Source organism: Herbaspirillum chlorophenolicum (genome assembly GCF_001189955.1).
Classification (GTDB): domain Bacteria; phylum Pseudomonadota; class Gammaproteobacteria; order Burkholderiales; family Burkholderiaceae_D; genus Herbaspirillum; species Herbaspirillum chlorophenolicum.
The window spans coordinates 56670-114340 of sequence record NZ_LFLT01000011.1 but is presented as its reverse complement, the minus strand read 5'-3'; the positions used below and the strand labels follow the sequence as shown (position 1 = coordinate 114340).

The following is a 57671-nucleotide window of genomic DNA, read 5'->3' as shown; positions in this document are numbered from 1 at the left end:
CAGCGCATTGACCAGAACCAGGGCCAGTCGCCGGACTACCGTATTCAGGAGCATGAGGCCAAGATGCGGCAGCAACAGGATGAAGAAGCCGCCCGCGCGCCTGAACGCGCCGCCAATGCGGCCGCCCGCGAGCAGCGCATCAAGGATGCGGAGGCCCACCGTCTGGATGTGCAGCGCAAGAAGGCCGAGAATGAGCGCGAACGTGCTGAGCGCAAAAAGCGCGAGGCGCAATCCGATACGCCACCGGCTGCCAAGTAATGACCGGGCTGCTCACTGTTGAGCGCCAGTCACCACCTGCCAGGGGCGATTGTTGGCGCGGCAGGGCTGGATTACACTAGCAGTCATTTCCCCGGAAGTCAGCTTGAGCCGCGCGTTGTAACGTGTTGGCCGCAGCTTCCGGCCTGAAGCCAGATACGCATTCAGCCATCCACTATGACCAGCACGCATCGCGAAGACATCCAGCGCCGTATCATCGAACTCGAAGTCGAACACCGTGACCTCGACAGTGTGATCGACTTGCTCATGCGCGATCCGCGTTCGGAAGATCTCCAGTTGCGCCGCCTGAAGAAGCGCAAGCTGCAGCTGAAAGACCATATTTCCCTGCTGAAGATGCAGCTGGTTCCCGATATTCCGGCGTAATCCCGTTGTTTTCAGCGGGGCCTCCGGCTCCAATATATTTCCAGCCGGCCATCAGGCTCGCTTGCCGATACGGCTTGCTGTGCCGACTCCGCGTAGAATAGCGGTTCGCCTTGTTTGGCATCCATAGGCCGGTCAATCCGCCATTCCGTTTTCTTATCCCTACAGGTTTGCTGCAGTGAGTGCTCCAGAAGATACCGACGTATCGGAAACACCAGGTATCCATGATGCCGAGATCGAAGAGCTGTTCGGCGCCGGAGGGGCGTTGGGCGGCGCCGTCGGCAGCTACCGGCCGCGCCATTCGCAAACGGAAATGGCCAAGGCGATCGCTTCGGCCATTGTCAACCGGGGGACCTTGATTGCAGAGGCCGGCACCGGCACCGGCAAGACATTCGCCTACCTGGTTCCGGCATTGCTGTGGGGCGGCAAGGTGATCGTATCCACCGGCACCAAGACGCTGCAGGACCAGCTTTACACGCGCGACATCCCGACCGTGCGCAAAGCCTTGCAGGCGCCGGTTTCGGTCGCGCTCCTGAAGGGGCGTTCCAATTACGTCTGCCATTTTCACCTTGAACGCACGCTGCAAAACGGCCGCCTGACCTCGCGCGAGGACGTCGGCTATCTGCGCGAAATCTCGCGCTTCATGAAAACCACGTCTTCAGGCGACAAGGCCGAACTGACCAAGGTGCCCGAAACGGCATCGGTCTGGAATCTGGTCACCTCCACCCGCGATACCTGCTTCGGCTCCGAATGCCAGTACTACCAGGATTGTTTCGTGATGAAGGCGCGCAAGGAAGCCCAGCAGGCCGATGTAGTGGTGGTCAACCACCATTTGTTCTTTGCCGACGTCGCCTTGAAGGACACCGGCATTGCCGAGTTGCTGCCGGCTGCCAATACGGTGATTTTCGACGAGGCGCACCAGTTGCCTGAAACGGCGACGCTGTTTTTCGGTGAAACCGTGTCGACTTCGCAGGTGCTGGAACTGTGCCGCGATGTGCTGGCGGAAGGTTTGTCGCATGCGCGGGACGGCGCCGACTGGGCGCGCCTGGTGGCGCCGGTGGAGCGTGCCGCGCGCGACTTGCGGTTGGCTTTCCCGGAAGATTCGGTACGCCTGGCACTGAATCAGATCGCCGCATCCAGCGCGTTTTTCCCCGCGCTGGATACGCTCAAGAGCTGCATGGATGACATGATCGCCGTGCTGGAAAAGCAGGCCGAACGCGCCGAAACCATCCAGCAATGCCGCGACCGCGCCAACGACATCCTGCGCCAGCTGGAAAGCTGGAACGCCTTGCCGGAAGCGGCGCCGGACAAGCCTGCGGCAGACAAGCAAGGCGAGGGGGCGGAGACGCCCGAGGAGAAGCCGTTCTATGTGCTGTGGGTGGAGGCGTATTCGTCCTCGCTGCAATTGCATCGCACGCCGCTGTCGATCGCTCCCATCTTCAACAAGCAGCGCGAAAGCACGCCACGCTCATGGATTTTCACCTCGGCCACGCTGGCGGTGAAGCGCGACTTCAACCACTATGCTGCCCAGATGGGCTTGTGGAATGAGCCGGCCCAGTCCTGGCCCAGCCCATTCAACTACGAGCAGCAGGGCATTTTGTATGTGCCGCAGAACTTGCCGCAGCCCAATTCTTTCGAGTACACCGACGCCGTCATCGACGCCGCTTTGCCCGTCATCGAGGCAGCCGGTGGCCGCTGTTTCTTCCTGTGCACCACGTTGCGCGCGGTCAACCGCGCCGCCGAGCGCTTGCGGGCCGAGTTCGAGGAACGCAAGCTGCCTTATCCGCTGTTCGTGCAGGGCGAGGCCGGGCGTACCGAATTGCTGGATCGTTTCCGGGCAGCCGGTAATGGCGTATTGATTGGCAGCCAGAGTTTCTGGGAAGGGGTGGACGTGCGCGGGGATGCGCTGTCGCTGGTGATCATCGACAAGCTGCCGTTTTCGCCGCCGGACGACCCGGTGCTGGCTGCCCGCATCAGCGAAATGGAAAAGCAGGGGCTGAACGGTTTCGTGCACCACCAGTTGCCGGCGGCCATCATCAACCTCAAGCAGGGTGCAGGGCGCTTGATCCGCGATGAAGGCGACCGCGGCGTGCTGATGATCTGCGATCCCCGCATCATTACCAAAAACTACGGCCGCCGCATCTGGCAGAGTTTGCCACCGTTCAAGCGCACCCGTGACGCCGCTGTGGTGCAGGAATTCTTCCGCCAGCAGGCCGCTTCGCGCGCTGGGGAGGACGTCGTTGCGTCACAGCCCGAGCCCGATCTGGCTTGAGCCTATCGGCACGATTTTGTCTGCCGTATCGCAGATTTTTGCCCCCAGGCTTCGGTTAAAATGCAGCCAATGAAAATCCTGATCAGCAACGACGATGGCTACCTCGCGCCAGGCATCAACGCCTTGGCTGAAGTGCTTGCGCCCATCGCCGACATCACTGTCGTCGCGCCCGACAGCAACCGTTCCGGCAGTTCCAATTCGCTCACCTTGGATCGCCCGCTCTGGGTGGAACAAGCCGCCAACGGTTTTTATTACCTGAACGGCACGCCTTCCGATTGCGTCCATGTGGCATTGACCGGGTTGCTCAAGGAACGGCCCGACCTGATCGTCTCCGGCATCAACCAGGGCCAGAACATGGGCGACGATACGCTGTACTCGGGTACGGTCGCCGCAGCGACCGAAGGTTTCCTGTTCGGCATTCCTTCGATTGCCTTTTCGCAATTGCACAAGGGATGGGCCGAACTGAAAGCGGCGGCGCGTATTGCGCGTGAAGTGGTCGAGCGCCAGTTCGACTCGTTGCCCAAGCCTTACTTGCTTAACGTGAATATCCCCAATCTTCCCTACGAAGAATTGAAAGGCTGTGTCGCAACGCGCCTAGGCAAGCGCCATACGTCCGAACCGGTGCACAAGCTGACCGATCCGCATGGACGCGACCTGTATTGGATCGGCCCGGCGGGGGCGGCCAAGGATGCAGGTGAGGGCACCGATTTCCATGCGACTTCGAATGGTTATGTATCGATTACGCCGTTGCAGATCGACCTGACCCACAACGCCCAACTGGATAACCTGAAGAAAGCGCTTGCATGAGCGACAAGCAGAGCCGCTTTCCGCTGAGCCTGTCCTCGGTGGTCGACAAGAAAAAGAACGGCGCTGCTTCCGCCAAGACGGCGGCCAATGGCGCGCGTGCGCAAGCTACGACGCAGACGGCCGCCAAGAATGCGGCGCTGTCTTCGCAGCGGGCCGAACGCTCTGCGCCCAAACCGCTCAATCCGGTGCAGCAAGGCTTGTCCCAGGCGTTGCGTTCACAGCCGGCGCCGCTGCCGGTAACGTCCCGGCCACAGACGGCGGCACAACCGCTGCTGAGCGCCGCTCCGGCGCCAAGGACCGCAGTCAGGAATGTGATGACGGTCACCCAGACCAACAATTCCAGCCATGCGTCGCCGCTGGCATCGGAAGCGGTGCGCCGTGCGATGGTAGCGCGTGTGGCCAAGCAAGGCGTGGCCGACGCCAAGGTACTGGCTGCACTGGAGGCGGTGCCGCGCCATATGTTTGTCGAGCCGGGGCTGGCCAGCCAGGCATATATCGACGCCTCTTTGCCGATTGGGCACCATCAGACCATTTCCCAGCCTTACATCGTGGCGCGCATGATAGAAATCATGCGCCAGAACAATAAGGGAGGCCGGCTGGACCGCGTGCTGGAAATCGGCACCGGCTGCGGCTACCAGGCTGCAGTGTTATCGCGGGTGGCGGGAGAGGTGTATTCGATCGAACGCATCAAACCGTTGCATGAACTGGCCAAGAACAATCTGCGGCCGTTGAGGGTGGCAAATATCCGCTTGCATTACGGAGATGGTATGCTTGGCTTGCCCCAAGTTGCGCCGTTCGACGGCATCATTCTGGCTGCTGCGGGCCTTGAGGTACCGCAAGCTTTGCTGGAGCAACTGGCAGTGGGCGGCCGGCTGGTGGCGCCCGTAGGCGGACGCCAGCAGGTGCTGGAACTGATTGAGCGGACAGGCCAGTACGAATGGCGCCGCACGACCATGGAGCAATGCCATTTCGTGCCGCTGCGACCGGGAACGGTATAAATCCGAACCGGTGTATCGGTGTCTTATTGGCTCGTTATAGGATGGATTGGCGCCGGTATCAAGATCGGCAACGGATTGCCGAAACAGGCATGCTGCAATCGGGCAATGATGGTGAAGTGACAATGCAGCCGGCAAGTATGCGGTTGCGGCTTATGTTTCCCTGGATGAACTTCTCACGCTGGCTGCGGGTCAACTAGCGTTGTACAAAATTTAATGTAAGAGCATGAAGAAAATTCGTTTGGCTGTGTTGGGGAGTGTCGTAGGGATTTTGGCTGCTTGCAGCTCGACACCCAATCAGCAGGCGCCGGTCGTCGAGCGCACCAGCAAACCGGCTGAAGTTGCGTCGGCAGCAGCCCCTGCGGCAGCGGTGCCGGCCGGGCGCGGCTATTACACGGTGAAGAAGGGCGATACCCTTTATCGTATCGCGCTTGAATCCGGCCAAAGCTATCGCGACATCGTTACCTGGAACAATCTGACTAACCCGAACGACATCAAGGTCGACCAGGTGTTGCGCGTGGCGCCACCTGATGGTGCGGGTGGCCAGGCCCAGACGACGGCTGTGGCGCCGGTGCCGGCCTCGGGCATCGAAGTCAAGCCGTTGGGCGCGCCCGGTGCGGCGGCGCCGGCAGCGGCAGCATCTGCCGCTTCGAATAAGACCGGCCCGCGCGGCGACAAGCGGGCCTATTCTGAAAGCGCATTGGCTGAACTGGAAAAGCCGGACTCGGCAAGTGCGCCGGTAGCAGCAGCTGCTGCTGCCGCACCTGCGGCGCCGGCCAAGGCGGAGCCAGCACACCCTGCGGAGAAACCGGCGGCTGTGGCGACCGATGACGAAGGGGTGTCCTGGATGTGGCCGGCCGATGGCAAGGTCGTCGGTACTTTCGACGGCGGCAAGAAGGGCCTGGACATCGCAGGCAAGTCCGGCCAGCCGGTGCTGGCTGCCGGCGCGGGCAAGGTCATGTATGCCGGCAGCGGCATCCGTGGCTACGGCAACCTGGTGATCATCAAGCATACGAACAATTTGTTGTCGGCTTATGCACACAACAAGACCATCCTGGTCAAGGAAGGACAAAGCGTCACCAAGGGGCAGCGGATTGCCGAGATGGGCAATTCCGACAGCGACAGCGTGAAACTGCACTTTGAAATTCGTCAACAGGGTAAACCTGTCGATCCTTCCAAATACTTACCGCCACGTTAGCGTATGACAAGCAATCGCCGCGATCACTTGCCAGACCAAGATCCTCCCAGTGAGGACATCGACGATCCCATCGAGGAAGTCGATGAACCGGAAGTGATCGATGGCGATCCTGCTGCCGCAGTGGAGCAGCAGGAGCCCGTGGTGGCCGAGGGCGTGGACGAGCTGAAGAAAGTGCTCGCCGCCGAGCTTTCCACCGACACCACCCAGCACTACCTCAACAAGATCGGCGCCAAGCCGTTGCTGACGGCGGCCGAGGAGCTGCACTACGCCACATTGGCCAAGCAGGGCGAGTTCATCGCGCGGCAGAAGATGATCGAGCACAACCTGCGGCTGGTGGTGTCCATCGCCAAGCATTACATCAACCGCGGCGTGGCCTTGCTGGACCTGATCGAGGAAGGCAATCTTGGCCTCATGCGCGCCATCGACAAGTTCGAGCCCGAGCGCGGTTTCCGTTTTTCGACCTATGCGACCTGGTGGATACGCCAGAGCATCGAACGCGCCATCATGAACCAGGCGCGGACCGTGCGTCTGCCGGTGCATATGGTGCGTGAATTGAACCAGATCCTGCGCGCCAAGTATCACCTCGAGGCCCAGCAGCGCAACGGGCGCGATGCCAGCGCGGAAGATATCGCCCACCTGGTCGAGCGGCCGGTGGAAGAAGTGCAGGATGTGCTGGCCTTGTCCGAGCATGCGGCATCGCTGGATACGCCGCTGGACAACGATCCGCAAGCCAGCCTGATGGATCTGCTGCCGAGTGCCGTGGAAGAGCATCCCGACACCCGCGCCGAAAGCCATGAAATGGCGATCCTGATCAGGGAATGGCTCAAGAGCCTGTCGGAAAAGCAACGTGTGATCGTGGCGCGCCGCTTTGGCCTGGATAACGACGATCCTTCCACGTTGGAGCAGCTTGCGGGCGAAATGGGCATCACTCGTGAACGAGTGCGCCAGGTGCAACAAGAGGCGCTGGTCAAGCTGAAACGGCTGCTGGCATCACGCGGGGTCAGCCGCGACGCCTTGTTCTGAATCGCATTCCCGGCAAATTTATGCGCCCGCTTGTGGCGCAGCATCCCCGGTTCTTTCCATGATTTGGCTGTGCGCGTTGCGCCGGGTGCGCATCGCGCTTCCCTCCTGCAGCCGGATCGCGGACAATACCGCTTTTGTTCTTTGGCAGCGGACATTCGTTCCACCCTGCGGTTTCCTTCATGCAACAAGACATCATCATTGAAATCAAGTCGCTCGATATGGACGGGCGCGGCGTCGGCCATCTTCAAAACGAGGACGGCACCCAAGGCAAAGTGATCTTCGTCGAGGGCGCCTTGCCTGGCGAGCGGGTCAGCTTCAAATCGTTCCGCAGAAAGCCCAAGTGGGAAGCCGCCACCATGACGGCGCTGCACAGCGAATCCTCGCTGCGGGTAAAGCCGCGCTGCGATTATTTTGGCACTTGCGGCGGCTGCGCCATGCAGCACCTGGAGCCGTCTGCGCAAGTGGCGATGAAGCAGCGCGTGCTGGAGGACAACCTTTGGCATCTTGGCAAGACCAAGGCCGAAACCATGCTGCGCCCGATCTACGGGCCGACCTGGGGTTATCGTTACCGCGCCCGCATTTCGGTGCGCCACGTAGCCAAGAAGGGCGGCGTGCTGGTGGGTTTCCATGAAAAGAGTTCGGCCTTCATTGCCGACATGAAGACTTGCGAGATATTGCCTCCCAATGTCTCGGCGCTGCTGGTGCCGTTGCGCGAACTGATCGCGGGCCTGTCGATCCGTGACCGCTTGCCGCAAATCGAACTGGCTGTGGGTGAGGGGGATGGCGGCGCCAAGGTCACGGTGCTGGTGCTACGCATCATGGAAACGCCGAGCGCGGGCGATGAAGCCAGCCTGAAGGCGTTTGCCGACCTGCACAATATCGAATTGTGGTTCCAGACCAAGGGGCCGGATACGGCGGCGCCTTATTATCCGGCGCAGTCGAGGCTGCAGTACACGCTGCCGGAATTCGGCATCCGCATGCCGTTCAGGCCGACCGATTTCACCCAGGTCAATCACCAGATCAACCGTGTCCTGGTGGCACGGGCATTGCGTTTGTTGGATGTGCAGCCGGAAGACCGTGTGGCGGACCTGTTTTGCGGCCTGGGGAATTTCACGTTGCCGATCGCTACCCAGGCGCGCGAAGTGGTGGGTATCGAAGGCAGTACCGCGTTGACGGAGCGTGCGCTGGACAATGCCAGGGTCAACGGGGTATCGGACAAGACGAGTTTCTATTGCCGCAACCTGTTCGAAGCCAAGCCGGAAGATTTTGTGGCGCTGGGCAAGTTCGACCGCATGCTGATCGACCCGCCGCGTGAAGGCGCGCTCGAAGTATGCCGTGCGCTGGTCGAGTTGCCGTCCGAGCAGCAGCATCTCAAGCCCAAGCGCATTGTCTACGTTTCCTGCAATCCCGCGACGCTGGCGCGCGATGCCAGTGCACTGGTTCATCAGGGTGGCTATACCTTGAAGTACGCGGGGGTGGTCAACATGTTCCCGCATACGGCCCACGTCGAGTCGATTGCAGTATTCGATCTGCCGCAGTAAATGTTGATGATGAGGCAATAAAAAAGCCGGCTTGCGCCGACTTTTTTATTGCTGAAAGAATAACCTTAGTTGCGGTTGCCGCCCAGGATGCCCAGGATCGACAGCAGGTTTACGAAGACGTTGTAGACGTCCAGGTAAATCGCCAGCGTGGCCGAGATGTAATTGGTCTCGCCGCCGTTGACCACGCGCTGCACATCAAACAGGATGTAGGCCGAGAAGATCGCGATGGCGATCACCGAGATGGCCAGTTGAAGCGCGGGCATGTGCAGGAAGATATTGGCCACCGAAGCTACCAGGATCACCAGCACGCCGGCGAACAGCAATTTGCCCATGCCGGAAAAGTCGCGCTTGGAAACGGTGGCGATGGTAGCCATGCCGCCGAAGATGATCGCAGTGCCGCCGAAGGCCGTCATGATCAGCGCGCCGCCGTTGGAAAAGCCCAGCGTAAATTCGATCAGGCGCGACAGCATCAGGCCCATGAAGAAGGTGAAGCCTAGCAGCACGGCCACGCCCAGGCCGGAATTCTTCGTCTTTTCAATGGCATAGAAGAAGCCGAAGGCAATCGCCAAAAACAGCACGAAACCGATCATCGGGCTGCCTGTGAACAGGCTGAAATGCAGTTGCACACCCAGCCATGCGCCCAGCACGGTCGGGATCATCGACAGCGCCAGCAGCCAATAGGTATTGCGCAGCACGCGGTTGCGAGAGGCCAAGCCTACGTTCGAATGGCCGAAAGTCGTGTCCAGATGTTGATTCATTTGTCCTCCAATTGCGTTGAAATGCGAGTGACAGCATAGCACGGCGAGTCATGCTTAAGACACGTTGCCGGCCGCTCAAGTTCGAGGCCAGCGCCGGATATCTGCCAAATCAAGCGTAAAGGCCGTCTGCGGGCCTCGAATTGCCATGTTAGTTGATGGTTTCATGCTAAAATACAAGGTTCATTGGATTATCAATTATTGGCTTTAAGCCATTATTTTTATTGGAGTTTTTTCTCATGGCAACTCAACGCACCCTGTCGATTATCAAGCCGGACGCAGTGGCTAAGAACGTGATCGGTCAGATCTACACCCGTTTCGAAAACGCCGGCCTGAAGATCATCGCTTCGCGCATGGCCCAACTGTCGCGCGCTGAAGCAGAAGGCTTCTACGCTGTGCACCGCGAGCGTCCTTTCTTCAAGGATCTGGTGGACTTCATGGTGTCCGGCCCGGTCGTGATCCAGGTGCTGGAAGGCGAAGGCGCGATCCTGAAGAACCGCGACCTGATGGGCGCAACTGATCCGAAGAAGGCAGAAAAGGGCACCATCCGCGCCGATTTCGCCGACTCCATCGACGCCAACGCCGTGCACGGTTCGGACGCTGAAGAAACCGCCAAGGTTGAAATCGCTTATTTCTTCCCAGCACTGAACGTCTATTCGCGTTAATCTGTTTCTGTTTTTAATCGGTTTTCCGGATTTGGGCGGAAACCGGCGCAGCGGTCCTTGCCGCGCCTTTCCGTTCAGGTCCCAGCCGAAGGCATCATGACTACAGCTCTCACCAATCTGCTGGATATGGATCCCGCGCAACTCGTCGCTTATTGCGGCGAGTTGGGTGAGAAGCCGTTTCGCGCCAAGCAACTGCAACGATGGATACACCAGTTCGGCGTCGCTGATTTCGATCAGATGACCGATCTGGCCAAATCGTTGCGCGACAAGCTGAGAACCCGCGCCGAAGTGCGTGCGCCGGCCATCATCAGCGACCATACCTCCACCGACGGCACCCGCAAGTGGCTGGTGGATGTGGGCCAGGGCAATGCGGTGGAAACCGTGTTCATTCCCGAAGAAAATCGCGGCACGCTATGCATTTCCACGCAGGCGGGCTGCGCAGTCAATTGCCGGTTCTGCTCGACCGGCAAGCAGGGCTTCAACCGCAATCTCAGCGTGGCCGAAATCATTGGCCAGCTGTGGATGGCGGAATTCGAGCTGCGCAAGACCAAAGGCATCGAAGGCGGCCCCAAGGGCGAGCGCCAGATCACCAACGTGGTGATGATGGGCATGGGCGAGCCCCTGCTCAATTTCGAGCCGACCGTCACCGCACTGCGCCTGATGCTGGACGACAATGCCTATGGCTTGTCGCGCCGTCGCGTCACGCTGTCGACTTCCGGCGTGGTGCCGATGATCGATAAGCTGTCGCAGGAATGCCCGGTGGCGCTGGCGGTTTCCCTGCACGCCTCCAACGATGCGCTGCGCGATGGGCTGATCCCGTTGAACCGCAAGCATCCGCTGCGCGAGCTGATGGCGGCGTGCCAGCGTTACCTCGAATTCGCTCCGCGCGATTTCATTACGTTCGAATATTGCATGCTGGACGGCGTCAACGACAGCGACACCAATGCCCGCGAACTGGTGGAGCTGGTGACGCAAGGCGATACCGCCATTTCGTGCAAATTCAACTTGATTCCCTTCAATCCCTTCCCGGAGTCGGGATTGAAACGTTCGCACAATCCGCGCATCAAGGCATTCGCGCAGATCCTGATGGATGCGGGCATCGTTACCACCATCCGCAAGACGCGCGGTGACGATATCGATGCTGCCTGCGGACAATTGGCAGGCGAGGTCAAGGATCGTACCCGCGTGCAGGAACGCATGCAGAAGATGGCAGAGTATCAGGGCAAGTTCGGCAAGGATTTTGGCCGTATCGTGGAGATTACCGAGTGACGGCAGGTTTGCTGAATGTTTCTGTCAGCCGTGTCGTGCGAGTCTTCATTGGGGGCGCGATAGTGCCAGTGCCGCGTCTGGGAATGTTGTTTGCCGTTGTCTCCGCAAGGACGCCGGCGGCGCGCTTTTTCGCCGTTGCCGCGCGTCCTTTTGTATTTTTTGTTCAAGGTTTTACGTCCGTTGCGTGCTTCATGCGGCGGGCGATGCAGTTGTCGAATTCCCGGGAGGGGCGCAGCAAGCACTGCGCCGGGACGCTCCAGAAGAATCCGGCATGGGCCGGTTTAAAAAAAGTTTTTCCATGTGGAGCATTTGATGAGTGATCAACAAATGAACGAAGTGCCTTCGCCGCAAGAGGATGTTCAGCCTTCGCCCGCTCCCGCGCTGCCCTTGCCGGGTGCCGTGTTGGCTGCGCAGCGGCAGAAGAAGGGGTGGTCGGTAGAACAGGTCGCGAGTCTGGTCAAGCTGGCGCCGCGCCAGATCCAGGCGATCGAGGAAGATAATTATTCGGTCTTGCCCGGCCTTGCCGTGGCCCGTGGTTTCGTGCGCAGCTATGCCAAGGCGTTGGGACTGGATGGCAATGAGGTGATTGCCGGCATGCCGAAGGAATCGCCGGTGGCGCAGCGCGATCACATCGTGCCGCAGTATTCGCTGTCGACTCCATTTTCCGAAGCGCCTTTGCCTGCAATGATGGGGAGCCGTAGCGGCACCTCGCCGGTGGCGGTGATCATCGGTGCGCTGGTGGTTGCCGCAGCCGCGGGCGCGGCGGCCGTGCGTTGGACCGATGTCGCTGACAATGTGCCTCAATTGGCATGGCTCAAGGTGCATGCGGCGGACTCGTCTGCCGCGCCGGAGGCAGCTCCGGCGTCGGATGCAAATACTTCGGATGCGCCAGCGTCGGACACTCCGGTCAATGCGCGTGTGGAAACGATCGAGCCTGCGTCCGGCGATAGCGCCGATAAGGTGGCCAATGCAGCGCCTGTCGAGCCGGCCAAGGCCGCTCCTGTCGTGCCGGCAACGCCATCCGCATCGGTGCCGGCAAGTGCATCATCCGGATCGGGGGCGTCGGCTGCAGCGGCAGCTGGCCAGCCGTCGCCTGTCGCATCGACGGCGCAGGCAGCCGCCGTGGCGGCGCCTTCCGGCCTGCATATCGTCAACAGCAAGGATTTGTTGCGGCTGACCTTCCGCGAGGATTCGTGGGTGGAAATTCGCCGTACGGACAAGACCACGGTGATTTCGCGCCTGCTCAAGGCGGGAACCACTGAGGCATTCGACGTATCGGATGCTGCAATGCTGGTGATCGGCAACGCCGCCGGTGTCGATGCCACGCTGCGCGGCCAGCCGCTGGACCTGAAACCTACGAACGGCAGCAATGTCGCGCGTCTGAATCTGAACTAACGCCATGTCTTCTTCCCCGATTGCTTCCGGGCCTTGGGCTCGCCGCCAGAGCCGCCGTGTGCTGATCAGCTACGGCGCGCGAGAGATCGCCGTCGGCGGCGGCGCGCCGGTGATGGTGCAGTCGATGACCAATACCGACACCGCGGATGCCATCGGGACCGCAATCCAGATCAAGGACCTGGCGCGTGCCGGCTCCGAAGTGGTGCGTTTGACTGTCAATACGCCGGAAGCCGCTGCCGCCGTGCCGGCCATCCGCGAGCAGCTCGACCGCATGGGCGTGGACGTGCCGCTGGTGGGGGACTTCCATTACAACGGTCATACGCTGCTGACTGAATATCCGGAGTGCGCCAAGGCCTTGTCCAAGTACCGTATCAATCCCGGTAACGTCGGCAAGGGCGCCAAGCGCGACACGCAGTTCGCCCAGATGATCGAGGTGGCTTGCAAGTACGACAAGCCGGTGCGCATCGGCGTCAACTGGGGCAGCCTGGATCAGGCGTTGCTGGCGCGCATCATGGACGAGAATGCCGGCCGCGCCGAGCCTTGGCCGGCGCAGGCGGTGATGTACGAGGCGCTGGTGACTTCCGCCATTGAGAATGCCCAGCGTGCCGAAGAGCTGGGGCTGGCGGGCGACAAGATCATTCTCTCGTGCAAGGTGTCCGGTGTGCAGGACCTGATCGCGGTGTATCGCGAACTGGCGCGCCGCTGCGACTATCCGTTGCATTTGGGCCTGACGGAAGCGGGTATGGGCAGCAAGGGGATCGTGGCTTCCACGGCGGCGTTATCGGTGTTGTTGCAGGAGGGTATCGGCGACACCATCCGTATTTCGCTCACGCCCGAGCCGGGCGGCGACCGCACCAGGGAAGTGGTGGTCGGCCAGGAAATCCTGCAGACCATGGGGCTGCGCAAGTTCACTCCGATGGTGATCGCTTGCCCCGGCTGCGGACGGACCACATCGACCGTGTTCCAGGATCTGGCCGACAAGATCCAGACCTACCTGCGCGACCAGATGCCGGTGTGGAAGGGCAAGTATCCCGGTGTCGAGAGCATGAACGTGGCAGTGATGGGTTGTATCGTCAACGGCCCCGGCGAATCCAAGCATGCCAACATCGGCATCAGCCTGCCCGGCACCGGCGAGTCGCCGGCCGCGCCGGTCTTTATCGATGGCGAGAAGCGGATGACGCTGCGCGGCGAACGCATTGCCGAAGAATTCCAAAGCGTGGTGCTGGAATATGTCCAGACCCGCTACGGCCAGGCGGACCAGAAGGGCCAGGCCTGACCCCGGTTCCATCCGGCCGCGGGAAGGGAAGCGCGGCCATGGCGATACAGTACACTTGCGCCTGCCATGCGCCGTGCATCACGAGCGGCGGCAGGCAATCCAATTTGAATTGAAGACAACACTATCCGGTATCGGTATGTCAGAGCAAAAGAAAGTCGAGAAGATCGTTGGCGTGAAAGGGATGAATGACATCCTGCCCGCCGACGCACCATTGTGGGAGCTGTTCGAGAACACCGTGCATTCCGTGCTCAAGAGCTACGGCTTCCAGCAGATCCGCACCCCCATCGTCGAGCCGACCGCACTGTTTGCGCGCGGCCTGGGCGAGGTGACCGACATCGTCGAGAAGGAAATGTATTCCTTCACCGACTCCATGAACGGCGACAACCTAACCCTGCGTCCGGAAAATACCGCCGGCGTGGTGCGCGCCGCGCTGGAACACAACCTGACCTACGACGGCCCCAAGCGCCTGTGGTACGTCGGCCCCATGTTCCGCCACGAGCGCCCGCAGCGCGGCCGTTATCGCCAGTTCCACCAGGTTGGCGCGGAAGCGGTCGGCTTTACCGGTCCGGACATCGATGCCGAACTGATCATGATGTGCCAGCGCCTGTGGGATGACTTGGGCCTGTCCGACATTCGCCTTGAGCTGAACTCCATCGGCGATGCGGAAGAGCGCAACAAGCACCGCGCCGACCTGATCGCCTATTTCGAACAGCACAAGGAATTGCTGGATACCGACGCCCAGCGCCGCCTGCATTCCAATCCGCTGCGCATCCTGGATACCAAGAATCCGACCATGCAGGAAATGGTCAATGGCGCGCCCCAGTTATTGGATTACCTGGGCGAAGAATCGAAGGCTCACTTCGAAGGCGTGCAGAAGATCCTGCGCCATAACAATATTCCATTCACCATCAACCCGCGCCTGGTGCGCGGCATGGATTACTACAACCGTACCGTGTTCGAGTGGGTCACCGACCAGCTCGGTTCGCAAGGCACGGTCTGTGGCGGCGGCCGCTATGACCCGCTGGTCGAGATGTTCGGCGGCAAGCCGACGCCGGCCTGTGGTTTCGCCATGGGCGTGGAGCGTCTGCTGGAGCTGATGAAAGCCAGCGGCGAACAATATGCGCCCAACCAGTGCGATGTCTACCTGGTTCATCAAGGCGACGATGCGCAGATGCAATCTTTCGTATTGGCAGAGCGTTTGCGGACTGCCGGCCTCGATGTTGTGCTACATTGCGCATCGTCGAACGGCGGTGGCAGTTTCAAGGCGCAGATGAAGCGCGCCGACGGCAGCGGCGCCGCCTTCGCCGTGATCATCGGTGAAGATGAAGTGAAATCCGGCACGGCAACCGTCAAGCATATGCGTGAGGGCAATGCCGAAGATGGCCGGGCCAACCAGAGCAGCATGGCGTTTGATGCGGTGGTTGACTACATCGTCGACCAGATCGTCGATGGCCACGATCATGGACATGATCACGAGCACGTGCACTACCATCCTTAATCGTTAAGACTTTTTGCAGAGTTACATGGCATACGATCTCGAAGAACAAGAACAGCTCGACTCCATCAAAGCATGGTGGGCGAAGTACGGCAATCTGGTCACCTGGCTGGTGATTGTTGCGCTGGCGGCCTACGCCGCCTGGACCGGCTGGAATACCTACCAGTCCCGGCAGGCGGGGCAAGCGTCGGTACTGTATGAAGAGCAGCAGAAGTCGCTGGCGGACAAGGACAATGCCAAGGTGCAACGCACCGCCGCCGACATCCAGGATAAGTTCAGCGGTACCGCCTATGCTGAAATGAGCGCGCTGGTGGCTGCCAAGTCGGCTTTCGACGCCAACGATACGGACGCCGCCAGGAAACAATTGCAGTGGGTGGTCGATCATGGCCGCGGTCCTGAATACAAGGCGATCGCAGCAGTGCGCCTGGCAGGCGTGATGCTGGATGCCAAGGCCTATGACGATGCCCTGAAAGTGTTGTCGGGGGACTTCCCGGCGCAGTTCGCCGGCGCCATCGCGGATCGCAAGGGCGATGTGCTGTTGGCCCAGGGCAAGCGTGACGACGCTCGTGCCGCTTACAAGCTGGCGCTGGAAAAGACCGAAGCCAAGGACCCAAGCCGCCAGCTGATCCAGATCAAGCTGGACGCCATCGGCGGCGAAGCGCCCAAGGCCTGAACCAGATAAGGCATGCGCCCGCCCGGCTGATGCAGGGCTGCGCGCAGCCAGCTACGGCCGGGGTCTCCGGCCGAAGAATCAACCGCAATCCCACCGCGAATCCATCCATCGCTTAGAGGAAAACAATATGCGTAGTGTGACAGCGACTGCTGCCAAGGCAACATCTTTTGCTCGATCCCAGTCCGCCGGCAAGCTGGCGTTGAAGCTGGCCGCCGCTGCGGCGGTCGTGACGCTCTCAGGTTGCGCCTGGTTTTCCGGCAAGAAAGATCCCAATCCGCCGGCGCCGCTGGTGGAGTTTGCCCAAAAGTTGCGCGTGCAGACGGCCTGGTCGGTTTCGGTCGGCAAGGCTGGTAACTTCACCTTCACGCCGGCTTATGCCGCCGGCAGTGTGTTCGCGGCAGCCGCTGACGGCACCGTGGTGCGCATCAATGCCGAGAACGGCCAGACCATCTGGCGCGTGCGTACCGACATGCCCCTGACTGCGGGCGTCGGCACCGATGGCAGCACGGTGGTCGTGGTGGGCGAAAAGGGCCAGGTTCAGGCATTCGATGCTTCCGGCAAGCCGACCTGGAAGGTGCAGGCTTCCAGCGAGGTCCTGTCTGCTCCCGCTGTGGGCGAGGGCCTGGTCGTGGTGCGCAGTATCGACAATCGCGTGACCGCATATGATGCCGACAATGGCAATCGCCGCTGGATGGCTCAGCGCAATGTGCCGTCGCTGACCTTGCGCAATGCGCCGGGCATCGTGATCGGTTCGCAGACTGCCTTCGTGGCGCTGCCGGGCGGCCGCCTGTCGGCGCTGGCATTGAACAATGGCGGTCCGCGCTGGGAAATCCCGGTCGGCGATCCGCGCGGCACCACCGAGCTTGAGCGTATCTCCGATGTATCCGGCGTGCCCGCGCTGGGCGCGCGCGACATCTGCGCAGTGGCCTATCAGGGCCGTATCGGCTGCTTTGACTTGATCAACGGCAATGTTCGCTGGTTCAAGGAATTCTCCAGCGACGTCGGCGTGTCGCTGGATGATAGTTATGTCTATGCCGCCGACGTTGGCGGTGCGGTCACCGAATTCGCACGGGACACCGGTGCGAGCGTATGGCGCAACGATAAGTTGAAGAATCGCCAACTGTCCACGCCGATCAGTGTCGGCAGCGCTGTGGCTGTGGGCGACTACCAAGGGTATATTCACTTCTTGTCACGTGAAGACGGCTCCTTCGTGGCCCGCCTGTCCAGCGATGGTAGTCCCATCCAGGCTCCTCCGATCAGCACCGGGCGGTCTGTCGTTTTCCAAACCAAATCAGGAACTGTGGTCGCTGTTGTGACCGAATAATATTGAAATGAAACCGGTAATTGCACTAGTAGGCCGTCCCAACGTCGGCAAATCGACGTTGTTCAACAGGCTCACCCGCAGCCGTGATGCATTGGTTGCGGATTTGCCCGGCCTCACGCGCGATCGTCACTACGGCGAAGGCCGGGTGGGCGAGCGCCCGTTTTTGGTGATCGATACCGGTGGTTTCGAGCCCGTCGCCAAGGACGGCATCATGTACGAGATGGCCAAGCAGACCAAGCAGGCAGTGGTCGAGGCCGACGTGGTGGTGTTCATCGTCGATGGTCGCCAGGGCCTGACGCCGCATGACAAGACCATCACCGACTTCCTGCGCAAGTGCGGCCGTCCCGTGCTGCTGGTGGTCAACAAATCCGAAGGCATGAAGTACACCTCGGTCACGGCCGACTTCTACGAGCTGGGCATGGGCGATCCGTATGTGATCTCCGCCGCCCACGGCGATGGTGTGGCGGACCTGGTGGAAGAGGCGTTGAACGTCGCCGAGGCACAGCGCACGCCTGAACCGGAGCCGGAAGAGACTGCCATCCGCGGCATCAAGATCGCCATCGTCGGCCGTCCCAACGTGGGCAAGTCGACGCTGGTCAACACGCTGCTGGGTGAAGAGCGGGTGATCGCATTCGATATGCCGGGCACCACCCGCGATTCGATCGAGATCCCGTTTGAGCGCGATGGCCGTCACTACACGCTGATCGACACCGCCGGCATCCGCCGCCGGGGCAAGGTGTTCGAAGCCATTGAGAAATTCTCGGTGGTCAAGACGCTCAAGTCGATTTCGGACGCCAACGTGGTCTTATTGTTGCTTGATGCCCAGCAAGATATTTCCGAACAGGACGCCCATATTGCCGGCTTCGTGCTGGAGTCGGGGCGGGCGCTGGTAGTCGGCGTCAACAAGTGGGACGGCATGCAAAGCGACCAGCGCGACCAGATCAAGATGGATCTGGAGCGCAAGCTCAATTTCCTTTCGTTCGCCAAATTCCATTTCATCTCGGCCCTGAAGTCGAGCGGCATCGGGCCCTTGATGAAATCCATCGATTCCGCCTATGCCGCGGCGATGGCCAAGCTCACCACGCCCAAGCTCACGCGGGCACTGGAAGAGGCGCTGGAGCACCAGCAACCGCGCCGCAAGGGATCGATTCGCCCAAAGCTGCGCTATGCGCACCAAGGGGGGCAGAATCCGCCGGTGGTCGTTATCCACGGCAATGCGCTGGAAGCCATCGACGACAACTACAAACGCTATCTGGAGAAGCACTTCCGGGAAACTTTCTCCCTGGTTGGCACTCCACTGCGTATCGAGTTCCGTTCTGGAAAGAACCCGTTTGTCCGTCAGGACAAATAACCCGTAGAGATGCTGTAATTTAGTTAATGATTTTTGGCGTTGTAGGGAAAATCGTTTACATTGATGAAGCATAATTGGTAAAGCACTTGTTTTTTATTAAAGTGCCTCCAAGTCCTAATCACAACAACACCGTGGAGCTGCCATGAGCAACAAAGGGCAATTGTTACAAGACCCATTTCTGAACGCATTGAGAAAAGAGCACGTTCCCGTCTCTATCTATCTGGTCAACGGCATCAAGCTGCAAGGCCATGTGGAGTCTTTCGATCAATATGTGGTCCTGCTGCGTAATACCGTTACGCAGATGGTTTACAAACACGCCATTTCTACCGTCGTGCCTGCGCGCGCGGTCAACCTGAGTCTCGACTCGTCTGACGCTGAATAATGGTCTACCGAGCCGGCGTAACGCCGTGTGCATCTTGATATGCGTGCCGCGTTAGTCGGCCTGGATTTCGGCAAGAATGATTTCGCCGCAAGTCTGGATGAGTTGTTCCTGTTAGCGAAGTCCGCCGGTGCGGAGCCGGTGATCACCATCACCGGACGTCGTGCCAGTCCGGACGCAGCTCTCTTCGTCGGTTCTGGCAAGGCGCAGGAAATCGCCGACGCAGTCGCCGATCTGGAGCTTGAGCTCGTTATTTTCAACCATGCATTGTCACCCGCCCAACAGCGCAATCTTGAGCGTGTGCTGAAGGTGCGTGTGCTCGACCGCACTAGCCTGATCCTGGATATTTTTGCCCAACGGGCCAAAAGCCACGAAGGCAAGGTTCAGGTTGAACTGGCGCAGTTGCAGCATCTGGCGACCCGCCTGATTCGCGGGTGGACCCACCTGGAGCGGCAAAAGGGCGGTATCGGCCTGCGCGGCCCTGGGGAAACCCAGTTGGAAACTGACCGCCGGCTGCTTGGTGAGCGCGTCAAGGCGCTGCGCGCGGTGCTGGCTAAGTTGCGGCGCCAGCATGCGACGCAACGACGGGCGAGGGGACGCAACGAGACCTTTTCGGTTTCGCTGGTGGGTTATACCAACGCCGGTAAATCGACCATTTTCAATTCGCTGGCCAAGGCCGGCGTTTATGCCGCCAACCAGCTTTTCGCCACGTTGGATACGACCTCCCGCCGCGTTTATCTGGGTGAGGTCGGGCATGTTGTCATTTCGGATACCGTCGGCTTCATCCGCGAATTGCCCCACCAATTGGTGGAAGCTTTCCGGGCGACGCTGGAAGAGACCATCCATGCCGACCTGCTGCTGCATGTTGTCGATGCCGCCAGTCCGGTGCGCATGGAGCAGATCGAGCAGGTCAACGAGGTCTTGAGGGAGATCGGCGCCGACCACGTGCCGCAGATCCTGGTCTGGAACAAGATCGATGCGGCCGGCTTGGAGCCGGCGATCGAGTATGACGAGTATGGTAAAATCCAGCGGGTTTTTGTCAGTGCGAAGTCTGGTGCTGGCTTGGATCTGCTGCGCGAAGCGGTCGCCGCTTCGCTGAAGGCCGCATTGGAGGCCAGGGGCCGCAGCCGATCTCAGCCTGTCGATTCCGAAGATATGCACGCTTGAAGCAATTCCTTGCCTCAGTGTGTATTCCTCCTTCTCTTAATCAATAACTACAGCCGGATCGCAAACGCATGCTTGTGTCTTTATTCAAGAAAATCGGTGTGAAGTTTTCGTTGAACGACCCCCAATGGGGACGTGGTTCACAAGACGACAACCGCGAAAATCAGAATAACGGAAGTAACGGCGAAAAACGACCCGAGAAGCCATCCGGCAACGGCGGGCCGCCGGATCTCGACCAGCTCTGGCGTGATTTCAACCAGCGCCTGTCCGGCATGTTCAACCGCAAGGGTGGCGGTGGCGGCTCGTCCGAGGGCGGCGGTTTTAACCGCGGCGACGTCAAGGGCGCCGGCATCGGCGCGGGTGTGATCGCCATCATCGTCGTGTTCCTGTGGCTGGCCAGCGGCTTCTTCATCGTCCAGGAAGGCCAGACCGCCGTGATAACCACGTTCGGCCGCTACAGCCATACCACCTTGCCAGGCTTTAACTGGCGTTGGCCGTATCCCATCCAAAGCCACGAAATCGTGAACATGTCGCAGGTGCGTACCGCCGAGATCGGCTACCGCGGCAATGTGCGCAATAAGCAACTGAAGGAATCGCTGATGCTGACCGATGATGAAAACATCATCGACATCCAGTTCGCGGTTCAATACAAGCTCAAGAACGCTGCCGAATGGCTGTTCAATAACCGCGACCAGGATGACTCCGTGCGCCAGGTGGCCGAGACCGCGATCCGCGAGATCGTCGGCCGCAGCAAGATGGACTTCGTGCTGTATGAAGGCCGTGAAAAAGTCGCCATGGATGTGAACCAGCGCATGCAGCAAATCCTCGATCGTTACAAGACCGGTGTGCAGATCACCAACGTGACCATGCAAGGCGTGCAGCCTCCCGAGCAGGTGCAGGCGGCTTTCGATGATGCAGTCAAGGCCGGCCAGGATCGCGAGCGCCTGAAGAATGAAGGCCAGGCCTATGCCAATGATGTGATTCCACGTGCTTCCGGCGCCGCTTCGCGCCTGCTGGAAGAGGCCGAGGCCTACCGTTCCCGTGTCATTTCGACTTCCGAGGGCGATGCCTCGCGCTTCAAGCAGGTGCTGGATGAATACCAGAAGGCGCCGGCCGTGACGCGCGACCGCATGTATCTCGAAACGATGCAGCAGATCTTCGCCAATACCACCAAGGTGATGGTGGATGCCAAGAGCGGCAGCAACTTGCTCTATCTGCCGCTGGACAAGCTGATCCAGCAGACCGGGGGCGAGCCCGCAGCATCCGGCAAGCCGCAGGCGCAGCCTTCGGGGCAATCCGCCAGCCCGGCAGCTTCTTCCAATCCGACTTCGGGAAATGACACAGTGTATTCGTCCGAGCTGATGCGCGACATGAGAAACCGGGACCCGCGTGAAGCGCGTGAAAGGGAGGTGCGCTGATGGGCCGCCTCATTACTTCCGTTATCGTCGCCGTTGTGGCGATCTGGCTGGCCTCTTCGACCATCTTTGTCGTGGACCAGCGCTCGTCGGCCATCGTGTTCGCACTGGGTGAAGTCAAGCAGGTGATCACCGAACCAGGCTTGCACTTCAAGCTGCCGCCGCCGTTCCAGAACGTGATGTATCTGGACAAGCGCATCCAGACGCTGGATACGCCCGATGCCGACCGCTTCATCACTGCAGAGAAGATGAACGTGCTGGTTGACGCCTACGTCAAGTGGCGTATCGTGGATCCGCGCCTGTACTTCGTCAGCTTCGGCGCTGACGAGCGCCGCACGCAGGACCGCTTGTCGCAGATCGTCAAGGCGGCGCTGAACGACGAAATTACCAAGCGTACCGTACGCGAAGTGATTTCCAGCCAGCGCAACAGTGTCATGGATGCGCTGCAGGCGCGCGTGGCCAACGAGGCCAAGCAGATCGGCGTCGAAATCATCGACGTGCGCCTGCGCCGCGTGGACTATGTCGACCAGATCAGCAACTCCGTTTTCGAGCGCATGAAGTCCGAGCGTGTGCGTGTGGCTAACGAACTGCGCTCCACCGGCGCCGCCGAGTCTGAAAAGATCCGTGCCGATGCCGACCGCCAGCGTGTGGTGATTCTGGCGGAAGCCTATCGCGAATCCGAAAAGGCGCGCGGTGCGGGCGATGCCAAGGCCTCACAGATCTACGCGCAAGCCTTCGGCCAGAACCCGGACTTCTACAAGTTCTACCGCAGCCTCGAAGCATATCGCGCGAGCTTCAAGAACCGCCATGACGTGATGGTGGTGGATCCAAGTTCGGAATTCTTTAAATATTTCAAAGGTATCGGCAACAGCAGCAGCGTTTCCAAGAAATAAACCGACAACGTGAACAAGGCCCGCGCTGCATAAGGGCGCAACGGGCAAGAGGATGGATGCCGCTGGTTGAGGGCATCTTTCCTTTTTTGTGTGGTGGATTGTTCCGGGCAGGCAAGTTTCCCGGATTGTGAGAGTGGGGGCGTCAGGATGTTCTATCTTCCGAAGCGCCCCGGTTTTTCGTCCAGCCTCCGACTTGAAACGTTGATGGTTTGCTGATGCAGATTGCCGGGCTGTCCGCCTGTTTTTTTTCTGTTTATTTTTCGTCTATGCCTAACTGGCTTCTTCCTGAAAACATTGCCGACGTCTTGCCGTCCGAAGCGCGCAAGATCGAAGAGTTGCGTCGGCGCCTGCTCGACAATTTCCGCCTGTACGGCTACGAAATGGTCATGCCGCCGCTGCTGGAATACCTGGAGTCGCTGCTGACCGGCGCCGGCCAGGATACCGACCTGCGCACCTTCAAGCTGGTCGACCAGCTGTCCGGCCGCACGCTGGGCGTGCGCGCCGACATGACCACGCAAGTCGCGCGTATCGATGCCCACCTGCTCAACCGCGCCTCGGTGACCCGCCTGTGCTATGCCGGCAGCGTGCTGCATACCCGTCCGTCGGGCCTGCACGCGACACGCGAGCCGATCCAGATCGGCGCCGAAATCTATGGCCACGCCGGCATCGAAGCCGACGCCGAAATCCAGGAACTGGCGCTCAATTCGCTGGCGCTGGCCGGCATGCAGCAGATCCGCCTGGACCTGTGCCATGTCGGCGTGCTGCGCGCAATCATCGCCAACGACCCCGCCGCCAAGCGCCAGGAGGCCCAGCTGTTCGGCCTGCTGGAAGCCAAGGACGTGCCGGGACTGAAAGACATTACCGCCGGGTACCAGGACAGCACCCGCCAGGCGCTGTTGGCGCTGCCGGGCTTGTACGGCGACATCTCCGTCATCGCCCGCGCGCGCATCATGCTGCCGGCGTTGCCGGGCATCGCACAGGCGCTCGATGAGCTGCAGGCGCTGGTCGAACTGGCCGGCAGCCACGAAGGCGCGGCCGTGACCATCGATCTGGCCGACCTGCGCGGGTATCATTACCACAGTGGCGTGATGTTTGCCGCCTATGTGCCGGGCCTGCCCAATGCGGTGGTGCGCGGCGGCCGTTACGACCATGTCGGCGAGGCTTTCGGCCGCGCCCGCCCGGCGACCGGCTTTTCGATGGATTTGCGCGAATTGGCACGCCTGATGCCAGGCGCGGAAAGAAAGCGCGCAATTCGCGCGCCGTGGGGTACCGAAGCCGGTCTGCGTGAGAAAATAGCGCAATTGAGGCAGGCAGGGGAAATCGTGATCCAGAGCCTGCCGGGTCACGAAAACGATCAGGACGAATTCGACTGCGACCGCGCCGTCGAATTCAGCAATGGAAACTGGATTATCAAAAACTTGGGCTGAGTCATGTTACAGAATAGCAATGCAAAGAATGTCGTCGTCATCGGTACGCAATGGGGCGACGAAGGTAAGGGCAAGATCGTTGATTGGCTGACCGACCACGCGCAAGGCGTGGTGCGTTTCCAGGGCGGCCACAACGCCGGCCATACGCTGGTCATCGGCGGTCAGAAGACTGCGCTGCAACTGATTCCGTCCGGCATCATGCGTCCCGGCGTGGCATGCTACATCGGCAACGGCGTGGTGCTGTCGGTGCCCGACCTGCTGCGCGAGATCGACAAGCTGGAAGCCGCCGGCGTGGAAGTGTGCTCGCGCCTGAAGGTGTCGGAAGCCTGTCCGCTGATCCTGCCTTACCACGTCGCGTTGGACGTGGCGCGCGAAGCCGCCCGCGGCGCCGACAAGATCGGCACCACCGGCAAGGGCATCGGCCCGGCCTATGAAGACAAGGTGGCGCGCCGCGCCATCCGCGTGGCCGACCTGCTCAACGAAAAGCGTTTCGCCGAGAAGCTGCTGGCCAACCTGGACTACCATAATTTCGTCCTGACCCATTACCTGAAGACCCAGCCGGTCGATTACCAGAAGACCCTGGACGACGCGCTGGCCAACGTGCCGCGCATCAAGCCCATGGTCACCGACGTCTCCAGCGACCTGTACGCCGTGCACAACGCCGGCGGCAAGCTCCTGTTCGAAGGCGCGCAGGGCAGCCTGCTGGACGTCGACCACGGCACCTATCCGTTCGTCACCTCGAGCAACTGCGTGGCCGGCAATGCCGCCGCCGGTACCGGCGTGGGCCCGGGCATGCTGCACTACATCATGGGCATCACCAAGGCCTACACCACCCGTGTCGGTTCCGGCCCGTTCCCGGCCGAACTGCCGACCGATGCCGGCGTCGGCAAGCACCTGGCCTCCGTCGGCCATGAATTCGGCACCGTTACCGGCCGTGCGCGCCGCTGCGGCTGGTTCGACGCTGCGCTCCTGAAGCGCTCGGTGCAGATCAACGGCGTGTCCGGCATGTGCCTGACCAAGCTCGACGTGCTGGACGGCATCGAGTCGCTCAAGCTGTGCACCGGCTACAAGCTCAACGGCAAGCACGTGGACATCTTCCCGGTCGGCGCTGAAGAAGCCGCCGCTTGCGAGCCGATCTACGAAGAAATGCCGGGCTGGACCGAATCCACCGTCGGCGCCAAGTCGCTGGATGCGCTGCCCGCCAACGCCCGCGCTTACATCGCCCGCATCGAAGAGCTGGTCGGCGTGCCTATCGACATGATTTCCACCGGTCCCGACCGCGAAGAAACCATCGTCCTGCGTCATCCGTTCAAGTAAGCGTATCCCCTGACACAACAGTAACAAGCAATTCGCAACAAGCAATAAACAAGATGAAGATCTCTGACGACAAAGACCTGTGGGTCACCTGGGATGATTACAACCGCCTGATCGAACGGCTGGCGCTGAAGGTCTACGAATCCGGCTGGCAGTTCGACCAGGTGCTGTGCCTGGCGCGTGGCGGCCTGCGGCCGGGCGATGTGATGTCCCGCATTTTCGATGTGCCGCTGGCCATCCTCTCGACCAGTTCCTACCGCGAAGCGGCCGGTACCATCCGCAGTTCGCTGGATATCGCCAAGTACATCACCATCACCAAGGGCACCCTGGGTGGCCGCATTTTGCTGGTGGACGACCTGGTGGATTCCGGCGTGACGCTGCAAAAGGTACTGGTACACCTGAAAGAGCACTATCCCGCCGTCACCGAGATCAAGTCTGCGGTGTTGTGGTGGAAGGGATGCTCGGTGGTGGAGCCCGATTACCATATCGACTACCTGCCGACCAATCCCTGGATCCACCAGCCTTTCGAAGATTACGACAGCCTCGGGCCGCACCAGTTGTCGGCCTGGATCAAGAAGGGCGGCGCCTGAGCCGTTTGAAGGATGCAGGAAACAGGAAGCGCCGACATGTGTCGGCGCTTTTTTTATGCCGTACGGTATGACCTCAGGTGCCTCAATCCGCCAGCGGAAAGCTGAGCGTAAAGGCCGCGCCATGTCCGGCAAGATTGGCGACATCGATGCGCGAGCCGTAGAAATCCATCACCGTCTTGGCGATGGCCAACCCAAGCCCCGCACCCGCGACTTCTCCCCCCTGGGAAGCGCTGCCGCGATAAAAGCGGTCGAACAAATGCGGAAGGTCGTTCTCCACGATACCCGGTCCGCTATCGGCCACCGTGATCGTGGCCAGCTCCGCCGTCTTGCCCACTTCCACACGGATGGCCGTATTCGGCGGCGAAAACTTGATGGCGTTGTCGATCAGGTTCACCAGCACCAGCATCGCGGCGCGATGACCGACCCTGGCATGCACCGCGCCCGGCGCGCTGACCTCGATGGAGACCTGGCGCATACCGGCAGCCGGTTGCAGGCGCGCGGCGCAGTCCCGCACCAGATCGTCCAGCGAGATGGCTTCCGCATTCATGGCTTCCTGCCCGGCATCCAGGCGGGCTAGCAACAGCAACTCTTCGACGATGCTGGTCAGGCGCTCCACCTCATCCAGGCAGGAATGCAAGGTCGAGACATAGGCCTGGGCGTCGCGCGGCCGTCGCAAGGCAAGTTCGATTTCGGTACGCAGGCGCGAGAGCGGCGAGCGAATTTCATGGGATGCGTTTGCCGTGAAGCTGCGTTGCAGTTCGAAGGCATGCTCAAGGCGCGCCAGCATGGAGTTGAGCGTCTCCACCAAATGCCCGAGCTCGTCATCGCTGCCGGGATGCGCCAGCCGTTCGCTCAGGTTGGCGTCGCCAATGCGCCGGGCTTGTGCAGTGACCCGTTCAACGGTCCCGAACAAGGTGCGCGTGAGTACCGTACCGGCGGCGGAGAGCCCGACCAGCAAGGCGATGGCAAGTCCCCCGAACAGCAAGGCCGCCGATTGCAGGATGCGATTGACGTCGTCCAGGGAGCCAGCTACCTGCACCGCGAATAGTTTGCCTTGGACCATTACTGGAACGGAGACGATGCGCAAAGGCTCCTCGGTGGCGTGCGGAAATGTCTGGAACACCGTTTGCCCCGTCGCTATTTGCGCCAGCAAGGTTTGGGACACCGGCAGCCGCGCCACGCCAAGATTATGGCTGCGCGCCACCACATTGCCATTCGCGTCGATGATTTGCACCAGGCGATCCAGGCGAACCAGTGAAGGCGGCGCCGAACCGGCTGCGGGCTCATGCACGTGGATCATCTCCGCATTGCTTTCTGCGAGCAAGCCGCTCTCGGTCTCCGCCAGCGCCAGCAGCGCCGCGTCGAGCTGTCCGCGCACCGAGTGCGACAGCAGCCACCAGCCAGCCGCCGCCGCACAGGTGACGATCACTACCACCGCCACCAGATGCACCAGCAGCATACGTTGTCGAAAGCCCAGCATCAGTCGGATTTCTCCTGGATAAAGCGGAAGCCCTGGCCGCGGACTGTCTCGATGATGGGCGCGCGCCCGTCCATATCGATTTTGCGGCGCAGGTTCTTGATATGTACGTCCATCAGATTGTCGATAGCGATCAGGTCCGCATGCCACACATGCTGCGCCAGCTGCTGGCGGCTGACCACTTGGCCGGCATTGCGCACCAGCAGCACGAGCACCGCGTATTCCTTTTGCGTCAGATCCAGCCGCGTGTCGCCACGCTTGACCTGATGGGTCACCAGGTCGATATCGAGATCTGCGATCTGCAGCCGGGTCGCCGGCATGCCGCGCGGGCGCCTCAGCAGGGCATGGACCCGCGCCAGCAGTTCTTCGAAGGCGAAAGGCTTGGTCAGATAGTCGTCGGCGCCGGTATTGAGCCCTTCGACCCGGTCGGCCACGGCATCGCGGGCGGTGAGCATCAGGATAGGCAAGTCCACTCCTTCGCGGCGCAGTTGCCGGCAGAATTCGGTGCCATCCATGCCGGGCAGCATCCAGTCGAAAATGGCGAGATCGTATCCCGGCCCGATTTGCGATGCGGCCTGCTCGGCAGTGTGCGCCACGTCCACCGAAAAGCCTTCCTCCTGCAAACCTTGCGCCAGCAATCGCGCCGCTTTCTTATCGTCTTCGAGTAACAGGATATGCATGCCAGCGCATCAATAAAGGAAATTCGGACATTCTGAGCAGATTCTGAAGAACAATTCAGAATGCGCTCAATTCATCGCTCCTATCATAGCGAAGTTTTTCGAGGCCCAGCACGCATAAAGCAGGAGTGTTGCAGGCTTCCTGGGCGCACGGCTTGACGCCGTGGCCATGTCCGGCGCATCGCCACGACGATGACGCCTTTTCACCGCCCCAGCTAATCACTAGAAGGGGGCGCAATTCCATCCGCACAGTCCACGGTGCCACAATGAACAAGAAATCGATACGGGCCAAGCGCCTGGTTTTCCTGCTGGGCGGAATCGCCCTGATCGCCATCGCCGTACGCGGTGTGCTTCCGCTGGCAGCAGGCCAACCGAAAGAAAAGGCCGCCGATGGCGCGGTGCTGGTGCATGAAGACAATCGCCTGATGGTCCCTGCCAAGTCGTCGCTGCGCGCCACGCTGGCCACCGCAGTCGTCGCCGAGCAGGACATCGCCGTTCCCTTTACGCTGCCGGCCAGCATCGAGGCAGATCCGGCTCGCCTGGCCAAGATACTGGCGCCGGTGACCGGACGTATCGTCGTCATTCGCAAACGTCTCGGCGATGAGGTCAAGGTCGGCGATGTCCTGTTCGAAGTCGACTCGGCCGATCTGGCCCAAGCCTATAGCGACGACCGCAAGGCGCAAGCCGCACTGGCGCTGACGCGGCGCGGCCTGGAGCGGCAGCGCGCGTTGGATCAGGCGGAAATCTCCTCGCGCCGCGACCTGGAGCAAGCCCAGAGCGACTATGAACAAGCCGACAGCGAAGCCGCACGCAGCCGTGCCCGCCTGGCGCAGTTGGGCGCCGGCCATGCACAGGCCGGGCCGGGACGGCTGGCTGTGCGCTCGCCGGTGAGCGGCCATGTGACCGAGCTCAATGCCGCCCCCGGCAGTTATTGGAATGATGCCACCGCAACGGTGATGACGGTGGCTGACCTGTCCTCGGTATTTGTCACCGCCAGCGCCCAGGAAAAAGACCTGACGCACCTGTATGTGGGGCAAGACGCCGACATCGCCCTGGATGCCTACCCATCCCAAGCCATGCGCGCCAAGGTCGGGCTGATCGGGCAGATACTGGATCCGGATACGCGCACGGTCAAGGTGCGCATGCTGGCTGCCAACCAGGACGGCCGCCTCAAGCCGGGCATGTTCGCCCAGGCCACCCTGCGCGACAAGTCCCATCGCGGCTTGCTGGTTCCGATGGCGGCAGTGGTGCAAAGCGGATTCAGCAACCGTGTCTTCATCGAAACCGCGCCATGGACGTTCGAGGCCCGCAAAGTCGTCCTCGGCGCCCAGGTGGGCAGCGATGTGGAAGTGCTGTCCGGCCTGCAGTCCGGTGTGCGGGTAGTCATCAAGGATGGAGTGCTGCTCAATGATTGAACGCATCGTATCCTTGTGCTTCCAGCGGCGCGGCATCGTCATGCTGGTGTTCGTGCTGGCCGGCTTCTACGGCTGGTATTGCTGGAAGCAGCTTCCGCTGGAAGCCTATCCCGACATCGCCGACGTCACCTCCCAGGTGGTCACCCAGGTCAACGGCCTGGCTGCCGAAGAAGTGGAGCAGCAGATCACCATCCCGCTGGAACGCCAGATCATGGGCACGCCGGGCATGCATGTGATGCGTTCCAACAGCACCTTCGGCCTGTCGCTGATCACCGTGGTGTTTCGTGACGGCGCCGAAGACTATTGGTCGCGCCAGCGCCTGCAGGAGCGTATTTCCAGCGTCACTCTTCCTTATGGCGCCCAGCCTGCGCTGGATTCGTTGACATCGCCTATCGGTGAAATCTACCGCTATACGCTGCAGTCCAAGACCCGCGACCTGCGCGAGCTTTCAGAGCTGCAGTTCTGGACCGTCATCCCCCGCCTCAAGCAAGTGCCGGGCGTCGTGGATGTCTCCAACTTCGGCGGGCTGACCACGCAGTTCATGCTGGAGTTCGATCCGGCCAAGCTGGTCAAGTACAACATTTCGCTCAACCAGATCACCCAGGCGATTTCCTCCAACAACGCCAATGCCGGCGGCAGCATCATGCAGCGCGGCGAACAGGGGCTGGTCATCCGCGGTGTCGGCCTGATCCGCAGCCTGGACGATCTCGGCAACGTCGTGGTGACGCAAAAGAACGGCGTCCCGGTCCTGGTCAAGGATCTTGGCAAGGTCATGCTGGGCGACCAGGAGCGGCATGGGCTGGTCGGCATCGATGGCAATCCGGATACCATCGAAGGCATCACCTTGCTGCTGAAGAATGAAAACCCTTCGCAAGTCATGCAAGGCGTACACGAAGCGGTGCAAGACCTCAACGAACACATCCTCCCCAAGGATGTGAAGATCGTGCCGTATATCGATCGCAGCAAGCTGGTCGACGCCACCGTGCATACGGTCGGCAAGACCTTGGTGGAAGGCATGGTGCTGGTATCCCTGGTGCTGTTCCTGTTCCTGGGAAGCCCTCGCGCCGCGGCGATCGTCGCCATCACGATTCCGTTGTCGCTGCTGGTGGCCTTCACGCTGATGCACCATTTCAAGATACCGGCCAACCTGCTGTCGCTGGGCGCCATCGATTTCGGCATCCTGGTGGACGGCGCCATCGTGGTGGTCGAGAGCGTGCTGCGGCTGCGCGAAGAACGTCCCGACGGCGAGCTCACCGGCGACGACATCCTGCAGCTCATGCGGCAAGTGGCGCGTCCGATCTTCTTCGGCATGCTGGTCATCATCATCGCCTACCTGCCATTGTTTGCCTTCCAGCGCATCGAGTACAAACTGTTTGCGCCGATGGCCTTCGCGGTCGGTTTCGCGCTGCTGGGCGCCTTGCTGGTTGCGCTCCTGCTGACGCCGGGCTTGTCCTGGCTGGCTTACCGCAAACAGGCCAAGGTATTCCACAATCCGGTGCTGGCGTGGCTGGAGCCACGTTACAAAGCCATTCTCGGCCGCCTGGTAGGACGTTCGCGCTTCGTGATTATCGTGACCTGCGCCACGATGGCCGCCATTGTCGCGCTGGGCGCGAGCATCGGCCGCGATTTCCTGCCTTATCTGGACGAAGGCTCGATCTGGCTGCAGGTATCGCTGCCGCCGGGCGTATCGCTGGAGAAAGCCGGTGAACTGGCCGGCCGCCTGCGTGCAGCCACCCTGGAGTTCCCCGAGGTCGAGCACATCGTGACCCAGGTCGGACGCAACGACGACGGCACCGATCCGTTCACGCCTTCGCATATCGAATGCGCCGTCACACTGCATCCTTACTCCGAGTGGAAATCCGGCTGGGACAAGCAAGAGCTGATCGCCCACATGGCCGAGCGCTACAAGAAGCTCGCCGGCATCGAAGTCGGCTTCAGCCAGCCGATGATCGACGGTGTCCTCGACAAGCTGTCAGGCGCGCACAGTGACCTGGTGGTGAAAATCTACGGCAACGACTTCAAGGAGATGCGCGCATTGACCACGTCCGTGCAGAAGGTGCTGGCAGCAACACCAGGCGCGGCCGATGTGATCATCGACCAGGAACCGCGCTTGCCGCAGGTGAGGGTAGACGTCGACCGTGCTGCGGCCGCACGGCTGGGCATCAATGTTGCCGACGTGATGGCGCTGATCCAGACCGGCATCGGCGGCAGCCCCGTCACGCAGATCTTCATCGAAGAGCGTAGCTACAATGTGGCCGCCCGCTTTGCCGGTTCGGCGCGCAGCACGCCCGAAGCCTTGGGCAACCTGACCTTGACTGCGGCCAATGGTGCGCATGTGGCCTTGGCGCAGATCGCCCGCATCCATCTGGAAGATGGCGAAACCACCATCACGCGAGAGATGAACAGGCGCCACCTGACGGTCCGGCTGAACCTGCGCGGACGCGATCTGGCCTCCTTCCTTGACGATGCAAAGCAACGCATGGAGCGCGAGGTCCATTACGACCATGGCCGCTATCAGATCAGCTGGGGCGGCCAGTTCGAAAACCAGCAACGCGCCCAGGCACGCCTGGCGCTGATCGTGCCGATGGCGCTGGCCTTCATGTTCGTGATGCTGTTTGCCGAGTTCAAGAACCTGCGCCAGCCGGCCCTGATCCTGCTGTCCGTGCCATTGGCGACATTGGGAGGACTGGTTGCCCTGCATGTGCGCGGCATGACCTTGAACGTGTCATCGGCGGTGGGCTTCATTGCCTTGTTCGGCGTAGCCGTCCTCAACGCCATCATCATGATGTCCAACCTGAACCGCTGGGTACGGCAGTCCGGATTGCCGCTGCGCGAAGCGGTCATCGCCGGTGCGCTTGAACGCATGCGGCCGGTGCTGATGACGGCCACCGTGGCAGCGCTCGGCCTGGTGCCGGCAGCGATTGCACACGGCCTGGGCAGCGACGTACAGCGGCCTTTGGCCACGGTAGTCGTCGGCGGCCTGGTGACTGCCACCGTATTGACCCTAGTGCTGCTGCCGGCCTTGTATTACCTGGTCGAGGTCGCCGTCGAACGGCGCGCCTCCAGGCAAGCGAACTGATTTTTCGAGACCTGCTGAGATCTGTCATGCATCAGAAAATAAATTTCCATTTCGCTCCCCGCTGGAGCAACCTGATCGGGACGGCCTTGTTCGGCGCAGCATTAGGCGCCGGATTGGGTGGCTGCGCCGTCGGCCCCGATTTCAAGCAACCCGATCCGCCGCAAGTGAAGGCCTATACCGCAGAAGGGGTGGAGGCATCGGCCGGTGTCGACGGACAGCGCTTCGTCTCCGGCCAGGATGTTTCCGGCCAGTGGTGGACCGCGTTCGGATCGCAGCCGCTCAATGCGCTGGTCGACGCCGCGCTGGCCAACAATCCCGACCTGCAGGCCGCGCAGGCGGCCTTGCGCGCGGCGCGCGAGACGGCCGCGGCGCAGCGGGGAGGGCTGTTCCCCAGCGTGGACGCCCACTTCATCCCGACGCGGCAATCCGTGGCCAGCCCGCTGGCCAGCCCGCTCGCCGACAACAGCGATCTCTATACCCTGCACACCGCGCAGCTCAACATCTCTTACGCGCCCGATATCTTCGGCGGCGTGCGGCGGCAGATCGAGGCAGGCGAGGCGCAGGCCGAAGCGCAACGCTTCCAGCGCAACGCCACTTACCTGACGCTGGTATCGAACGTCGTGCTGGCGGCATTCAACGAGGCCTCGCTGCGGGATCAATTGCATGCCGCCGAACAGGCAGCCGCGCTCGCCGCGCGGCAACTGGAACTGGTGCGCAAGCAACGCGCGCTCGGCGCGCTCGGCCTGGCCGATGTCGCCGCGCAGGAGAGCCTGCTGGCCCAGGCCGAAGCGGTACTGCCCGCACTGCGCAAGCAACTGGCCCAGCAGCGCGACCAGATCGCGGTGCTGGCCGGCCGTTTCCCCGGTGACGGCGCCATGCAGCACATCGATTTGTCGTCGCTGTCGCTGCCGGCCGAATTGCCCGTGAGCCTGCCGTCGTCGCTGGTGCAGCAGCGCCCCGATGTGCGTGCGGCGCAAGCGCAGTTGCAGGCAGCGTCGGCCCAGGTCGGCGTGGCCATCGCCAACCGCCTGCCGAGCTTCACGATCACCGGCGGCATCGGCAGTTCGGCCGTGAACTTCTCCAAGCTGTTCACCTCCGGCACCGGCTTCTGGAGCCTGGGCCTGGATGTCGCCCAGCCCATCTTCAAGGGCGGCAGTTTGATGCACCAGCAGCGCGCCGCCGAAGCAGGCCTTGAACAAGCCGGCGCGCAATACCGCAGCGTAGTGCTGGGCGCGTTCCAGAACGTGGCCGATACCTTGCACGCCATCGCCGCCGATGCCGATGCGCTGGCTACCGCCATGCGCGCCGAGAGCGCGGCCCAGCGCAGCTTCGACGCCGCCCAGGCGCAGTGGAAAGCCGGCGCTTCCGGCTACCCGCTGGTGCTGCTGGCGCAGCAAAACCTGCTGCAGGCGAGCCAGTCGCGGGTGCAGGCGCAGGCCGCGCGCCTGGCCGATACGGTGGCCTTGTTCCAGGCGCTGGGAGGCGGCTGGTGGAATCGTGACTTATAAAAAGACAGGGGACAGGCTGCCCCGGAGCAGCCGATGAGAATGATGAAGAAATACCTGATCGCCGCGCTTCTGCCGATGCCGATGCTGGCTATTGCCGCCGACGACACGGCAGAAGAAACCTGGAACCTGAAAGGGCAGGCGACTTATATCTGGCAGCGCAAATCTCCTTTCAGCGCGGCCTATACCGGCCCCAACAGCCTGCGCACGCAAGCCGAGAAGTCGTATTCGTTTTCCGGCACGCTGTTCTTCGGCTACCGGCTGGCGGCCGGGACCGAACTGTACTTCAACCCGGAGGTCGTGCAGTCGGCCCCGATGTCGGACCTGACCGGGCTGGGCGGCATGCTCAACTCGGAGCAGCAGAAAGCGTCGGGCCCCAACCCCACTTTCTACCGTGCCCGCCTGTTTTTGCGCCAGACCTGGAACCTCGGCGGCGAGACCACGCGGCAGGAATCGCAGGCTAACCAACTGGCCGGAAACTTGAGCGCGCAGCGCGTCGTCCTGACCGTAGGCAACTATGCCGTGACCGACATCTTCGACAACAACGCCTATGCGCATGACGGCCGCACGCAGTTCATGAACTGGTCGCTGCTCACGCATGGCGCCTACGATTACGCAGCCGATACGCGCGGCTATACCTGGGGCGCGGCGATGGAGTATTACGACGGCGACTGGGTGTACCGTTTCGGCCGCTACCTGATGCCTATTGAGTCCAACGGCCAACAGCTCGACACGCGTATTTTCCGGCACTTCAGCGACCAGGCCGAGCTTGAATACAGCTACACCCTGGGTGGGCAACCGGGCAAGCTGCGCCTGATGGCATTTCACAATCGCATGATCAGCGGCAGCTTCCGGGACGCACTGGCGGCGGCCGGCAGCGGCACGCCATCGGTGGCGGATGTACGCAAGGAGCAGAGCAAATACGGGGCCGGCATCAACGTCGAGCAGAACCTTACCTCCGATATCGGCATGTTCCTGCGAACCAGCTGGAACGATGGCAAGACCGAGACCTACTCCTTCACCGAGGTGGAACGATCCGTAACCGTCGGCATGTCCATGGCCGGCACGCGCTGGGGCCGCGCCGATGACGTATTGGGTATTGCCGGCATCCGCAACGGCTTGTCGCAGGCACACCGCGACTACCTGGCTGCCGGCGGCACCGGCGTTTTCATCGGCGACGGGCGCTTGAATTACCGCCCCGAGGACATCGTCGAGGCCTACTACAACGTACGGGTTTCAAAGGCCGCGACGCTGGGACTGGACGTGCAAAAGATTTTCCATCCGGCCTATAACGCCGACCGTGGTCCCGTGCTGGTGGCCGGGGCGCGGTTGCATGTGGAATTCTGAAAGACAACGTGGAAAGACGTGTGATGGAGCCATTGCAATGACACCCTGTTTAAAATGGGGGCTGGCCTGCTTCGCCTTGGCCAGCCTCGCATCGTGTTCGTCAGGCGAACCGGAAAATCCCGACCCCGTCGCCGGAACGGTATTGCGCGTCATCGGCGCAGGTGAAAATCCAGGCACGCTGGAGCCGTGCCTGGCCAGCAGGTTGGCGCAGCTGCAGGCAGGAGAAAAGTTTGCGGCCATCCGTTACCGCCACTGGGCAAGCCACTTTGTCTCAACCACTTTCGCTGAAATTCCCGATGGCATGGAGATCAGGAAGGGCATGCGGCTTGAAATCGTACCGGGGCAATGCGGCAAGAATGAGCTGGCCTTGATCGTCAGGGAAATCCCAAACTAAGGGATGACCTTGCGCTGCCTGAATTGCTCAAACAGCCGGTAAAACATCTGTTCGCTCTCCACATAGTCATGGAAGCCGAAGCGCCGCGCCTTGGAGCCGTCGCCAAACATGTCGTAGTCCCACGAAAAAACGAAATCGGCAAAACCCCATGACGACAGCGTGTCGTAGGAATGCGCGGCCAGGCCGTGGGCGCGCGCGATGCTTTCCCATAGCGGCGCCTTGTCGCTCATCACGTCGGCCAGCGCCAATGGCAGCGGCGGCCCGACTTCCATATCGAACCAGCGCGCGATCTTCGGCCACATCTCGCTCCAGCGGAAGATATCGCCGTTGCCGATGTTGAAGGCCTGGTTGGCGCAGCCCGCATTGGCCGCGGCCCATACCGTCGCCTTGGCCAGCAGGCCGGCATCGGTCATCTCCACCAGTCTGTCATAGGCGCCAGGTTTGCCGGGGAAGCGCAGCGGCAAGCCCAGCGCTTTCGAGATGCTGGCATACACCGCAATCGCCAGCGCCAGGTTCATCGGATTGCCCAGTGCCGCGCCGCCTACTACCGCCGGCCGGATCGCGGACCAGCTCCAGCGATGGCCTGACTGCGCCTGCCGTTGTTCCAGGTAACGCTGCTGGTCGAACATGAACTCAGGCGGCATGAACTGCGCATCGGTTTCGCGCGCCGGCGTCTTGAAGGGTCCCAGATGGCCGCCGTAGACCTTGTAGCCTTGCATCAGGCTGATGTGGCGCAGTCCCGGCGCGGCCGCTTCAACCGTTTCCACCGTGTTCTCCAGCATCGCCAGATTGGGCGCCACCAGTTCGCTCCAGGTGGCGCGATGCTGGTAGGCGGCGTAGAAGATGTGGGTCACGTGCTCCAGCGGCGCCAGCTTGGCGCGCGTGTCGGCCGCGTCCAGCAGGTCGACCGCGATGTGGCGCAACCTGCCGTCTGCATGGCCTTCGCCGCCGCGGCGCGACAGGCCGATCACTTCCCACTCGGGCAGCGTGAGCAGGTGTTCGATCAGATTGCTGCCGATGACGCCGTTGGCGCCGACGACCAGGGCGGTTGGCTTGCCTGTGTTTTCAGTAGACATTCGCTTTCTCCGGTCGGGGCAGGATCAGCAGGCTTCGACACCGGCGGGACGTACTGCGGGAGCCTTGCCATCCATCTTCCAGCTCACCAGCGCCACCACGATGCCTGCAACGGGCAGCAAGGCCGCGACATAAGGCACCGAGTGCAAGCCGGGGCCATGATCGATGGTCAGGCCGCCCAGCCAGGCGCCGACGGCATTGCCGAGATTGAAGGCGGCGATGTTGGCCGAAGAGGCGAGGTTGGGGGCGCCGGTAGCCTTTTCCAGTACGCGCATCTGCAACGGCGGCACGGTGGCGAAGGCGGCCATGCCCATCAGGCCGACGCCGATGATCGAGGCGATCTTGTGGTCATTGGTCAGGCCGAACAGCACCAGCACCACGGCCAGCGCCACCAGGCTGCCGACCAGCGTGGCCATGAGCCTCTTGTCGGCCAGCTTGCCGCCCAGCAGGTTGCCGATCACCAGGCCCACGCCGAACAGCAGCAGGATGGGCGAGACGGCCGCTGCCGGGAAGCCGCTGATGTCGGTCAGGATGGGAGCGATATAGGTAAAGGCCGCGAATACGCCACCGAAGCCCAGCACCGTCATCATCAGGCCCAGCAGCACTTGCGGACGGCCCAGCACACGCAGTTCCTTGCCGAAATCGGCCTGTTCGCCGCCCTGCGAGCGCGGCACCAGGAAACCGGTGGCAGCCAGCGCGACCAGGCCGATGGCGGTTACCGCCCAGAAGGTGGCGCGCCAGCCGTACATCTGGCCAAGCCAGGTGCCGAAAGGCACGCCCAGTACGTTGGCCACGGTCAGGCCGGTGAACATCAGGGCGATGGCGGAGGCTTGCTTTTCCTTGGACACCAGGCCGGTCGCCACCACCGAACCGACGCCGAAAAATGCGCCGTGGGCGAACGAGGCGACGACGCGCCCGATCATCAGCATGTTGTAGTCCGGCGCGATGGCACACATCAGGTTGCCGATCACGAACACCACCATCAAGGCCATCAGCAGCGTCTTGCGCGGCAGGCGGCCGGTGGTGGCGGTGACCAGCGGGGCGCCGACGAATACGCCCAGCGCGTAGCCGGTCACCAGGAGGCCGGCGGCCGACAGGCTCACGCCCAGGTTGGCCGCGACTTCCGGCAGGAGGCCCATGATCACGAACTCAGTGGTCCCGATGGCGAATGCGCTGATGGTCAGCGCCCAGAGTGCAATTGGCATTTCAAATCCTTTCTGTTGGCCGGCGTCCGGAAAGGCTTTGCCAGCGATGGAAAAGATTGTGCCTGTAGTCTTTGTTGAGAAAAATACCGTTAAAATCAAAAAATATTTGATCTGGAGTCAATGATGTCGATTCAATCAGAAGAATTGCGCACTTTCGTTGCCGTGGTGGAAGCCGGCAGCCTTTCCGCCGCCGCAGAGGTGCTGGAACAGACCACCTCAGGCGTGAGCCGGGCCCTGTCGCGGCTGGAAGAAAAGCTGGGCGCAAGCCTGCTGACCCGCACCACGCGGCGCATGGACCTGACCGAAGAAGGCCAGACCTTTCTCGAACAGGCGCGCAATATCCTGGCCGCGATGGAGCAAGCCGAGGAGGCGGTGCGGGCACGCACGCAAAAGCCGGTCGGCAAGCTGCGCGTGGATGCGGCCGCGCCGTTCATGCTCCATTGCGTGGTGCCGCATGTGGGCGCTTTCCGGGAAGAGTATCCCGAGATCGAGCTGGAGCTGACCACCAATGACCGCTTCATCGACCTGGTGGAACAGCGCACCGACATCGCCATCCGCATCGGCGAGCTGCAGGATTCCACGCTGCATGCCAAGCCGCTCAGTTCGGCACGCCTGAACATCGTCGCCAGTCCCGGTTATCTGGCGCGCCATGGTGAACCCAAATCGGTGGAGGAGTTGGAGCAGCATCTGCTGATTGGATTCTCCCTGCCCGAATCGCTCAACAATTGGCCGTTGCTGCATGCCGGCGGCGACCGCTATCCGACCAGGCCGGCGATTCGCGCTTCCAGCGGCGAGACCATTCGCCAACTGGCATTGCACGGGCAGGGCATCGCTTCGCTGTCCAATTTCATGTCGGATGCCGATATTGCCTCCGGCCGGCTGGTCAAGCTGCTTGAGCCTGCATACAGCGGTTACCAGCAAAAGATTTCGGCGGTCTATTACCGCAATACCCAACTATCGAGGCGCATCAGCTGCTTTTTGGACTTTTTACAATGTAAGCTCTGATCCGCCCTCCAGCCAGGCAACAAATTGCCGTAATTCAGGTCACAGCGCCATTCGCGGTTACGCCGGGGGAAACCACCGGCAACTGCGCCACAACAAGATCGATCCGGAGAACAAGATGAAGCAAACGGAAGCCTGCATGGCCGCAGCATGGAACGCCAGGACGAAGCAGATGCTGCCGGCGCGGGCCGGTACCGGGCCGGCCAGGCGGGTATCCATCCGCAAGGTGCTCAATGGGTTCAGCGCATTCGGCGCGAGCCTGCTGGCAATCGGCGCCTTGGCCGGCATGGCCCTGTCGCCCTCGATCGCTGTGGCGGCCAGTGCGACCGTTACCGGTTTTTCGCCGCAGGGTGAGGTGGCGCGCATTCGCCAGGTGCGGGCGCGGTTTTCCGAGTCCATGGTCAAGTTCGGCGATCCCAAGGCCGGCTCGCCCTTCGACGTCGATTGTCCGGTGGCCGGCAGTTCGCGTTGGGCGGATGACAAGAACTGGATCTTCGACTTCGAACGCGACCTGCCGCCCGGCACAAGCTGCAGCTTCAGCCTGCGCATAGGAACGAAATCGGTGGCCGGCAGCCCGGTCGGCGGCAAAGGGCGCTTCCAGTTCAGCACCGGCGGCCCGTCCGTGACGCGTGCGCAACCGTATGCCGGCGCGCGCATCGCGGAAGACCAGGCGTTCATCCTGTTCCAGAATGGCGCGGCGACGGAAGCTTCGGTGCGCGACCATCTTTATTGCGAAGCCGAAGGCATCAATGAGCGTATCCCCACCAAACCGCTGGCTGAAGGCGACCGCAAGGCGTTGCTGAAGGAATTCGCCAAGAACGTCGATCCTGCTTCGGTCACCACGGTGCAATGCCAGCAGCGCCTGCCCAATGACGCCCATGTGCAACTGGTGTGGGATCGCGGCATCGCCGCCGCTAACGCGCCATCCATCGTGACCGCGCAGCCGCAGGTGTTCAAGTTCCAGGTGCGCAGCGAATTCACCGCCGGCTTCAGTTGTCAGCGCGAGAATGCCAATGCCGCTTGTTCGCCCATCCTGCCGGTGACGCTGTCGTTCTCTTCGCCGGTGCCGCGCAAGCTGGCTGCGCAAATTGTGATGAACACCACTACCGGCAAGATCAAGCCCGACCTGAACCCGAACGAGCAGGGCGAGACCATCCGCGATCTCAGCTTCAAGCCGCCGTTCCCGGAAAAATCCGAATTCACGATCACGCTGCCAACCGGCTTCCAGGACGAGGATGGCCGCACGCTGGGCAATGCCGGGTCCTTTCCGCTGAAGTCGGCGCTGGCAGACTTTCCGCCGCTGGCCAAATTCCCTGCGGCGACGTTCGGCATCATCGAACTCAATGCCGACCCGGCCTTGCCGGTGACTTTGCGCCGTGTCGAAGCCGGTTTGCAGGTGCGCGGCGCAGATGGTAAAGCCATGCCCGGCAAGGTGGCCGACCTCAAGGTCGATGGCGACAAGGGCGTCATCGCCTGGCTTGCCCGCTTGAACAAATACCACGAGAAATGGGGCGACCCGAAGAAGGTCGATTCGCGCAGCATCAGCCTGCTGCAGAAGGAACCGGGCGTGAAGAAGCTCGACCTGCCGCCGCTGAAGGAGGCCAAGGACGGCGTGTGGCCCTTTGAAGTGGTCGGCATTCCGCTGCCGGACCCGGGGTTCTACGTGGTTGAACTGGAATCGCAGAAGCTCGGCGCTTCGCTTCTTGGCAAACCGCAGCCGATGTATGTGCGCACCAGTGCATTGGTGACCAACCTTGCCGTCCACGTGAAGCTGGGCCGGGTCAACGGCGCCGTATGGGTGACCCGTCTGGACAATGCCAAACCGGTTGCCGACGCCGATGTGCGTGTGTCCAATTGCGACGGCACGCAGCTGTGGCAAGGCCGGACCGACGCCAACGGCGTGGCCATCATGCCGGCCCTGGAAGACGCCTGCGCCAGCCGGCCCTACAGTCAAGCGAATGAGGGCAGCATCAGTGGCCTGTTTGTCAGCGCCCGCAAGACGGATGAGAAAGGCCGCGCCGACATGGCTTTCGCGCTGAGTTCGTGGAACGATGGCATCGAGTCCTGGCGTTTCAATCTGCCGACCGATACCGGCAAGGTCGCCACTACGCGCGCCACCACCATCTTCGACCGCACGTTGTTCCGCGCGGGCGAAACGGTATCGATGAAGCATGTGATCCGTACCGAAACCATGCAAGGCTTCGGTACGCTGCGCAAGGAAGACCTGCCCACGCGCGTGCGCATCACCCACCAGGGCAGCGGCCAGGAGTTCCAGTTCCCGCTGGTCTGGCGAGGACAGAAGAGTTCGGAAACCGTATTTGCCTTGCCCAAGCAGGCCAAGCTTGGCATCTACGACGTGGTGCTGGACGATGGCAAGGTCAACGCCAACAGCCAGGATGCGGACAATAACCAGGCCGAGGGCGAGCGGGGCTGGTATGGCGGGCGCCGCACCTACTACACCGGCAGCTTCCGCGTCGAGGAGTTCCGCCTGCCGCTGATGCAGGGCCGCATCACGCCGCCCAAGGGCGCGCAGGTCGCCATCAAGGAATTGCCGCTCGACCTGCAGCTGAATTACATCAATGGCGGCGGTGCTGCCGGCCAGAACGTGAGCGTCTCCAGCCTGGTGCGTTCGCGCAGCGTCAGCATCGGCGGCTACGACGGTTTCTCCTTCGAGCCGCCGCGCGCCGATGACAGCAGCAATGCCGACGACCAGAAGATCGTGGCCGACAAGCTGTCCGTCACGCTGGACAAGAATGGCGCCGGGCGCACGGTGATCGCCAGGCTGCCGGCCTCTTCGCGGGCGCAGGAGCTGGTCACGGAGATGACTTACAGCGATCCCAACGGCGAGGTGCAGACCATCTCCACCACCACGCCGCTGTGGCCGTCCGGTGTGGTGGTCGGCCTGCGCGCCGGCAACTGGATTTCGGTCAAGAAGAAACTGACGCTGACGGCCGTGACGCTCGACACTGCCGGCCAGCCGCAGGCCGATGTGCCGGTCGAGATCCGCGCCATCGCGCGCAAGACCAACTCGCACCGCAAGCGCATGGTCGGCGGTTTTTATGCTTACGAAAACGACCAGAGCACGCAAGACCTCGGCAAGCTGTGCTCGGGCAAGAGCGACCGCCACGGCATGTTCATGTGCGACACCGAATTGTCGGAACCGGGCAATGTCGATGTGATCGCTTCTGCCAAGGATGCGCGCGGCAATGCCGCCGCAGCGTATTCGTCGGTGTGGGTGACCGGCCGTGGCGAACTGTGGTTCGAGGGCGAGAACCAGGACCGCATCGACATCCTGCCGGAGAAGAAGAGCTACCAGCCCGGCGATACCGCCAAGTTCCAGGTGCGCATGCCGTTCCGCTACGCCACCGCGCTGGTGGCGGTGGAGCGCGAAGGCGTGATCGATACGCAGGTGGTGCAATTGTCGGGGCAGGACCCGACCATCGCCGTGCCGGTGAAGGCCGGGTATGGGCCTAACGTTTATGTTTCCGTGCTGGCCGTGCGCGGGCGCATGCGCGAGGTGCCGTGGTATTCCTTCTTCCTGTGGGGATGGAAGGAGCCGATCAACTGGTGGCATGAGTTCCGCGAATACCAGGCGCCGGGCCCCATCGTCGACCTCTCCAAGCCGGCCTGGAAGTTCGGTATTGCCGAGATCAACGTCGGCGAGGCCGGGCATAAGCTGCAAGTGACGGTGAGCGCCGACAAGCCGGCCTATCCGATCCGGGCCACGGCCAAGGTGACGGTGCAGGTCAAGCTGCCCGACGGCAAGCCGGCGGCCGGCGCCGAATTCGCGCTGGCGGCGGTGGACGAGGCCTTGCTCGAACTGCAGCCCAACACCAGCTGGGATGTGCTGCATGCGATGCTGCAGCGGCGCAGCTATGGCGTGGAAACCTCGACTGCGCAGATGCAGGTGGTGGGCAAGCGCCACTACGGCAAGAAAGCCACGCCGGCGGGCGGCGGCGGCGGCCGGGCGCCCACGCGCGAACTGTTCGACACGCTGCTGCTGTGGAAACCCAATGTGACGCTGGACGCTGAAGGCCGCGCGCAGCTTGAGGTGCCGTTGAACGATGCACTGACCTCGTTCCGCATCGTCGCCGTGGCCGAAAGCGGCGCCGGCTACTTCGGCACCGGCAGCATCAATATCCGCTCGACCCAGGACGTGCAGGTCATCTCCGGCTTGCCGCCGCTGGTGCGCGAAGGCGACAGCTTCAGCGGCATGGTCACGGTGCGCAACACCACCACGCACGACATGAAGATCAAGGTGACGGCGCGTGCCCAGGGCAACCTGCCTGCTTCAGCGCTGAGCCTGCCGGACCGCGAAGTGGCGGTGGCGGCCGGCCAGTCGGCCGAGGTGGCGTGGCCGGTGCAGGTGCCGGAAGGCATTGCGCAACTGGCCTGGGAAATCGGCGCGCAGGAGCAGGGCGGACAAAACGCCAAGGATGCGATGAAGTTCAGCCAGCGCGTGTTGCCGGCAGTGCCGGTCACGGTGCAACAGGCCACGCTGTTCCAGCTCGACAAGAGCGCTGCCATCAGCGTCGCCCAGCCCGCAGGCAGCCTGCCGGGACGCGGCGGCCTGGCGGCAACGATCAGGCCCAGCCTGGCCGGCGGTACCGAAGCGTTGACGCGCTACTTCACCGACTATCCGTTCTCTTGCCTGGAGCAGAAAACCTCCAAGGCCATCGGCCTGCGCGACGAGGCCGGCTGGCAGAAGATCGCCGCCGACTTGCCGACCTATCTCGACGGTGACGGCCTGGCGTATTACTTCCCGCCATCGGACAGCGGCGCGCGGCGCGGCAGCGATACGCTGACCGCCTACCTGCTGGCGGCCACCAGCGAGGCCGGCTATGCGATCCCGCAGCAAAGCCGCGACAAGATGCTGGAGGGGTTGGCCAACTTCGTCGAAGGGCGCGTCACGCGCGATTTCTGGTCGCCGCAAAAAGACCTGGACGTGCGCAAGCTGGCCGCGCTGGAGGCGCTGTCGCGCTACAACCGTGTGCAGCCCGCCATGCTCGGCTCGCTGCAGATCAATCCCAACCAGTGGCCGACTTCCGGGCTGCTGGACTGGATCGCACTGTTGCAGCGTGTCCCTGCCATCCCCGAGCGCCAGAAGAAGCTTGATGAAGCGGAACAGATCCTGCGCGCACGCCTGAACTTCCAGGGCACGCGCATGGGCTTCTCCAGCGAAGAGGGCGATTACTGGTGGTGGCTGATGAGCGGCGGCGATGCCAATGCCAACCGCCTGATCCTGCTGGAACTGAACAATCCGGCCTGGCGCGAAGACATGCCGCGCCTGGTGGCCGGTGCGATCGGACGCCAGCAGCGCGGCCATTGGAACACCACTACCGCCAATGTCTGGGGCAGCCTGGCGCTGGAGAAATTCGCGCGCAAGTTCGAGAGTGAGCCAGTCAGCGGCAGCACGCGCGCCACGGTGGAGCAGGGTGGGGCAACGGTCGCGACCCAGGCCCTGGCATGGAGCGGAGCCGCCACCGGCGGCAAGCTGCAATTGCCCTGGCCCAAGGCCGATGCCGCGGGTGGCGCCGTGCGTTTCACGCAGGAAGGAAGCGGCAAGCCGTGGGTGACGCTGCAAAGCCTGGCTGCGGTGCCGCTGGCGCAGCCGTTCTCCAGCGGCTACCGGATCACGCGCAAGGTAGAAGCGGTGGAGCAGAAGCAGGCCGGGAGCTACACCCGTGGCGACGTGCTGCGCGTGACGCTGGATATCGATGCCCAGACCGACATGACCTGGGTGGTGGTCACCGATCCGGTGCCGGGAGGCGCATCGCTGCTGGGTTCCGGGCTGGGCCGCGATTCGGCCATCGCCCAGGGCGACCAGGACAAGCCGCGTGATCGCGGTTTGGGTTGGCTGGCCTATGAGGAGCGCAGCTTCGAAGGCTATCGCGCCTACTACGAGTCCATGCCCAAGGGCCGTACCAGCATCAGCTACACGGTGCGCCTGAACAACGCCGGTGAATTCAATTTGCCGCCGACGCGGGTCGAGGCGATGTATGCACCGGAAATGTTCGGCGAAATTCCGAACAGCAAGATCGTGATCAAGGCGCCGTAGCAAGGCGCCGGGAAGATGAGAGAAATGGCCACTGGCATGTTTGCCCGATGCAGGACAGTCAAGGCGCTGCGCACGCTGATGCTGGCGACGGCGTTGCTGGCGCCTTTGGCTGCGCATGCCGTGCCCAGTTTCGCCGACGTGAAGCGGGATTTCCTGCCATCCGAGGCCAGCCTCTATGACCGTCACGGCGAGCTGCTGCAACAGCAGCGCGTCAATATGGAAGAACGCAAGCTGGCATGGGTCGGGCTGGAGGATGTGTCGCCGGCGCTGCGCAATGCGCTGGTGGCGTCGGAAGACCGGCGCTTCTACCAGCATAGCGGCATCGACTGGAGCGCGGTGGCCGCATCCGCCTGGGGCAACCTGTGGCATACGCGCACGCGCGGCGCTTCTACCATCACCATGCAACTGGCCGGACTGATCGATGCCGACCTGCGCCGCAAGTCTTCCGCGCGTTCCGTCACGCAAAAGATCTCGCAAGCGTTTGTCGCGCAGGCGCTGGAGCGCTCGTGGCGCAAGGACCAGATCCTGGAGGCCTATCTCAACATGGTGGCGTTCCGCGGCGAGCTGGTCGGCGTACATGCGCTGTCGCGTGTGATGTTCGGCAAGCATCCGAGCGGCCTCAACCAGAGCGAGGCGGCCATCGCCGTGGCGCTGATCCGCGCGCCCAATGCGACGCCGCGGCGCGTATTCGAACGCGCCTGCGCAATCCTGAAAGAGGAACGCGTGCCGGAGCAATGCAATGGCCTGGATGGCGCCACCGAGCTGGCATTGGCGCTCGCCAATACCCGCCGCGATTTGCCGGGCGCCAGCGATGCGCCGCAGCTGGCTCCCCATCTGGCGCGCAAGCTGCTCACGCAACCCGGCCAGCAATTGCGCTCGACGCTGGACGCCAGCCTGCAGCGCTTCGCTTCGCAAGCCTTGCGCCGGCAACTGGCCGGTCTGGTCGAGCGCAACATCGAAGACGGCGCGGTGATCGTGATCGACAACGCTAGCGGCGAGGTGCTGGCCTGGGTCGGCTCCAGCGGCAGCGCGCTGTCGGCGGCGGCCAACGTCGACGGCGTGGTGTCGCAGCGCCAGGCCGGTTCCACGCTGAAGCCTTTCCTGTATGAGCTGGCGATCGAAAAGAAATGGATGACCGCCGCCTCGCTGCTGGACGATTCGCCGGTCAACCTCGCCACCTCGGCCGGGCTCTACATTCCGCAGAACTACGACAAGCAATTCAAGGGCTTGGTCAGCCTGCGCACCGCGCTGGGCTCGTCGCTCAACATCCCGGCCGTGCGCACGCTGGTGACGGTGACGCCGGAACGTTTCTTCCAGCGGCTGCAGGCACTGGGTTTCAATCTGCGCGAGAGCGGAGACTATTACGGCTACAGTCTGGCGCTGGGCAGCGCCGACGTGACGCTGGCCAATCTCGCCAATGCTTATCGTGCGCTGGCCAACCAGGGACGCTATTCGCCATTGCGCACCCGCCTGAATGAGGGCAAGGCGCCGGTTCGGTTTGCCCAGGCCATGGACCCCGATGCTTCGTTCATCATCGGCGACATCCTCTCCGACCGTAGCGCCCGCGCAAGGACTTTCGGATTGGAAAATGCGCTGTCCACGCGTGTCTGGACTGCGGTCAAGACGGGAACGTCGAAGGACATGCGCGATAACTGGTGCGTCGGTTACTCGGCGCGCTATACGGTCGGGGTGTGGGTCGGCAACGCGTCGGGGGCGCCGATGTGGGACGTGTCAGGCGTGACCGGCGCAGCGCCGGTGTGGCAGGAAGTGATGCAATACCTGCATGCGGGCAGGCCGGATGCGGCGCCGGCGAAGCCTGCGAACGTGGCGGCACGCGCCATCCGCTATGAAGGCGATGTCGAGGCGGCACGCACCGAATACTTCTTGCCGGGCACCGCGCAGTCCGACATCCGCATTGCCCGCGCGCGCGAGATCCGTCCTGCCATCACTTATCCCACTACCGGGATGCTGGCGGCACTCGATCCCGACATTCCGCCGGCACGCCAACGCATCCGGTTCCGCACGCAAGGAGCGCCTGCAGGCAGCCGCTGGGTGCTGGATGGCAAAGTGATTCCCGATGCCATCATGCGTGCCGGTCGTGCGCATGTGCGGCAGGTTGCGGTCAATACTTCTGTGGACATGGATCAGGAGCTGGCTTATGACTGGATGCCATGGCCCGGCAAGCATGTGCTCGCACTGCAGGACAAGTCGGGAGAGGAGCTTGATAGCATCCGGTTTGAAGTGCGCGGCGCGGTGGAGCGGCCGCAGGAAAAAGTGAAAAAGAAATAAGGGGGCGTCGCTGCAGCGGAAAGCATGCTGCCGATGCCGAGCTGCGAAAAGTGGGACCGGAAAAGACAAAAGCCGGTTGAACAATGCTCAACCGGCTTTTAAATCCTGGTGCCCACGGAGGGACTCGAACCCCCACACCTCGCGGCACATGGACCTGAACCATGCGCGTCTACCAATTCCGCCACGTGGGCCTTATCAGACACTGCGGTAAAGCCGCTGTGCTTGAAAGAGGCTGCATATTAAGGGTAATTGAACGAGTGGTCAACAGGGGATTGAATTTTTTACGGATTTTTTTGCGAGGCAGGTCAAACGATATACGGATCAGGCTTTCACTATGACGGCCAGTGAAACAAAACTCCGCATATCGGGCAACCCGCCGCTTTGCACGGGATCCCTGGTTTAGCCATTCGATTCATGGTGCGGCGGGCTTTGCATGCGCGTGCGCACGAAAGAGCCGGCCAGCGCGGCAGCCATCGCCGCTGTCAAGGCGCCCAGCAGGAACGCGAGGCGATAGCCGCCATTGAGTGCGGTAACAGCATCGGCGCCCGCGGCGGCCAGGCCGGCGGTGCAGCTCGCCGCCAGGCTTGCCAGGATGGCGAGGCCCAGGGCGCCGCCCATCATGAACGATGTGTTGACGATGCCGGAGGCCAGGCCCGACTCCTCGACGGCCACGTCGCTCATCGCAGCCAGCAGTACGGGATTGAACGCCACTCCCGCGCCCAGGCCGATCAGCAGCATGCCCGGCAGCACGTCCGCCATGAAGCCGCCGTCGACCGGCGCACGCGCAAACAGCGCCAGCCCGGCCGCAGCCACCAGCAGCCCCAGGGATAATGGGATGCGAATCCCGAAGCGCATCACCAGCTTGGCCGACAACCCCAGCGAAAGCACCGCCATGGGGATGCTGGCGGGAAGGAAGGCCAGCCCCACCTGCATGGCGCTGTAGTTCAGCACACGCTGAAGATAAAGTGCCGAGATGAAGGACCAGGCAAACAGGGAAGCCGCCCACATCACTCCCACCACGTTGGCGGCGGCTACGTTGCGCAACGCCATTATGTGCAGCGGCATGAGCGGATGCGAGACGCGCGATTCGATGACCAGGAACGCGATCGCCAGCAGCAGGGAGATGGCCAGCTGGGCCAGCGTTTGCACGGAGAGCCAGCCGGCTTCATTGGCATGTACCACGGTGTAGACCGCCAGCATCAGCGATGCGGTCACGGCGATGGCGCCCGCCACATCCAGCTTGACGCGAACGGCCAGCGGCTTGTCCGCGGGCAGGAGCGCTACGCATGCGGCATAGACCGCCAGTCCGATCGGCAGGTTGACCAGGAAAATCCAGTGCCAGTTGAAGGCGCTGGTCAGCAGCCCGCCCAGCAGCACGCCGATGGTGCCGCCGCCGGCGGCGACGAATCCGTAGATGCCCATGGCCTTGGCACGATCCCCCGGCGAGGTGAACAGGCGCATGATGAGCGACAGCGATACCGCCGACACCAGGGCGCCGCCGAATCCCTGCACAGCGCGCGCCGTAACCAGCAGCACTTGCGAGTTCGCCAGCCCGCACGCGGTCGATGCCAGCGTGAACAGCGCAATCCCCAGCAGGAACAGCTTGCGCTGCCCGAACAGGTCGCCCAGCCGGCCACCCAGCAGGAGGAAGCCGCCGAAGGTCAGCATGTAGGCGTTGACCACCCACACCAGCGAGGTTTCGCTAAAGCCGAGGTCGGACCGGATGGAGGGCAGCGCGACATTCACGATGGTCGTATCCAGCACGATCATCAGCACGCCAAGGCAGAGTACGGTAAGAGCGATCCAGCGTTTGCTTTCGTCGGTGTTATGCGTCATGGAAGCGTTCCTGTCGGGGCGGCGCCATTTCATTGATGAGGCGCCAGGGTGTCATCGGGACGGTTGATTGCGCCAAGGGCGGGAGATTCGTGGAAACTCAGTCGGCCACTTTACTACAACCGCCGTCTTCATTCGTGGCTCCAAAAAAACGGCGACCGCAAGGGCCGCCGTTTTTTTCGCAGAGGGGAAGACAAGCTCAACCGCCCAGATACGCTTCCACTACCTTCGGATTGCCCAGCAGGTTGGCGCCGGTATCTTCCAGCACGATCTTGCCGGTTTCCAGCACGTAGCCGCGTTGCGCGATGCGCAGTGCCTGGCGCACGTTCTGTTCCACCAGCAGCACCGTCATGTCGGTCTTGTTGATCTCCTTCACGATGCGGAATATTTCCTGGATGATCAGCGGGGCCAGGCCCATCGACGGTTCGTCCAGCAGCAGCACCTTGGGTTTGGCCATCAGCGCGCGGCCGATCGCCAGCATCTGCTGCTCGCCGCCGGAGAGGTTGCCGGCCAGGCCTGCGGCGCGGTTCTTCAGCACCGGGAACAGCGAATACACCCACTCCAGGTCGCGCGCCACGCCATCCTTATCCTTGCGGGTATAGGCGCCCAGCGCGAGGTTTTCTTCAACGGTTAGCGTGGTCAGCGTGGCGCGGCCTTCGGCCACCTGCACCACGCCGGATTCGACGATCTTGTGCGGCGACAGCTGCACCAGGTCCTGGCCGTTGAAGAGCACGCGGCCGCGCTGTGCCTTCACCAGTCCCGAGATGGCCAGCAGCGAGGTGCTCTTGCCGGCGCCGTTGGCGCCGACCAGCGCGGTGATCTCGCCTTCGTTCAAGGTCAGGCTGATACCCTTGACCGCTTCAATGTGGCCGTAGGCGACGGCCAGGTCCTCGACCTGCAGGATGGGTTTGCTGTTGCCTGTCATGCTTCTTCCTTGCCGAGGTAGGCCTCGATCACTTCCTGGTTGTTCTTGATCTGGTCCGGCGTGCCTTCGGCGATGATCTTGCCGAAGTTGAGCACCGCGATGCGCTCGCACAGGCCCATCACGAAGCGCATGTCGTGCTCGATCATGAAGATCGAGAAGCCGCGCTGCTTGATGTTGACGATCTCGGCCATCAGTTCGGTCTTCTCGGCCGGGTTCATGCCGGCCACCGGCTCATCCAGCAACAGCAGCTTGGGCTTGGTCGCCAGTGCGCGGGCGAACTCCAGCTTGCGCTGTTCGCCGTAGGAGAGGCTGTCGGCCAGCATGTGCGCCTTGTGCTCCAGGCGTACCCAGGACAGCAGCTCCAGTGCGCGCTCGCGCGCTTCCTTTTCGGCCTTGCGGAAGCCGCCCAGGTTGAACAGCATGCCGGCCACGCCATAGTTGAGGTGGTCGTGCATGCCGACCACCACGTTTTCCAGCAGCGTCATTTCCTTGAACACGCGGATGTTCTGGAAGGTGCGGGCGATGCCGCGCTCGGTGATCTTGTGCGGGGCGACTTCGCCGATATCTTCGCCGTTGAAGGCGATGCTGCCGGAGGAGGCGCGCAGCAGGCCGGTGATGAGGTTGAAGACGGTGGTCTTGCCGGCGCCATTGGGGCCGATCAGGCCGAAGATCTCGCCTTCGCGGACGTTGAAATCGACGCCTTGCAGCACCTGCAGGCCGCCGAAGTTCTTGCTGATCTGCTTGAGTTCTAAGAGCATCACTTCACCTTCTTGTCTGCAGCGTTGCGGCCCAGGATCGCGCGGATGCGGCGCGGGTCCCAGATGCCCTTGGGCAGGTAGAGCACCACCAGGATCAGGATCAGGCCGTTGATGGCCAGCCGGAAGTCCTTGAAGTGGCGCAGTACTTCGGGCAGCAGCGAGAGGATGGTCGAGCCGATCATCGGACCGATCAGGTTGCTGGTGCCGCCGAAGACCGCCATGGTCAGGATGTCGACCGCGTTCTCGAAGCCGTAGTTGTTGGGGCCGATGGTGAAGGTGAAGTGGGCGTTCAGGCCGCCGGCCACGCCGGCGATCGCCGCGCCGATGACAAAGGCCAGCAGCTTGTAGCCGGCCACGTTTACGCCCATCAGGCGCGCCGCCACTTCATCTTCCTTGATCGCTTCGAAGGCGCGTCCGGTCTTGGAGCGGCGCAGGCGCGCGAGGCAATAGATGGTCACGCCCAGCAGCAGCACGATGTGCCACCACTCGGTGAGCGGCGGCACGCCGTTCAGGCCCATGGGGCCGCCCGTGATATCCAGGTTCAGCACGATCACGCGCACCACTTCGCCGAAGCCCAGCGTCGCCATCGCGAGGTAGACGCCCGAGAGGCGCAGGGTCGGGATGCCGATCACCAATGCCACCAGCGAAGGCAGCACGCCGCCCGCGGCCAGCGCGACGGGGAAGGGCATGTCGAACTGCATGGTCAAGAGCGACGCGGTATAGGCGCCGATGCCCATGAACGCCGCATTGGCCAGCGACAGCAAGCCGCACGACAGCGTCACGTAGATCGAGAGGGCTAGCATGGCGTTGACGCCGATGCTGAAAATGACTGTGTTGTAGGTGGCCCAGAAACCATCCCACCATTCCATAAAGCTCATGGTCTTATGCCTTTCTTTCCAGCACTTTGCCAAACATGCCGGACGGCTTGACCAGCAGGATCAGGAACAGGAGGCCGAAGGCCACCGCATCGCGGAAGTCGCTCGAGATATAGGCTACCGTCAGCACCTCGGCGAAACCGAGGAACAGGCCGCCGATCATCGCGCCGCGGATGTCGCCCATGCCACCCAGGATGATCACGGCGATGCCCTTGTGCAGCATCGGCTGGCCCATGAAGGGCGAGATCGCGTTGAAGGACACGCCTACCAGCACGCCAGCAGCGCCGCCCAACGCGGCAGCCGCGAACGAGGTCAGCAGGAACAGGCCCTCGACGTTGATGCCCAGCAGGTAAGCCGCCTTGGGCGACTCGGCGATGGCGCGCAGCGCGCGGCCGAGCTGCGTCTTGCGCATCACGGCCAGCAGCACCACCATCAGCACGAAGGCGATCACCACGATGGCCACTTGCACCGCGGTGATGTGCAGGTTGCCCAGGCTGACGCTTTCTTCGGGGATGGTGCCGACCGGGAAGCGCTTGTTCTCGGCGCCGAACAGGCCTTGCGAGATGTTGGTGATCATGATGGCCACGCCGATGGTGGCGATCATCGGGATCAGGTGGGGCGCATTGCGTTTGCGCAGCGGCTTCAGGACCAGCACGTCGATGACCAGGCCGAGCAGGCCGGTGGCGACCATGGCCAGGATCAGCGCCAGCCACAGCGGCAGCGCCATTTGCTCGACCAGCAGCAGGGCGGCATAGCTGCCCAGCATGAAGATCGCACCGTGCGAAAGGTTGATCACGCCCAGCACGCCGAAGACCAGCGTGAAACCGAGCGCGAAGAGCGCATACACGCTGCCCAGCGAAAGGGCATTGATGAGCTGTTGTTCTAACATAGAGCCTGCGATAGGTAATGGGAATTGCTCTCGCGCCTGGGGTGTCCCGGTCAGGCGGGCGATGTATCCCTCGTTACATCGGAAGTGCGGCTCTTTCTAAGAGCCTGTTCTGGTTTCCGTTCTGTTCAAACCGGATGGCAGCCGGCGGTCCTTGGTACGTCTGCAGTGAGGCGCATGACCGGCCAGGGCCGGTCATGCGGTACTGCAACTCAGGAGAGTTTCGCTGCGTGCTTGCGTATTGCCGGCGCTGAATTACTTCAGCAGGACGAACTTGCCGCCCTTGGCGATATTGACGATCGCTTCCTGGTCGGCGTCGAAGCCCACCTGCTTGCCAGCGACTGCCGGAGCGGGACGGAACGCAAACTTGCCGGTTGCGCCTTCGATCTTCACCGAGGGCAGCGCTTTGCGCACGGCGTCGCGGTCGTTGGCCAGGTTGCCAGTCAGCTTCACGTTCTTCAGCGCGTCGGCCATGATGTACAGGGCGTCATACGCTTGCGCCGCGAACTGGTCGGGATCGGAACCGAACTTGGCCTTGTAGGCTGCGATGAATGCCTTGTTGACCGGGGTCAGGTTTTCCGACGACCAGGGGCTGCCCATCAGGGTGTTGTCGCCGGCGTCCTTGGCGATTTCGAACAGCTTCGGCGAGTTCAGGCCGTTGCCGCCGATGAAGGGCTGCTTCATGCCCAGCGCGCGGGTCTGCAGGATGATGTTGGCGGCTTCTTCAGCCAGGCAGGAGCAGACGATGGCGTCTGGGTTGCCGGCTTTGATCTTGGTCAGCTGGGCCTTGAAGTCGACGTCGCCCTTGGCATAGGCCTCGGTGGTGGTGGTCGGGATCTTCTGCTGTTCCAGCGTGGCCTTGAAGACATCGTAGCCCGACTTGGTGAAGGCGTCGTCGTTACCGTAGATCACGGCGACCTTCTTGATGTCGAAATGCTTCACGGCAGCCTTCACGGTGACTGGCAGCACGTCGGCTTCCATCACGGAGTTGCGGAAGGTGAAGGGGCCCATCGCGGTGATGCCGTCAGCGGTGTTGCTGGTGCCGAAAGCCACGACCTTGGCGGCGTTGGCGATCGGGTCGGCAGCGAAGGCCGAGTTCGACAGGGTGGGGCCGAATACTGCCAGCACCTTGTCCTGGAAGATCAGTTTCTTGAAGACGTTGATGGCTTCTTCTTTCTTGCCTTGTTCGTCTTCAATGACCAGGGCCAGCTTGCTGCCGTTGACGCCGCCCTTGGCGTTGACTTCCTCGGCGGCCAGCGTGAAGCCGTTCTTGATGGCCACGCCGTACTTGGCGGCCGGGCCGGTCAGCGCTTCAGCAACGCCCAGCTTGATGTCGGCGGCCATGACGCCGTGCGACAGGGTAGCGCCCAACAGCAGCGCGGGAATGGTCTTGAGCATGGTATTGATTTGCATCGAGTTCTCTCCTCAGTTAGATATTTTTAGGAGCCGCCCTCCCGTCCTCGCGCACGCGCGATTCTTCGAAGCGATTCCTTCATCGAGGATGATGCAAAGATGCCCGGGATAGCGGGACTTGTGCTCCATCCTCTGAAGACCGTTTTGCGGCCTCTTTCGATACAGCCGGCACAGCATACCTCAAAAGTATGCGGCGCCGGCTTTTACAACCCGCCGCGATGCGCCCGGGTAGGGTGCGCCGCAGCAGCATGCGAATTCCATCCCCGTGGGAATGGCGGGTGGTGCTTGTTTCAGTTCTTCAATTCGTTGCGGATATGCGCAATGGCCGCACGCACCTGGTTGGGCGCGGTGCCGCCGATGTGGTCGCGCGCGGCGACCGAACCTTCCAGCGTCAGTACCTCGAACACGTCTTCGCCGACCAGCGACGAGAACGCGCGCAGTTCGTCCAGCGACAGGTCGGCCAGGTCGCAGCCGCGATCCACGCAGGTACGCACCGCATGCGCGACGGCTTCATGGGCGTCGCGGAAGGGCAGGCCCTTCTTGACCAGGTAGTCGGCCAGGTCGGTGGCGGTGGCGTAGCCTTGCAGCGCAGCGGCGCGCATGGCGTCTGGCTTGACGGTGATGCCGCGCGCCATGTCAGCGAAGATGCGCAGCGTGTCGGTCAGGGTGTCGACGGTGTCGAACAGCGGTTCCTTGTCTTCCTGGTTGTCCTTGTTGTAGGCCAGCGGCTGGCCCTTCATCAGGGTCAGCAGCGACACCAGGTGGCCGTTGACGCGGCCGGTCTTGCCGCGCGCCAGTTCGGGAACGTCCGGATTCTTCTTCTGCGGCATGATCGACGAGCCGGTGCAGAAGCGGTCGGCGATGTCGATGAAGCCCACACGCGGGCTCATCCAGATCACCAGCTCTTCCGACATGCGCGAGATGTGGGTCATCACCAGCGCGGCGGCGGCGCAGAATTCGATGGCGAAGTCGCGGTCGGAGACGGCGTCCAGCGAGTTGCGGCAGACGTCGTCGAAGCCGAGGGTCTTGGCTACGCGCAGGCGGTCGATCGGGAAGGTGGTGCCGGCCAGGGCGGCGGCGCCCAGCGGCAGGCGGTTGATGCGCTTGCGGGCATCGGCCATGCGCTCGGCGTCGCGGCCGAACATCTCGACATAGGCCAGCACGTGGTGGCCGAAGGTGATCGGTTGCGCCACCTGCATGTGGGTGAAGCCCGGCAGGATGGTGTCGGCGTGCTGTTCGGCCAAATCCAGCAGGGCCAGGCGCAGCTCGCGCAGCAGGCCGATGATGTCGTCCACGGCGCCGCGCATGTAGAGGCGGATGTCGGTGGCGACCTGGTCGTTGCGCGAGCGGCCGGTGTGCAGGCGCTTGCCGGCATCGCCGACCAGTTCGGTCAGGCGTTTTTCAATGTTCAGGTGGACGTCTTCCAGATCCAGCAGCCATTCGAACTTGCCGGCGTCGATTTCGCCCTTGATCTGCGCCATGCCGCGCTGGATTTCAGCGTAGTCGGCGGCGCTGATGATGCCCTGGTGGGCCAGCATTTCGGCGTGGGCCAGCGAGCCCTGGATGTCGACCTGGGCCAGGCGGTTGTCGAAAAAGACCGATGCGGTATAGCGCTTGACGAGGTCGGAGACGGGTTCAGAAAAGCGAGCCGACCAGGCCTCACCTTTTTTCGAAAATTGGTCTGTCATATAGGGAATTCCGGAGAATGGGCGATTATAGCAAGCGCAGCAGCGTCAAGCCACGTCGCGGCAGCTGGAAATGCTGCGTGCCGCAGCTTTTTCGCATCTGCGGCACAGAGGCATGCACGCTTTTTCCATCATTCCCTTGCCGGATTCTCATCTCCTGATGATCTGTTTTTGCAGTGTTTCCCAGTGGCATTGTTTGTGCTTGTTGTTTCTGTACAGCCTCTTTTGCAAAGCGTAAAAAGCTTGCACGATTGGCAAATCAAGCCGCTATACTCGAATCGCGATGACTGGCCTGGTTAACTGGGATGCAAGCGGAAAGTTAAACGGCGCTCGCTGAGAGATTGGAAAGATGTTCGGGGGTCGTCTTATACAATACAGGAGAAATAGTCATGAACCTGGAAGCACTGTTTCAGCAGCAAACCGCATTGCCGAGCATTCCCAAGGTGGTGCAGGAAGTCATCGAAAGCTTCAACAACGAATCCGTCTCGATTGAAGAGATCGGCAAGAAACTGGCGGCAGACCAGGTGCTCAGCGCCAAGATCCTGCGCCTGGCCAATTCATCCTACTACCATGTCTCGCGCACCATCGGCACTGTCGAGGATGCGGTGCTGATGCTGGGATTCATGACCGTACGCACACTCGTGGTCAGCGCCGGCATGGCGGGCAGCTTCAAGAAGCTGCCGGGGGTGGACCTGAAGCTGTTCTGGCGCTATAGCCTGGATACCGCCATCATCGCCAAATGGCTGGCCAAGCGGGTCAAGGCCAATTCCGATTTCGCGTTCACCGTCGGCCTGATGCACGCCATCGGCCAATTGGTGATGCATGCCGGCATGCCGGAGCAGGCGCTGCAGGTGGACAAGGTCGCGGGGCCGCTGGATGCGCGCCGCCTGGATGTGGAGCGCAAGTCTTTCGGCTACGATTTTTCCGATGTCGGCGCCGAACTGGCCAAGCGCTGGCGCTTCCCGGATGAATTCTCGCAGGTGATCAAGGCTTTCCCGCAGCCGCTGGAAGGCAAGTTCGACCAGTTCGCCGCCATCGTGCATTTGGCCGCCTGGCGTGCCCGCGCCGAAGAGAACAAATATTCGGCCGACGAGCTGGAGTCGACTTTCCCGTCTGACGTGGCCGGGAAGCTGGGACTGACGCTGGAAACCTTTACTGAGGACATGCCGCCGCTGGCAGAGCTGGGCGAGGGCATGCAGGAATTGATCAGCTGACGCACTAATCACTGCAAAAAGAAAATGCCGGCATACCAAAGTGTGCCGGCATTTTTGTTTGGTCAGGGTGTCGCGTGGAAGTTCGAGGACGGCTTTAGAACGTCTTAGTTGAGCTTGGCTTCGAGAAAATTCAGCATCGAACGGTAGGCCATCGCGCGTGCGTCCGGGTTGCTGCCGCTGGTCACGCCCGATCCGGGCTTGCCGATGCCGTTGATGTCCATGCGCACATGCACCGGCAGGCCGGGAGCATCGAAGTCATGGTAAGTGTCCGGATACAGGCGCAAGGCGATTTCGGTGTCGCTGCCTTCCATTTTCTTTTCCATCGCTTCGCACGCCTGGGGCGGCGTCCAGTCGTCGTTCTCGCCCATCAGGATCAGCAGCGGCGCTGCCGGTTTGAACGGCGTGCCGGGCTTGGCGTAGGGCTGGCAGTTCGGATAAAAGGCGACCGCGGCGCGCGGCTGCACCTTGCGCACGGCAACATCCGTGTCGGCCAGGTTCATCGCGGCCAGCACGGTGCTGGCGCCGTGCGACCAGCCCAGCAGCGCTACGCGCGACATGTCGACATCCGGTTGGGAGGTGACCCAGTGCAGCGCCGCCTGTACGTCGTAACGCCGGTTCATGACGCTGGCTTCGCGCTGGGCGGCGCTGTCCTGGCAGGTCGAGCGCCGGCCGCGCGGCGTGAAGCTGTCCGGGAACAGCACGT

46 protein-coding genes and 1 tRNA gene (2 of these 47 cut by a window edge) are annotated in these 57671 nt (G+C 62.2%); 33 read left to right on the top strand and 14 right to left on the bottom strand.

Annotated features, from left to right (window positions below; genetic code table 11):
* From AKL28_RS09635 to rlmD, 8 genes are all read left to right on the top strand, one after another.
* Positions 1 to 258, top strand: partial view of a hypothetical protein gene (locus tag AKL28_RS09635; protein WP_231602381.1) — the final stretch only. It extends 594 nt beyond the left edge of the window; 258 of the gene's 852 nt are visible here — the last part of the coding sequence; its start codon lies beyond the left edge, outside the window; the stop codon is at positions 256 to 258.
* A 174-nt stretch (positions 259 to 432) separates the two neighbouring features.
* Positions 433 to 639 (top strand): YdcH family protein, encoded by a 207-nt coding sequence (locus AKL28_RS09630; RefSeq protein ID WP_050467906.1) that lies wholly within the window; start codon positions 433 to 435, stop codon positions 637 to 639.
* 175 nt (positions 640 to 814) lie between these two features.
* Entirely contained in the window at positions 815 to 2908 is a 2094-nt protein-coding gene (locus AKL28_RS09625; protein WP_082221431.1) for an ATP-dependent DNA helicase, read from the top strand.
* A gap of 69 nt (positions 2909 to 2977) precedes the next feature.
* Positions 2978 to 3715: a 5'/3'-nucleotidase SurE gene (surE, locus tag AKL28_RS09620; RefSeq protein WP_050467904.1), complete on the top strand. Its 738-nt coding sequence runs from the start codon at positions 2978 to 2980 to the stop codon at positions 3713 to 3715.
* Positions 3712 to 4713, top strand: coding sequence for a protein-L-isoaspartate(D-aspartate) O-methyltransferase (locus AKL28_RS09615; protein WP_050467903.1), 1002 nt, complete (start codon positions 3712 to 3714; stop codon positions 4711 to 4713). The genes surE and AKL28_RS09615 overlap by 4 nt, the downstream gene beginning before the upstream one ends.
* A 223-nt stretch (positions 4714 to 4936) precedes the next feature.
* Positions 4937 to 5908 (top strand): peptidoglycan DD-metalloendopeptidase family protein, encoded by a 972-nt coding sequence (locus AKL28_RS09610; protein ID WP_050467902.1) that lies wholly within the window; start codon positions 4937 to 4939, stop codon positions 5906 to 5908.
* Positions 5909 to 5911: 3 nt separating this feature from the next.
* On the top strand, positions 5912 to 6931 hold the full coding sequence (gene rpoS / locus AKL28_RS09605; protein ID WP_050467901.1) for an RNA polymerase sigma factor RpoS: 1020 nt from the start codon (positions 5912 to 5914) through the stop codon (positions 6929 to 6931).
* 179 nt (positions 6932 to 7110) lie between these two features.
* Positions 7111 to 8472, top strand: a complete 1362-nt coding sequence (gene rlmD / locus AKL28_RS09600) for a 23S rRNA (uracil(1939)-C(5))-methyltransferase RlmD (RefSeq protein WP_050467900.1) — start codon at positions 7111 to 7113, stop codon at positions 8470 to 8472.
* Between the two features lie 65 nt (positions 8473 to 8537).
* Here rlmD and AKL28_RS09595 read toward each other — a convergent pair whose 3' ends face one another.
* On the bottom strand, positions 8538 to 9230 hold the full coding sequence (locus AKL28_RS09595) for a Bax inhibitor-1/YccA family protein (protein ID WP_050467899.1): 693 nt from the start codon (positions 9228 to 9230) through the stop codon (positions 8538 to 8540).
* A 236-nt stretch (positions 9231 to 9466) separates the two neighbouring features.
* Here AKL28_RS09595 and ndk point away from each other — a divergent pair, with 236 nt between their 5' ends.
* The 16 genes from ndk to AKL28_RS09520 all read left to right on the top strand — a co-directional run bounded on the left by ndk (position 9467) and on the right by AKL28_RS09520 (position 25857).
* Positions 9467 to 9892 carry a nucleoside-diphosphate kinase gene (ndk, locus tag AKL28_RS09590; protein ID WP_050467898.1) on the top strand — a complete coding sequence of 142 codons (426 nt, stop codon included), beginning with the start codon at positions 9467 to 9469 and terminating at the stop codon, positions 9890 to 9892.
* A 96-nt stretch (positions 9893 to 9988) separates the two neighbouring features.
* A complete protein-coding gene (rlmN, locus tag AKL28_RS09585; protein ID WP_050467897.1) occupies positions 9989 to 11161 on the top strand; it encodes a dual-specificity RNA methyltransferase RlmN in 1173 nt (390 codons plus the stop codon).
* The gene (locus AKL28_RS24380) at positions 11158 to 11481 is read left to right on the top strand and encodes a hypothetical protein (protein ID WP_156226284.1); all 324 of its coding nucleotides are present in this window, start codon (positions 11158 to 11160) and stop codon (positions 11479 to 11481) included. Before rlmN ends, AKL28_RS24380 begins: the two co-directional genes overlap by 4 nt.
* Positions 11474 to 12556: a helix-turn-helix domain-containing protein gene (locus AKL28_RS09580; protein WP_050467896.1), complete on the top strand. Its 1083-nt coding sequence runs from the start codon at positions 11474 to 11476 to the stop codon at positions 12554 to 12556. The genes AKL28_RS24380 and AKL28_RS09580 overlap by 8 nt, the downstream gene beginning before the upstream one ends.
* A 4-nt stretch (positions 12557 to 12560) precedes the next feature.
* Entirely contained in the window at positions 12561 to 13832 is a 1272-nt protein-coding gene (gene ispG / locus AKL28_RS09575; protein ID WP_050467895.1) for a flavodoxin-dependent (E)-4-hydroxy-3-methylbut-2-enyl-diphosphate synthase, read from the top strand.
* Between the two features lie 136 nt (positions 13833 to 13968).
* On the top strand, positions 13969 to 15330 hold the full coding sequence (hisS, locus tag AKL28_RS09570) for a histidine--tRNA ligase (RefSeq protein WP_050467894.1): 1362 nt from the start codon (positions 13969 to 13971) through the stop codon (positions 15328 to 15330).
* A 25-nt stretch (positions 15331 to 15355) separates the two neighbouring features.
* The gene (locus AKL28_RS09565; RefSeq protein WP_050467893.1) at positions 15356 to 16000 is read left to right on the top strand and encodes a YfgM family protein; all 645 of its coding nucleotides are present in this window, start codon (positions 15356 to 15358) and stop codon (positions 15998 to 16000) included.
* A 127-nt stretch (positions 16001 to 16127) separates the two neighbouring features.
* Positions 16128 to 17324 (top strand): outer membrane protein assembly factor BamB, encoded by a 1197-nt coding sequence (gene bamB / locus AKL28_RS09560; protein ID WP_050467892.1) that lies wholly within the window; start codon positions 16128 to 16130, stop codon positions 17322 to 17324.
* Between the two features lie 7 nt (positions 17325 to 17331).
* On the top strand, positions 17332 to 18675 hold the full coding sequence (gene der / locus AKL28_RS09555) for a ribosome biogenesis GTPase Der (protein WP_050467891.1): 1344 nt from the start codon (positions 17332 to 17334) through the stop codon (positions 18673 to 18675).
* A gap of 142 nt (positions 18676 to 18817) precedes the next feature.
* The gene (hfq, locus tag AKL28_RS09550) at positions 18818 to 19057 is read left to right on the top strand and encodes an RNA chaperone Hfq (protein ID WP_050467890.1); all 240 of its coding nucleotides are present in this window, start codon (positions 18818 to 18820) and stop codon (positions 19055 to 19057) included.
* A gap of 39 nt (positions 19058 to 19096) precedes the next feature.
* A complete protein-coding gene (gene hflX / locus AKL28_RS09545; RefSeq protein ID WP_050467889.1) occupies positions 19097 to 20221 on the top strand; it encodes a GTPase HflX in 1125 nt (374 codons plus the stop codon).
* A gap of 68 nt (positions 20222 to 20289) precedes the next feature.
* The gene (gene hflK, locus AKL28_RS09540) at positions 20290 to 21636 is read left to right on the top strand and encodes an FtsH protease activity modulator HflK (RefSeq protein ID WP_050467888.1); all 1347 of its coding nucleotides are present in this window, start codon (positions 20290 to 20292) and stop codon (positions 21634 to 21636) included.
* Entirely contained in the window at positions 21636 to 22526 is an 891-nt protein-coding gene (gene hflC, locus AKL28_RS09535) for a protease modulator HflC (RefSeq protein ID WP_050467887.1), read from the top strand. The genes hflK and hflC overlap by 1 nt, the downstream gene beginning before the upstream one ends.
* A 266-nt stretch (positions 22527 to 22792) precedes the next feature.
* Positions 22793 to 23953, top strand: a complete 1161-nt coding sequence (locus AKL28_RS09530) for an ATP phosphoribosyltransferase regulatory subunit (protein ID WP_050467931.1) — start codon at positions 22793 to 22795, stop codon at positions 23951 to 23953.
* Between the two features lie 3 nt (positions 23954 to 23956).
* The gene (locus tag AKL28_RS09525; protein ID WP_050467886.1) at positions 23957 to 25270 is read left to right on the top strand and encodes an adenylosuccinate synthase; all 1314 of its coding nucleotides are present in this window, start codon (positions 23957 to 23959) and stop codon (positions 25268 to 25270) included.
* A gap of 53 nt (positions 25271 to 25323) precedes the next feature.
* The gene (locus AKL28_RS09520) at positions 25324 to 25857 is read left to right on the top strand and encodes a phosphoribosyltransferase (RefSeq protein WP_050467885.1); all 534 of its coding nucleotides are present in this window, start codon (positions 25324 to 25326) and stop codon (positions 25855 to 25857) included.
* An 82-nt stretch (positions 25858 to 25939) separates the two neighbouring features.
* Here the strand turns inward: AKL28_RS09520 and AKL28_RS09515 are convergent, their stop codons facing one another.
* The gene (locus AKL28_RS09515) at positions 25940 to 27337 is read right to left on the bottom strand and encodes a sensor histidine kinase (RefSeq protein ID WP_050467884.1); all 1398 of its coding nucleotides are present in this window, start codon (positions 27335 to 27337) and stop codon (positions 25940 to 25942) included.
* Positions 27337 to 28014, bottom strand: coding sequence for a response regulator transcription factor (locus tag AKL28_RS09510; protein WP_050467883.1), 678 nt, complete (start codon positions 28012 to 28014; stop codon positions 27337 to 27339). The genes AKL28_RS09515 and AKL28_RS09510 overlap by 1 nt, the downstream gene beginning before the upstream one ends.
* Positions 28015 to 28277: 263 nt before the next feature.
* On the opposite strand from AKL28_RS09510, the gene AKL28_RS09505 reads away from it, so the two are divergent.
* From AKL28_RS09505 to AKL28_RS24375, 5 genes are read left to right on the top strand one after another with little or no spacing between them, the layout of a single operon-like run.
* Positions 28278 to 29426 (top strand): efflux RND transporter periplasmic adaptor subunit, encoded by a 1149-nt coding sequence (locus AKL28_RS09505; RefSeq protein ID WP_050467882.1) that lies wholly within the window; start codon positions 28278 to 28280, stop codon positions 29424 to 29426.
* Positions 29419 to 32505, top strand: coding sequence for an efflux RND transporter permease subunit (locus tag AKL28_RS09500; RefSeq protein WP_050467881.1), 3087 nt, complete (start codon positions 29419 to 29421; stop codon positions 32503 to 32505). Before AKL28_RS09505 ends, AKL28_RS09500 begins: the two co-directional genes overlap by 8 nt.
* A gap of 26 nt (positions 32506 to 32531) precedes the next feature.
* Positions 32532 to 34013: an efflux transporter outer membrane subunit gene (locus tag AKL28_RS09495; protein ID WP_082221430.1), complete on the top strand. Its 1482-nt coding sequence runs from the start codon at positions 32532 to 32534 to the stop codon at positions 34011 to 34013.
* A gap of 39 nt (positions 34014 to 34052) precedes the next feature.
* Positions 34053 to 35357 (top strand): carbohydrate porin, encoded by a 1305-nt coding sequence (locus AKL28_RS09490; protein WP_050467880.1) that lies wholly within the window; start codon positions 34053 to 34055, stop codon positions 35355 to 35357.
* Entirely contained in the window at positions 35344 to 35751 is a 408-nt protein-coding gene (locus AKL28_RS24375; RefSeq protein WP_156226283.1) for a hypothetical protein, read from the top strand. The genes AKL28_RS09490 and AKL28_RS24375 overlap by 14 nt, the downstream gene beginning before the upstream one ends.
* Here AKL28_RS24375 and AKL28_RS09480 read toward each other — a convergent pair.
* Together AKL28_RS09480 and AKL28_RS09475 are read right to left on the bottom strand one after the other, a co-directional pair.
* On the bottom strand, positions 35748 to 36827 hold the full coding sequence (locus AKL28_RS09480) for an SDR family oxidoreductase (protein ID WP_050467878.1): 1080 nt from the start codon (positions 36825 to 36827) through the stop codon (positions 35748 to 35750). The genes AKL28_RS24375 and AKL28_RS09480 overlap by 4 nt on opposite strands.
* Positions 36828 to 36851: 24 nt before the next feature.
* On the bottom strand, positions 36852 to 38030 hold the full coding sequence (locus AKL28_RS09475) for an MFS transporter (RefSeq protein WP_050467877.1): 1179 nt from the start codon (positions 38028 to 38030) through the stop codon (positions 36852 to 36854).
* A 123-nt stretch (positions 38031 to 38153) separates the two neighbouring features.
* Here AKL28_RS09475 and AKL28_RS09470 point away from each other — a divergent pair, with 123 nt between their 5' ends.
* The 3 genes from AKL28_RS09470 to pbpC all read left to right on the top strand — a co-directional run bounded on the left by AKL28_RS09470 (position 38154) and on the right by pbpC (position 47379).
* On the top strand, positions 38154 to 39035 hold the full coding sequence (locus AKL28_RS09470; protein ID WP_050467929.1) for a LysR family transcriptional regulator: 882 nt from the start codon (positions 38154 to 38156) through the stop codon (positions 39033 to 39035).
* A 283-nt stretch (positions 39036 to 39318) separates the two neighbouring features.
* Positions 39319 to 45090: an alpha-2-macroglobulin family protein gene (locus AKL28_RS09465; protein ID WP_414735695.1), complete on the top strand. Its 5772-nt coding sequence runs from the start codon at positions 39319 to 39321 to the stop codon at positions 45088 to 45090.
* A gap of 36 nt (positions 45091 to 45126) precedes the next feature.
* Positions 45127 to 47379: a penicillin-binding protein 1C gene (gene pbpC, locus AKL28_RS09460; protein WP_174525331.1), complete on the top strand. Its 2253-nt coding sequence runs from the start codon at positions 45127 to 45129 to the stop codon at positions 47377 to 47379.
* Between the two features lie 106 nt (positions 47380 to 47485).
* On the opposite strand, the gene AKL28_RS09455 is transcribed toward pbpC, so the two are convergent.
* The 8 genes from AKL28_RS09455 to argH all read right to left on the bottom strand — a co-directional run bounded on the left by AKL28_RS09455 (position 47486) and on the right by argH (position 55757).
* Positions 47486 to 47570: transfer RNA gene (locus AKL28_RS09455), tRNA-Leu, on the bottom strand.
* 208 nt (positions 47571 to 47778) lie between these two features.
* Positions 47779 to 49215 carry a DHA2 family efflux MFS transporter permease subunit gene (locus AKL28_RS09450; RefSeq protein WP_050467875.1) on the bottom strand — a complete coding sequence of 479 codons (1437 nt, stop codon included), beginning with the start codon at positions 49213 to 49215 and terminating at the stop codon, positions 47779 to 47781.
* A gap of 196 nt (positions 49216 to 49411) precedes the next feature.
* On the bottom strand, positions 49412 to 50137 hold the full coding sequence (locus AKL28_RS09445) for an ABC transporter ATP-binding protein (RefSeq protein WP_050467874.1): 726 nt from the start codon (positions 50135 to 50137) through the stop codon (positions 49412 to 49414).
* The gene (locus tag AKL28_RS09440) at positions 50134 to 50895 is read right to left on the bottom strand and encodes an ABC transporter ATP-binding protein (protein WP_050467873.1); all 762 of its coding nucleotides are present in this window, start codon (positions 50893 to 50895) and stop codon (positions 50134 to 50136) included. The genes AKL28_RS09445 and AKL28_RS09440 overlap by 4 nt, the downstream gene beginning before the upstream one ends.
* Positions 50895 to 51773, bottom strand: a complete 879-nt coding sequence (locus tag AKL28_RS09435) for a branched-chain amino acid ABC transporter permease (RefSeq protein ID WP_050467872.1) — start codon at positions 51771 to 51773, stop codon at positions 50895 to 50897. Before AKL28_RS09435 ends, AKL28_RS09440 begins: the two co-directional genes overlap by 1 nt.
* 4 nt (positions 51774 to 51777) lie before the next feature.
* Complete coding sequence (locus tag AKL28_RS09430) at positions 51778 to 52659, bottom strand: branched-chain amino acid ABC transporter permease (protein ID WP_050467871.1); 882 nt, start codon at positions 52657 to 52659, stop codon at positions 51778 to 51780.
* A 252-nt stretch (positions 52660 to 52911) separates the two neighbouring features.
* Positions 52912 to 54069, bottom strand: coding sequence for an ABC transporter substrate-binding protein (locus tag AKL28_RS09425; RefSeq protein WP_050467870.1), 1158 nt, complete (start codon positions 54067 to 54069; stop codon positions 52912 to 52914).
* Positions 54070 to 54359: 290 nt separating this feature from the next.
* Complete coding sequence (gene argH, locus AKL28_RS09420) at positions 54360 to 55757, bottom strand: argininosuccinate lyase (protein WP_050467869.1); 1398 nt, start codon at positions 55755 to 55757, stop codon at positions 54360 to 54362.
* A 386-nt stretch (positions 55758 to 56143) separates the two neighbouring features.
* Between argH and AKL28_RS09415 the strand changes: the two genes are divergently transcribed.
* Entirely contained in the window at positions 56144 to 56968 is an 825-nt protein-coding gene (locus tag AKL28_RS09415; RefSeq protein WP_050467868.1) for an HDOD domain-containing protein, read from the top strand.
* Between the two features lie 104 nt (positions 56969 to 57072).
* On the opposite strand, the gene AKL28_RS09410 is transcribed toward AKL28_RS09415, so the two are convergent.
* Positions 57073 to 57671, bottom strand: the 3' portion of a protein-coding gene (locus AKL28_RS09410) for a dienelactone hydrolase family protein (protein WP_231602380.1). The gene runs 283 nt beyond the window's last position; only the last 599 of its 882 coding nucleotides appear in the window; the start codon falls outside the window, past its right edge — the gene reads right to left on this strand; the stop codon is at positions 57073 to 57075.

What these genes read in the sequence shown, in the direction of transcription:
- AKL28_RS09630 (WP_050467906.1), top strand. Translation starts at nt 433, where the DNA reads ATGACCAGCACGCATCGCGAAGACATCCAGCGCCGTATCATCGAACTC.
- surE (WP_050467904.1), top strand. Translation starts at nt 2,978, where the DNA reads ATGAAAATCCTGATCAGCAACGACGATGGCTACCTCGCGCCAGGCATC.
- AKL28_RS09615 (WP_050467903.1), top strand. Translation starts at nt 3,712, where the DNA reads ATGAGCGACAAGCAGAGCCGCTTTCCGCTGAGCCTGTCCTCGGTGGTC.
- AKL28_RS09610 (WP_050467902.1), top strand. Translation starts at nt 4,937, where the DNA reads ATGAAGAAAATTCGTTTGGCTGTGTTGGGGAGTGTCGTAGGGATTTTG.
- rpoS (WP_050467901.1), top strand. Translation starts at nt 5,912, where the DNA reads ATGACAAGCAATCGCCGCGATCACTTGCCAGACCAAGATCCTCCCAGT.
- rlmD (WP_050467900.1), top strand. Translation starts at nt 7,111, where the DNA reads ATGCAACAAGACATCATCATTGAAATCAAGTCGCTCGATATGGACGGG.
- AKL28_RS09595 (WP_050467899.1), bottom strand. Translation starts at nt 9,230, where the DNA reads ATGAATCAACATCTGGACACGACTTTCGGCCATTCGAACGTAGGCTTG.
- ndk (WP_050467898.1), top strand. Translation starts at nt 9,467, where the DNA reads ATGGCAACTCAACGCACCCTGTCGATTATCAAGCCGGACGCAGTGGCT.
- rlmN (WP_050467897.1), top strand. Translation starts at nt 9,989, where the DNA reads ATGACTACAGCTCTCACCAATCTGCTGGATATGGATCCCGCGCAACTC.
- AKL28_RS09580 (WP_050467896.1), top strand. Translation starts at nt 11,474, where the DNA reads ATGAGTGATCAACAAATGAACGAAGTGCCTTCGCCGCAAGAGGATGTT.
- ispG (WP_050467895.1), top strand. Translation starts at nt 12,561, where the DNA reads ATGTCTTCTTCCCCGATTGCTTCCGGGCCTTGGGCTCGCCGCCAGAGC.
- hisS (WP_050467894.1), top strand. Translation starts at nt 13,969, where the DNA reads ATGTCAGAGCAAAAGAAAGTCGAGAAGATCGTTGGCGTGAAAGGGATG.
- AKL28_RS09565 (WP_050467893.1), top strand. Translation starts at nt 15,356, where the DNA reads ATGGCATACGATCTCGAAGAACAAGAACAGCTCGACTCCATCAAAGCA.
- bamB (WP_050467892.1), top strand. Translation starts at nt 16,128, where the DNA reads ATGCGTAGTGTGACAGCGACTGCTGCCAAGGCAACATCTTTTGCTCGA.
- der (WP_050467891.1), top strand. Translation starts at nt 17,332, where the DNA reads ATGAAACCGGTAATTGCACTAGTAGGCCGTCCCAACGTCGGCAAATCG.
- hfq (WP_050467890.1), top strand. Translation starts at nt 18,818, where the DNA reads ATGAGCAACAAAGGGCAATTGTTACAAGACCCATTTCTGAACGCATTG.
- hflX (WP_050467889.1), top strand. Translation starts at nt 19,097, where the DNA reads ATGCGTGCCGCGTTAGTCGGCCTGGATTTCGGCAAGAATGATTTCGCC.
- hflK (WP_050467888.1), top strand. Translation starts at nt 20,290, where the DNA reads ATGCTTGTGTCTTTATTCAAGAAAATCGGTGTGAAGTTTTCGTTGAAC.
- hflC (WP_050467887.1), top strand. Translation starts at nt 21,636, where the DNA reads ATGGGCCGCCTCATTACTTCCGTTATCGTCGCCGTTGTGGCGATCTGG.
- AKL28_RS09530 (WP_050467931.1), top strand. Translation starts at nt 22,793, where the DNA reads ATGCCTAACTGGCTTCTTCCTGAAAACATTGCCGACGTCTTGCCGTCC.
- AKL28_RS09525 (WP_050467886.1), top strand. Translation starts at nt 23,957, where the DNA reads ATGTTACAGAATAGCAATGCAAAGAATGTCGTCGTCATCGGTACGCAA.
- AKL28_RS09520 (WP_050467885.1), top strand. Translation starts at nt 25,324, where the DNA reads ATGAAGATCTCTGACGACAAAGACCTGTGGGTCACCTGGGATGATTAC.
- AKL28_RS09515 (WP_050467884.1), bottom strand. Translation starts at nt 27,337, where the DNA reads ATGCTGGGCTTTCGACAACGTATGCTGCTGGTGCATCTGGTGGCGGTG.
- AKL28_RS09510 (WP_050467883.1), bottom strand. Translation starts at nt 28,014, where the DNA reads ATGCATATCCTGTTACTCGAAGACGATAAGAAAGCGGCGCGATTGCTG.
- AKL28_RS09505 (WP_050467882.1), top strand. Translation starts at nt 28,278, where the DNA reads ATGAACAAGAAATCGATACGGGCCAAGCGCCTGGTTTTCCTGCTGGGC.
- AKL28_RS09500 (WP_050467881.1), top strand. Translation starts at nt 29,419, where the DNA reads ATGATTGAACGCATCGTATCCTTGTGCTTCCAGCGGCGCGGCATCGTC.
- AKL28_RS09495 (WP_082221430.1), top strand. Translation starts at nt 32,532, where the DNA reads ATGCATCAGAAAATAAATTTCCATTTCGCTCCCCGCTGGAGCAACCTG.
- AKL28_RS09490 (WP_050467880.1), top strand. Translation starts at nt 34,053, where the DNA reads ATGATGAAGAAATACCTGATCGCCGCGCTTCTGCCGATGCCGATGCTG.
- AKL28_RS24375 (WP_156226283.1), top strand. Translation starts at nt 35,344, where the DNA reads ATGTGGAATTCTGAAAGACAACGTGGAAAGACGTGTGATGGAGCCATT.
- AKL28_RS09480 (WP_050467878.1), bottom strand. Translation starts at nt 36,827, where the DNA reads ATGTCTACTGAAAACACAGGCAAGCCAACCGCCCTGGTCGTCGGCGCC.
- AKL28_RS09475 (WP_050467877.1), bottom strand. Translation starts at nt 38,030, where the DNA reads ATGCCAATTGCACTCTGGGCGCTGACCATCAGCGCATTCGCCATCGGG.
- AKL28_RS09470 (WP_050467929.1), top strand. Translation starts at nt 38,154, where the DNA reads ATGTCGATTCAATCAGAAGAATTGCGCACTTTCGTTGCCGTGGTGGAA.
- AKL28_RS09465 (WP_414735695.1), top strand. Translation starts at nt 39,319, where the DNA reads ATGGCCCTGTCGCCCTCGATCGCTGTGGCGGCCAGTGCGACCGTTACC.
- pbpC (WP_174525331.1), top strand. Translation starts at nt 45,127, where the DNA reads ATGTTTGCCCGATGCAGGACAGTCAAGGCGCTGCGCACGCTGATGCTG.
- AKL28_RS09450 (WP_050467875.1), bottom strand. Translation starts at nt 49,215, where the DNA reads ATGACGCATAACACCGACGAAAGCAAACGCTGGATCGCTCTTACCGTA.
- AKL28_RS09445 (WP_050467874.1), bottom strand. Translation starts at nt 50,137, where the DNA reads ATGACAGGCAACAGCAAACCCATCCTGCAGGTCGAGGACCTGGCCGTC.
- AKL28_RS09440 (WP_050467873.1), bottom strand. Translation starts at nt 50,895, where the DNA reads ATGCTCTTAGAACTCAAGCAGATCAGCAAGAACTTCGGCGGCCTGCAG.
- AKL28_RS09435 (WP_050467872.1), bottom strand. Translation starts at nt 51,773, where the DNA reads ATGAGCTTTATGGAATGGTGGGATGGTTTCTGGGCCACCTACAACACA.
- AKL28_RS09430 (WP_050467871.1), bottom strand. Translation starts at nt 52,659, where the DNA reads ATGTTAGAACAACAGCTCATCAATGCCCTTTCGCTGGGCAGCGTGTAT.
- AKL28_RS09425 (WP_050467870.1), bottom strand. Translation starts at nt 54,069, where the DNA reads ATGCAAATCAATACCATGCTCAAGACCATTCCCGCGCTGCTGTTGGGC.
- argH (WP_050467869.1), bottom strand. Translation starts at nt 55,757, where the DNA reads ATGACAGACCAATTTTCGAAAAAAGGTGAGGCCTGGTCGGCTCGCTTT.
- AKL28_RS09415 (WP_050467868.1), top strand. Translation starts at nt 56,144, where the DNA reads ATGAACCTGGAAGCACTGTTTCAGCAGCAAACCGCATTGCCGAGCATT.